This is a genomic window from Sphingomonas sp. 2SG, from assembly GCF_005503285.1.
In the GTDB taxonomy this organism is placed as follows: Bacteria; Pseudomonadota; Alphaproteobacteria; order Sphingomonadales; family Sphingomonadaceae; genus Sphingomonas; species Sphingomonas taxi.
In genome coordinates this window covers 1-44,621 of record NZ_SCMZ01000033.1, presented here as the reverse complement: position 1 = coordinate 44,621, position 44,621 = coordinate 1, and the positions used below count along the sequence as shown (strand labels likewise).

The following is a 44,621-nucleotide window of genomic DNA, read 5'->3' as shown; positions in this document are numbered from 1 at the left end:
TGCACAGCGCCTCAACGACACCCCCAGAAAATGCCTCGACTTCCAGACCCCCGCCGAGGCATTCCTCCATGCCTCAACCGGTGCACTTCAAACGTGACTCCACATCCCCGCCTCCGCGGGGATGACGAAGAGGGAATAGGCGGGACTTAGGGCCCGACGGTTGCCCCTCCCCGTCGCCGCCTGTACCGCGCACGGCATGACCAGCATCGCCGACATCCGCGACGAATACGACTTCCTCGATCCCGACGATCGCTATCGCCTGCTGATCGATCTCGGCCGCTCGCTGGAGCCGATGCCCGAGGCGTTGAAGACCGAGGCGACCTTGGTACGCGGCTGTTCGGCGTCGGTCTGGGTCTATCCGACGCGGCGCGACGACGGCACGCTCCACTTCCTCGCCGACAGCAACGCCGCGATCACCAAGGGCATCATCGCGCTGGTGCTGCTCACCGTGCAGGATGGCACGCCGGCGGCGATCGCCGGCGCGGATATCGAGGGCGAGCTGGCGCCGTTCGATCTGAAGAACCAGCTCAGCTCGAACCGGACGCAGGGCATTCCCAACATGATCGCGCTGATCCGGGAGACCGCGGCGCGCTACGTCTGATTGCGGGCGGCGGGGGCCGGCCCCGCCGCCAGCCGCGCCGTCAGTTCGGCGACATCGGCGTCCTTCGGCACCACCAGCCACGTGCCGGGCGCGCGACCGTCGATCATCGCCACCGCATTGCGCGGGCACAGGCCGAGGCAGCGCGTCTCGACCACGCCGAGTGTCGCCTTGCGCCCCTTGCCGACGCCGAGGATCTTGCGCAGCACCTTGGCGAGCGGCGTTCGCCGCTTCTTGCCGAAGCCGCCGTCGAGCTTCTTCGAACATTTGCCGCAGACGAGGATCGCGCCCTGCCAGGCGCTGGGGACCTGCTTCAGCGGGGGCGCCACTCGCGCCGCTCCTCTGCCGCGCGCAACACCTCATAGGCGGCCTGCACCGCCTGAAAGCGGACCGCGGCATTGCTGTCGCCGGGGCGGATGTCCGGATGGTTTTCCTTGGCGAGCTTGCGCCACGCCGTCTTCACCGCATCGAAGTCCGCGTCGGTGTCGAGGCCCAGCGCCTCGAGCGCATGCATCTCGTCGCGCGAGCGACTGCCGTCGCCCGAACCGCCCCAGGCGTAATGGCTGGCATTGGCATAGCCCGATGCGGCGCTGGTTTCCGACGCCTCGCGACGCGCCGCCTCTTCCGCCGAAAGCCCCTCGAAATAATTCCAGCCGCGATTGTATTCGGCCGCGTGCGTGGCGCAGAAATACCAGCGATCCGGGCTGTTGGGAGACTTCGGCGCGGGACAATTGCCCGGTTCGTCGCAGCCGTGGCGGTCGCAGATCCGCACCGTCGTCGTCTCGCGGCCCGAGCCATAGCCGCGCCAGCGCGGAAACCCCCAATCGTTCGAACGAGATGTGCTGCGCGCCATCGGGACCACATAAGCCTTGGGCGGCGCGGCGCAACGGGGGCATGATGTCAGAGGGTCTGTAAGCCGGGTTCTGTCCACCCCCTTGCGGGGGATAGGCGACCATTCCTCTAGGACGACGCTCGCGCGCCGCCTCAAGCAACCAACCCGGGCGACGAGCTGAAACGAAGCCCATGTGCCGCCCCTATTCGGTCTTGCTCCCGGTGGGGTTTGCCGTGCCGCCCCTGTTACCAGGCGCGCGGTGCGCTCTTACCGCACCCTTTCACCGTGGCGTGGCCGAAGCCGGCGCCGTCTGCTCTCTGTGGCACTTTCCCTGGGGTCGCCCCCGCCGGGCGTTACCCGGCACCGTCGTTTCGCGGAGCCCGGACTTTCCTCGCGTATCTCAAGAGATACCCGCGGCCGCCCGACCCTCTGACGCTGGTCGCCCTAGCGCGTGAATACGCGCTAGGGAAGCGGTGCCGGCCCGCGCCCCCTCCCGGCCACCCATCAAGATACCGTGTGGGTGGCCGGGAGGGGGTGCGGGCCGGCACCGCCCTGAACGCTGCTCTACCGCAGCGTTCAGCAAAATCAGTCATCCCCCTGCGGTTTGGGAAGCAATAGCGCGAGCAGGATCATGCGGCATTCGGCGTCGATCTCGCCGTCGACCAGTTCGGGGCGGTAGCGGCGCTGGAACGCCATGATCGCCGCCATCGGATCGCTGACGTCATAGCCGAAGCGTTCGAGCGCGAGCAGGAAGCCGCCCTGTGGCCACATCGGGTCCATCAGATTGCGCGTCGGCCGCGGCAGCGCGAGGCGCAGCTTGGCGAGGCGATACCAGGGGAACAGCTCGCCGGGATCGCGCTTGCGCGCGGGTGCGATGTCCGAATGGCCGACGATATTGCCGCGGGTGATGCCGTGGCGGGCCTTGATCGCCGCGACCAGCGGGATCAGCGCGTCGATCTGCTCCTCGGTGAAGGGACGATAGCCCCATTCGTGGCCGGGATTGACGATCTCGATCCCGACGCTCGCCGAATTGATGTCGGTGATGCCGCGCCAATGCGAGCGACCGGCATGCCAGGCGCGCATCGCCTCGTCGACCAGCCGGCAGACGGTGCCGTCCTCCTCGACCAGATAATGCGCGGACACCTTCGCCTCGGGATCGCGCAGCCGTGCGAGCGCCGACGGCCCGTCCTGCATGCCGGTATAATGCAGCACGATCATGGTGATCGGCAGCGACCGCTCGTCGAAGTTCGGCGAGGGCGTCTCGAGGATTGTCATCCGCGCAGCCTAGCGAAGCCCGAACGGACGCGTAAGGGGGATCAGGCGGCGGCGCGGGCGGCGGTGCGTTGGTACAGCCCGCGCAGGGCCCGGCTCGGCTCGAACGCGCTCGTCTGGCCGATCACCGTCTCGCCCGCGCCGAGCGCCAGCGTGCCGCCCGGCCGGATCGCCGCCGCGAAGCGCGCGAACACCTCGCTCTTGGCGGCCACGGAGAGGTAGAGCAGCACGTTGCGGCACAGGATCACGTCGAACGCGCCAGGCGGCGGCGGTTCGGCGACGAGATTGTGGCGGCGCACCGTCACCAGCCGGGTCAGTTCGGGCTTGGCGACCCAGTCGCCGCCGTCGGCGTAGAACCAGCGGACCATCCGCCGGATCGGCAGGCCGCGCTGGATCTCGAATTGCGTGTAGCGGCCGGCGCGGGCGCGGGTGACCGCCGCCTCCGACACGTCGGTCGCGACGATCTCGGGCACCGCCGCGCCGCCCTCCGCCCGTTCGGCGAACAGCATCGCCAGCGACAAGGGCTCCTGCCCGGTCGAACAGCCGGCACACCAGATACGCGGCCGGCGCCCCGCCGCCTCGGCAGCGGCGACCGCCTCCAGCACCAGATCGAAGATCGGCGCGTCGCGGAAGAAGGAGGTTTCCTGATTGACCAGTGCGTTGACGATCTGGTCGCCGACCCGCGCATCCTGGCCGTCGAGCAGCAGGGTGACGAGCTGGTCCAGCGTGTCGAGCCGGCGTTCGCGCAGCAAGGGCTTGAGCGCGGTATCGATCCGCCACGAGCGATAGCTGGCGATCTGCTGGCCGGTGCGGGCCTCAAGCAAGGCGCTGAAAACGTTGAGGGCGACCTGGGAGATTGCGGGCGGAGCGGCGGGGCGCGGCGCGGCGGTCATGGCCGCCGCCGCGCCGCGGCGAGGCGGCCGATCGCGTCGGGGGGCAGCACCGCATCGGCGCTGCCGCCGTCGGCGACCGCGCCTGGCATGCCCCAGATCACCGAACTCGCCTGATCCTGCACAAGCACGCACCCGCCGGCCTGTCGAACCAGCCGTGCGCCCTCGGCGCCGTCGCGGCCCATGCCGCTCAACACCACCGCCAGCATGCGCGCGCCGAAGACCTCGGCCAGCGAGGCGAACATCGGATCGACCGAGGGCGTGCAGCCGCTCGCGGCGGCATCGTGGGTCAGGCGGATCGCCGCCGATCCGTCGCCGAGCGCCACGCAGCGCATATGCGCGTCGCCGGGCGCGACGATGATCCGGCCGGGCCGCAGCCGCAACCGGTCGATCGCGACCTCGCACGGGCGGTTGCCGATCACCGCGAGCTGCGCGGCGAAATAGGGCATGAACGATGCCGGCAGATGCTGGGTAATAAGGATCGGCAGGCGAAAGGTCGCCGGGATCTGCGCGAGCAGCGCGCTGAGCGCGTGGATGCCGCCGGTCGACGCGCCGATCGCCATCACGTCATATTCGTCGGCCGCCGGCGCGGCGCGCGGTACCGGCGTGGCTGCGGTGCGCAGCGGCACCACGGCAGGCGCCGGCCGGCCGGCGCAGGCGACGCTGGCGAGCCGGTCGAGCTTGTCGATCAGGATCTCGCCGAACTGGCCCAGCCGCTCGCCGCTTGCCGGCTTGAAGACGGTGTCGGTCGCGCCGAGCGCCAGCGCCTGAACGGTGGTCGCGGCGCCCTCGGCGGCCTGGCCGGAGACGACGAGGACGTTCGCCCCCTGCCCCGCCGCGATCAGGCCGGGCAAGGCGGTGAGGCCGTCGACGCCGGGCATCTGCACGTCGAGCAGCACGAACTGGACGCGCTCGCGGGCGAGCACCGCCGACGCCGCGGAGGCGGTGCTGACGCTGGCGACCACCACATAGCGGTCGGTCGCGGCGATGATCCGCTCCATCACCGCACGCGCCACCGCCGAATCGTCGACGATGAGCACGCGCGCGGGCGAGCGGCGGCCCGCTGCGGCGTCCGGCTGGTGGAGGGGATGGGCGGCGGTGGCCATGGCAGGGCTCCCGCCCGTCAGGCCATGCCGACGATCTGGAGCTTCGATTCGAGCGTGTCGCGGTCGAACGGCTTCATCACATATTCGTCCGCCCCCGCCTCGATCGCGGCGCGGATATAGGCCATGCCGTTCTCGGTGGTGCAGAACACCACCTTGGGGCGCGAGGCGATCGGTGCCTCGCGCAGCGCGCGCAGGAAATCCATGCCGCTCATCACCGGCATGTTCCAGTCGAGCAGGATTACGTCCGGCGGCGAGGCGAGGCAGGCGTCCAGCGCCTCACGGCCGTCGCACGCCTCCGCCACGGTGAAATCGAGCGTCTCCAAAATGTGGCGCGCGACCTTCCGGATCACCTTCGAATCGTCGACTACGAGGCACGTCTTCATGGATAAGCCTTTTTACCAGCGATGACCGCTGCTTGGCATGATGGCAGCGAAGCGTAAGCGTCGCGTTAAGCGGCCAGCACCTGTTGCGGGACGAGAGCGGCGAGATCGACGATCAGCAACGGTTCGCCGTCCCGCTCTACCAGCCCGACGCCGACCTGCGCCCAGCCGCGATCGAGCGCGAGGCCGGGCGACAGCGGCTGGCGATCGAAGACGGACACGTCCTCCAGCTCGTCGACCAGAACCGCATAATGATGGCCGTCGATCCGCGTGATCACCGCGCGCCGCGCCGAATCGGGGGTCGGATCGAGGCCGAGCGCGGTGCCGGTGTCGATGACGGTGACCACCCGGCTGCGCAGCGCGACCAGCCCGCGCACCGCCGCCTCCGCACGAGGCACCGCGACGATCTCGGCGATGTCGACCACCGAATCGACCTGGCTGGTCTCGATGGCGACGCCCCGGCCGGCGATCTGCGCGATCAGGAACAAGCCCATCAGCGGCCTCCCACGGCATGCGCCAGCGCGTCGAGCAGCGCCGGCCGGTCGTAACGATAGATACTCGCGGGATCGCCGGCATCGTGACGCTCCTGACGCAGCCGCACGACGTTGCGCGCGGCGGCAGGGGCGATCGCGACGTCGTCCATGACGAGCGCGACGTCGGCCGGGCCGTCCGGCGGCGGCTGCATCACGCAGCGATAGCCGAGCGCCTCCAGCATCGGCCGCAGGAACGTCTCCATCCAGCCGCCGGCATCGGGTTGCAGCCAGCACAGACGATCACCGGCGAGCGGTTGCAGCGCACCGGCGAACAGCGCATGCGCATCGAGCAATTCGACCTGCTCGCCGTCAATCATCACCACCCCGGCGACCGGTCCGACACCGCGCGCGGGCGCAACCTCGGTCGGCAGCTGGACGATCTCGACCGGCTCGTGGATCGCATAGGCGATCTCGGTGACGCCATCGGTCAGGCGCAGCACCGGCACGTCGCGCCGATCGCCGATCGGCGCGACGGAATAGAGCGGTACCAGACTGCCGCCGATCGCCAGCCGCAACTGGCCGCCGGTACGACGGATCGTCTCGGTCGAGACCGGCTCGACGCGGTCGATCGCGGCGAGCGGCAGCACGCGGCGCTGGCCGTCGAGATCCTCGAACATCAGCGCAAGCACGCCGGGCGCCGCCGCGGCGACCGCAACGTCCTGCTCGGCGGCGAGGCCGTGCAGGAAGCGCAGGCCGGCGACCGCGGCGATGCCGGATGCGTCGAGCAGCAGCATCGGCAGGCCCGAATCGGGCAACGTATGGCCGGCATAGACACCGGTCGCCATCACCGCCGGCGCGGCGGGCTTTACCACCAGTTCCTCGGTATCGATGACGTGATCGATCGCCAGCGCGTAATCGCCGTCGCGGGTGGAGACGATCGCCAGCGTCGTCTCGCCGCCGTCGCCGATGCCGAGCAGCCGGCCGAGCGACACCAAAGGCAGCCGCCGACCGCGCACCGTCGCCACCTCGGCATCGCCGACGGTGTCGATCCGCACCGATTCGCCGCGCACGCGCAGGATCTCGTCGACCGACTGGCGCGCGATCGCGAAGCGCTGGTCGCCGACGCCGACGACGATCGTCGACATGATCGACAGCGTCAGCGGCACCGCGATGACGATCGTCAGCCCCTGCCCCGGCCGGCTGGCGAGCTGGATACGTCCGCCGATATGTTCGATGTTGGACCGCACCACGTCCATGCCGACGCCGCGGCCGGAGATGGCGGTGACCGTGTCGCGGCTCGACAGGCCGGCGTGGAAGACGAGATCGAGCCGCGCCGAGGCGTCCATGCCGGCGAGCGCGGCATCGGTGACCAGCCCCTGCGCCCGCGCCTTGGCGGCGAGGCGGTCGACGTCGATGCCACGGCCGTCGTCGGCAATCTCGACCAGGATCTGGTTGCCCGACTGGCGCGCCGAGACGAACAGCCGGCCGATGTCGGGCTTGCCGGCGGCACGCCGCTCGGCGGGGCGCTCGATGCCGTGATCGACCGCGTTGCGGATGATATGGACCAGCGGATCGCGCATCAGCTCGATCATCTCGCGGTCGAGCTCGACGTCGGCGCCGTCGATGCTGAGCGCCACCTGCTTGCCGAGTTCGCCGGCGGTATCGCGCACCATCCGCGGCAGCGCCGAGAAGAGCGCGTCGATCCGCTGCATCCGCGTCCGCGTAACCGTGTCGCGCATGTCGGAAACGGTCAGCGACAGCCGTTCCAGGGCCGCCTCGACCAGGGGATCGACCTGTTCGTCGCGGAGCCGGCGGGCGAGTTCGTTGCGCGCCAGCACCATCTCCGACATGCCACTCATCATCCGGTCGAGCAGGTCGACGTTGAGGCGGACCGAACGGCTGCTGGCGCGGACCATCGCGGCGGGCTGGACCTGCGCGACGGGCCGTGCGTCCTCGGCGAGCGCGGCGATCAGCAGATCCTCGCTGGAATCGTCGAGCGCCGTGCCCGAATCGATCGCCTCGACCAGTTCGCCGATGCGATCGACGATCGCGAGCACCGCATCGACCAGCAACGTGTCGGGCACGCGCTTGCCGTCGCGCACCGCGGCGAGCACGTCCTCGGCGGCGTGGCTGAGCCGCGCCAGCCGCGGCAGATCGAGAAAGCCGCAGCTGCCCTTCACCGTATGGACGAAGCGGAAGATCGCATCGAGCCGCGCCCGATCGGTCGGCGCCGCCTCCCACGCGACGATCTCCCCCGAGAGCGCCTCGAGCGTCTCGCGGGTCTCGGCGATGAATTCCTGTAAAAGGTCGTCCATGGGTCCCCGGCAGTTCGTTACGGCTCATGGGGCGAGACAGGTTAAGGCGGCGTTTAGTCGTCGGGGGCGTGTATCGCGGAGGACGCGGGGCCTCGTCGAAAGTCGGCAATGTCGGCGGATCAACACAGTGTTCCTGCGAAAGCAGGAACCCAGGGGCCAAGCAGGACAACAGCTGACGGCATCCGGAACCCTGGGCTCCTGCGTTCGCAGGAGCACGGGTGGAGTTTGCCGAGGTCGCGCGGAGGCTTCACCCGAACCGATGCAATACGGCGGCGCTTACATAAAAGGCACACAGAGGCCGGTTAGCCTGCGCGGATGGGGACCATGCCAGCTCGTGATGGCCGGATGCGATCGGCGCTGGCGGCGGCAGTCTCGCCCTATCTGCTCGCGCATTTCGCCAAGAGCCAATTGTGGCATGCCAGCACCTTGCTGTTCGGCTTCTTCCTCACCGAGGCCTGCGGCCTGAACGCTTCGGCGATGAGCCTGGTGATGGCCGCGACGCTCGCGCTCAACGGCGTGGTCGATGCGGCGCTGGGGGTGCACTGGCGCGGGCGGATGAGCGGTACCGACGGCGCGGCGCGGTTGCAGCTTGGCGCCACGCCGGCGACCTGCCTGTTCTTCCTGTCGTTCTGCGCGACGCCGTTGATCGGGGCGGAACTGCGGCTGCCGTGGGCGCTGGCGACCTTGCTCGGGTTCCGCGTCGCCTATCCGTTCATCGACGTGCCGCAGAATGCGATGGTCGCGCTGGCGCCGCTCGACGAGGACGGGCGCTGCACGCTGCTCGCGCGGCGCAACGTCGCTTCGGGGCTTGCCAGCATCGCGGTCGGTGGCTGCGGCGGGCCGCTGCTGATCCACGGCCATGCCGATCTCCCGTGGCTGGCCTGGGCGACGACCCTGTCGCTGCTGGTCTGCGCGACCGGCTGGTGGCTGGCGCGCACGCCGGTCACCGGGGTCGCGGGGCCGCCGGCGCAGTGCGACGGGGACGGCGCAAAACTGCGCTTCACGACGATCCTCGCCGCGTTGACGGTAATGGTGGCGGCGGGTTCGTTGTTCCGCGCGCTCGAGCCATATTACGCCGCTTATGCCGCGGGGGGTGTCGGGCTGCTGCTGTGGGCGGGAATCGGCGGGCTCGTCAGCCAGCCGGCGTGGCTCGCCTGCCGGCGCCGGGTGCGGACCAGCGGCGCCTTGGGCGCGGCGGCGCTGGCGTTGCTGCTCGCGGCGCTGATCCTGCTCGGTCCGCTGCGGACCACGGCGGCGGGCGTGATCCTCGCCGGGCTCGGCTTCGGTGCGGGGACGAGCGGCCTGTGGCTGATGCTATGGGCGGCGATGATGCACCGCGCCGCGGCGGGCGGCGCGACTGGCTATGTCGGCGTCTTCACCTGCGTGTCGAAGCTGGCGCAGGCGGCGGCGATGCTGCTGCTCGGCCATGTCCTCGCCGGCTCCGCCTATCGCGATACGCTCGCCGATCCGCACTCGCCGCCGTCGCTGCTGATCGTCGCGGCGTTGACGACGCTGGCGGCGACGTGCGTCGCGCTCGCGCTCGCCTGCCGACACCGTGCAGCGTCCGGCGCGAGACTGCGGGCGGCGGTCAGCGGCAGCTAGGCGATTCGGTGCCGTCGGTCCCGAACCGCCAGATCGTCGTCTGCCGATAGGTCTGGCCCGGTCGCAGGATCGTCGTCGGGAATTGCGGATGATGCGGACTGTCGGAGACGTGCTGCATCTCCAGCGCGACGCCGTCGCCGGGCTGGTAGACGTGGCCGCTCGGCCCGGCGTCGCTGCCGTCGATATAGCCGCCGGTATAGACCTGCACCGACGGCTCGGTCGTCTCGATCGTCAGCGTCCGGCCCGACGCCGGATCGATCAGCCGCGCCACCGGCGCGAGCGTCCCGACGGGCTTGTCGAACAGCCAGGCGTGATTGTAGCCGCGACCCTTGAGCACCGGGCTGGCGATCCGCTCGCCGATGCGGCGCGGGCAGCGGAAGTCCATCGGCGTATCGGCGACCGGCGCCAGCGCGCCGGTCGGTATGCCGCCGGCATCGGTGACGATCGCTTGCGCCGCCTTGAGCTGCAGCCACTGGCCGAACACGCTGCCGCTGCCCTCGCCCGCGAGATTGAAATAGCTGTGGTTGGTGATGTTGAGCGCGGTCGGCCGGGTGGTGCGCGCGGTATAGTCGATGTGCAGCGCATTGTCGGCGGCGAGCCGGTAGCGCACCGTCACCGTCAGGCGGCCCGGAAAGTTCTGGAAGCCGTCGGGGCTGACCAACGTAAAGGTCGCGCGGTCGCCGCCCGATCGGCGGCTCACGCGCCAGTCCGCGGTGTCGAAGCCGAACGGGCCGCCGCCATGCAGCGCGTTGGCGCCGTCGTTGGCGACCAGGCTCACCGTCCGGCCATCGATCGCGAAGCGCGCGCCGGCGATCCGCCCGGCATAGCGCCCGATCGTCGCGCCGAACCCGTTCTTGCGGATCTTGGTCCGATAATCCGCGGCCCTGGGATAGCCGAGCACGACATTGGCGACGCGGCCGGTCCGGTCGGGCACCTCGATCGCGGTCACGATCGCACCCTGCGGGATCAGGCGGACCGCCATCCCCTTACCGCTGCGCAGCGTGATCGTCGGATCGGCCGGGGTCGGCGCGGTGGCGGCGGCGAGGAGCAGGAGAAGCATCACTGGCCGGTTCTATGGCAGTGCTTCCATCGGCGCGAGCTTCTTTTCACCTTGGTTGGCGCGCCGACGGGGTACGATTCTTGAACATCGGATACAGCCAAGGTTCAGCGCTTATGCTTAATATCGCCGCCATGATTGACTCCGATCTGCCAGCAACCGGGCCGCAAACGCCGCAGGCGACGCCCAAGATCAAAGGCGTGGCCGACGACATGGCCGCGATCTTCGGGCGCGAAGTGCGCAGCGCGCCCGCGGCACTGCCGGTCCTCGCCCACCCGGAACGACTGCGTCGCAGGCGTCGCCCGTGGCTGGCGATGCTCGCCGCCGGCGGCGTGCTGACGATGCTGACCGCGGGAATCGTCGGCGGCAGCAACGTCATGGAGGCACCAGTCGCCGTGCCGGCGAAGCGCGTCGCGACGAAGCGACCGCAACCCCTGCCGCAACCCGCCGCCGTACCGGCCGTCGCGCCGCAGCCGGTCCAGATCGCCGACGCCACTCCAGCTTTGCCGCCCTCGCCCGACGCCGGCACGGAAGACGCGCCGGTGACGCCCGAGGCCCCCGCCCCCCGTCCTTATACGCCGGCGCGGGAGATGAGTATCGACGCGCCGCCGCGCCCGGTTGCGCCCCGCGTCGAACGGCCGAGCTCTGCACCCGAGCGTGCCGCCTTACTGGCCACCGCACCGGTCCGCAGCGCCTGTTTCGACGAGGCGAGCTGCCTTGCGCCGCAATTGCGCAGCGCGGAGCGCACCGTCGCGATCGCCTACGACCAGGCGACGATGGCGCAGGTCCGTGCCGGCACGCTGCGCGATTATCGGGACGAATGGCTCCGCGCCCGCCGCGTCGCCGTCCGGCGGCCGCGCGAGGCGTTGCGCATCTATGGCATGATCGCCGCCGACCTGCGCGTCTTCGCCGAGGACGCGCCGGCGGGGGATCGCGTGGCGCTGCAATGATCGGCTTCCGGCGCGAGCGGCTCGCGCCGGCGGACGGCGTGCGGGCGGGCGTGCAGCCGCTCTATGCGATCGGCGACGTCCACGGTCGCTACGATCTGCTGCATGCGCTGCTCGCCGAGATCAACCGCGATGCGGCGGAGCGCTATCCGGGCGTGACGCCGCTGCTGGTGCTGTGCGGCGATTATGTCGATCGCGGGCCGGCGTCCGCCGAGGTGCTCGCCGCGCTGACCTGGCTGCTGCGCTCGACCGCCGTGGAAGCGCGGCTGCTCGAAGGCAATCACGAAGCGATGCTGCGCGACTTCCTCGAACGGCCGACCGATCATGGCCGCTGGCTGGCGGTCGGCGGCGCCGCGACGGTGCGATCGTACGGCGTCGACCTGCCCGAGCCGGCCGAGCTGGAACGGCCGGCGGCGCTGACCGCGCTGCGCGACAGCCTGCTCGATGCGATGCCGACCTCGCATTATCATCTGCTTCTCCGGCTCGAACTGCTGATCGAGATCGGCGATTATGCCTTCGTGCACGCCGGTGTCGTGCCCGGCGTCGCGCTGCACGCCCAGCGCCGCGACGACCTGCTGTGGATCCGCGAGGGGTTCCTCGACCATCCGAAACCCGCCGCGTCGATCATCGTCCACGGCCACACGTGGACGGGCGACCGGCCGACGGTATTGCCGCACCGTATCGGCATCGACACCGGCGCCTACAAGACCGGCGTACTCACCGCGTTGCACCTGTGCGAGGATCGCGCCGAGATCATCCAGGCGATCGACGGGAGCACCGCGCGCTGACCGGATTCAGGAATAGCGTTCCTCCGTCCAGGGATCGCCGCGCATGTGATAACCGTTGACCTCCCAGAAGCCGGGCGCGTCGGCGCCGAGGATGTCGATGGCACGCAGCCATTTGGCGCTTTTCCACAGATAGAGATGCGGGACGAGCAACCGCGCCGGGCCGCCATGCGCGCGCGTCAGCGGCGCACCGTCCCAGCTGTGCGCCACCATCGCCTGCTCCGCCGCGAAATCGGTGAGCGGCAGATTGGTGGTGTAACCGTCATAACCGTGCAGCATGACGAACGCCGCCGCGGCGCTCGGCTGCACCACGTCGAGCAGGTCGCGCGTCGCGACGCCGGCCCATTCATTGTCGTAGCGCGACCAGGTCGTGACGCAGTGGATGTCCGACCGGTCCTGCGTCTGCGGCAGAGCCATGAACGCCGCCCAATCGAGCGTCACCGGCCGCTCGACCAGGCCGCCGATACGCAATTCCCACCGGTCGGTGGCGATATCCGGCTGGCGACCGAGATCGAGCACCGGCCAGTCGCGCACCAGATGCTGCCCGGGCGGCAAGCGCTCGTCCTCGGGTCGCGCGCCATGGCCGGTCAGGAACTTGTGCTCGCTCGCCCAGCGCCGCTTCGAGCGGGTCAGCTTGCTGTCGGGCGGCGTCGCATCGTCGGTCATGTCGATCTCCGTTCTGCCGTACATCCCGCATCATCGCCCCCGATGGCAAGCGGGATGACGGGCAGGTGAATTCCGCGTCACGATGACGCCTCGGGGGCACGGCGAGGTTGAACGCGGCGGGTCGGCGACCGATCTCCTCCGCCGTTCACCGCGAGGACGAAACATGACACCCGACGAACGCACCCTTCTGACGAATTTCCTCAACGAGCTGGTCGCGACGCGCGGCGTCGCCAAGGACAATGAGGCGGACGCGCTGATCCGGCAGGCGCTCGCCGCCAATCCCGACGCGGGCTACGTGCTGGTCCAGCATGCGATCGTCGCCGACCAGTCGCTGCACGCCGCGCAGGGCCGGATCGCGGAGCTGGAGCGGCAGGTCGCCCCGCCGGCACCATCACCCAGCTTTTTGCCGACCGACCGCGGACCATGGGGCGGGTCGCAACCCGCTTATGCGCCCCCGGCACCGGGGGCGCGGCCCGGCATCCTGTCGGGGGGCGGCGGCCTCGGCAGTTTCCTGCGGTCGGCCGGCACCACGGCGGCGGGCGTCGCCGGCGGCGAGATGCTGTTCAGCGGGCTTTCCGACCTGTTCGGCGGCCACCACGGCGGTGGCTTCGGCGGCGGTGGCCAGGGCTTTCTCGGCGCGCCAGAAGAGAATGTCGTGATCAACAATTACGGCGACGACGACGACAACAACGACAGCAGCGACTGGTAGGTGCCGGCGCGGGCCGTGCCGCGCCGGACCATCGTCACTTCCCGCTCGGCGTGGCCCGCATGCTGGTGTAGCGAAGCGCACGACACCGCCCCTGTGGGCGACCGATCGAGGCAGACGCATGGCCCGCAAGCACGGCAAATTCCGGTACGACGACGACCTCCCCGCCGAGGAGGAGGCGGCACCCGTGCCCCCCTGCTGGCTGTGCGGCCGGCCGACGGGCAAGACGATCGTCTGGCATCATCCGGTGCCCAAGAGCCGCGGCGGGCGCGACGTCGTGCCGATGCATCCGATCTGCCAGCAGACGGTGACCGCCAATTTCACCAATTCCGAGTTGCAGCGCCACGGCATGAACGCCGAGGGGCTGCTCGCCGACCCGGCGACGCGCAAGTTCGTCGACTGGGTGGCGAACAAGGACCCGGACTTTACCGCCACCATCACCAAGAAGCAGCGCTGACCCGGCGTCTATCGTGACGCGAGCGGGACCCCCTGCCGCGCCGGCAGCTCGGCGATGTCGGACGAATCCGACCAGATATTGATCCCGCCATCGACCGCGGCCGCGTCGATCGCGGCGAGTTCGTCCGCCGAGAATACCGGATTGTTCAGCGCGTTCAGCGAATCGTCGAGCTGGGCGACCGATCGCGCGCCGATCAGTGCGGAGGTGACGCGGGGATCGCGCAGTACCCAGGCGATCGCCATCTGCGCCAGCGTCTGGCCCCGTGCCCGCGCGATCCCGTCGAGCGCGCGGATCGCCGCCACGTTCGCCTCGCTGAGCAAGGTCTGCGACAGCGAACCGTCGCGACTGGCCCGCGCATCCCGCGGCACGCCATCGAGGTATTTTGCGGTGAGCATACCTTGTGCGAGCGGCGAAAAGGCGATGCAGCCGGTACCCAGATCCGCCAGCGTCGCGAGCAGCTCGCGTTCGATCCAGCGGTTGAGGATCGAGTAGCTCGGCTGGTGGATGAACAATGGCACCTTCTCCTCGGCGAGGATCGCCGCCGCCTGCCGGGTCAGCCCCGGCTCGTAGGAGGAGATGCCGACGTACAGCGCCTTGCCCTGGCGGTGGAGCTGCACCAGCGCGCCCATCGTCTCCTCCAGCGGCGTCGTCGCATCGACGCGGTGGGAGTAGAAGATGTCGACGTAATCGACGCCCATGCGCTTGAGGCTCTGGTCGCAACTGGCGATCAGATACTTTTTCGAGGAGCCGATGTCGCCATAGGGACCGGGCCACATGTCCCACCCCGCCTTGGTCGACAGGATCAGCTCGTCGCGATGCGCCCTGAAGTCGGTCGCGAGGACGCGGCCGAAATTCTCTTCGGCCGATCCGTAGGGTGGGCCGTAATTGTTAGCGAGGTCGAAATGGGTGACGCCGCGATCGAAGGCGCGACGCAGCACCGCGCGGCCGGTCTCGAAGACGTCGGTGCCGCCGAAATTCTGCCACAGCCCGAGGCTGATCGCCGGCAGGCGCAAGCCGCTGCGACCGGTGCGGCGATAGGACATGCCGGCATCGTAGCGGCCGGCAGCGGCGGTATAGGGTTCGGGAAAGGCCATGAAAAATCCTCGATCACGCAGCTGGGGAGACAGCGACCAAAGCCATCGCCCGGGCAAAAGGTTGCCGGATCGCCAACGACTACATCGCCAGCGGCTTGTCGTAGCCGGTCAGTTCCAGATAGCCGCGCCCGCCGGGCGTGCGCACCGCCCCCTCCCAATAGACCGGCAGGCCGCCGCGCCGCGCGTCGAGTTCCTGCGCGGCGAACAGCGGCGTCAGCCGGTGCGTCGTGACCTTGCCGTCAATGCGGATGCTGAGATCCTGCATCACCGGATAGACCGCCCCGGTGGCGCGGCTGCGCCAGGTGGCGACCGGCCGGAAGGCGACGTCCCCCGGCGCCAGCACCGTCGTCCGCCCATCGGGCCGGCGCAAGGATCCGCCCGTCCAGAGCGTCCCGCCGCCCTTGCGCCGAATGCGGAACGCCATCAGCGCCGATCCGTCGTCGAGGTTGAGGCCGGTCCAGTCCCAGCCCTGCGCCGCGGGGGCGAGATAGTTGGACGACCATTCGCGATCGAGCCACGCCTCGCCGGTCACCGCGACCGTGCGCCCACCGATCTGCACCTGCCCGGCGACCCGCAGATGCGGGATCGAATAATAATAGCTCGCCTCGTCGGGGCGTGGCCCCTTGCGGCTGTAGCCGCCGCGTCCCTGCGGCAGCGGCGGCTGCGTCGGCCGGAACGCCAGTGCCAGCCGGAAGCCGTCCGCCGTCACCGCGGTCTGCCAGCGCCCGTCGGAGGCGCGCCGCAACCGCCAGTCGCGGATCGCCACGTCGGCGTCGCCGGTCCGCGCCGCGGCGAGGCCGAAGCCCTGCCGCGCGGAGCGCTCGCCGTGCAGCAGCCGCCCGGTGGCCGGATCGGACAGCGCGGCATGCGCGAACAGCACCTGCCCGGCGGCGAACCGGCTGGGGTTGCGCGGATCGACCGGCGGACGCGTGCGGAAGAAGGTGACTTGGAAGCCGAGGTCGCGTCCCTCCGCGGTCTTCAGCCAGCCGGTGACGTACCACCATTCGGTCCGGAACGCGGGGTGCGCGCCATGATCGGCGGGAAAGCGCAGCACGATGCCGGGTCGCACCTGCGGATAGGGCGCCGCCGCCGGGGCCGCCACCGCGACCGCCGCCAGCCAGCCCGTCATCAACGCCAGCGGCTTCATCACCAATCCTCCCGTACCGAGGTGATCGCGCTACGTGCCGTCGCGCGCCGCCCGGCGAGCACCGCCGTCACCGCCGCCGCCCCGGTCAGCGCCGCGGCGACGCCGACCAGCGTGCCGAACGGGATGCGGGTCGTCATCGTCCAGTTGAACGACTGCGGATTGATGACGTGGATCAGCACCTGCGCCAGCAGCAGGCCGAGGCCGATGCCGGCGAGCGCCCCGGTCAAGCCGACGATCGCGCCCTCGATCCCGAGCATCGCGGTCAACTGGCGGCGCGTCAGGCCGAGGTGGCGGAGCATGCCGAATTCGCGCTCGCGGGCGATCGTCTGTGCCGACATCGTCGCCGCCACCCCCGCCAGCCCGACGAAGATCGCCACCGCCTCGAGCAGATAGGTCACCGCAAAGCTGCGGTCGAACAGCGTCAGCGCCAATTGCCGCAACGTCGCCGGCCGGGTGATCTCGACCTGCCCGCGCAAGCTCGCGGGCAGCCGTGCGGTGAGCGCGGCGGCGACGCGGCCGGCGTCCTGCCCCGGCGTCAGCATCACCGATATCTCGTCGCGGCCCTCGTCGCCGGTCAGCCGCTGATAGTCGCGCTCGTCGACCAGCACCGCGCCCGCCTGCCGTCCATAGTCGCGCCAGACGCCAGCGACGACGAAGCGGGTGCGGCCGGCGATCGGCAGTTCGATCGTCTCACCGGGATCCCAGCCGTACAAACGCTGCGCCGGCTCCGACACCCAGACCGGCAAGGCACCGCGCGGCAGCGATGGCGCACGGTCGATCAGCACCAGCAGCGGATCGCGACCGCCCCGCTCGGGCCGCGCGATCAGGCTGACCGGTGGGCGGTCGGCGGCAATCGTCAGCGGCAATTGCCGGCTGAATGCCACCGTCGCGATGCCCGGCGTCGCCGCCAGCCGCGCGCGCGTCGCCGGATCGAACGACGCCCCCGCGGTGGTGCGCGCGTAGAGATCGGCGCCGAGCACGTCGCCGAGCCAATCGTCCACCGCGCCGCGGAAGCTCGTCACCATCGTCGCCATCGCGATCATCAGCGCGGTCGACGCGACGATGCCGCACAGCGCGGTCGCCGCCTCGCCCGGCGCGCCATGCAGGTGCCGCACTGCCAGCAGGCGCGGCACGTCGCCACCGCCGCGACGCGCGAGCGGCGCCAGCAAGGTCCGGGCGAACCACGGCACGCCCGCCACCCCGCCCGCCAGCATCAGCGCCATGCCGACGAAGCCGAACAGCGGCAGGCCGGCGACCGCGGGTAGCAGCGCCGCCGCCGCGCCGGCGGCGAGCAGGGTCGCGGCGGGCCACCAGGCGACCGGCCGGCGCGGATCGAGCACGTCGCCGGCGTTCTTCAGCGCCGCCGCCGGCGCCGCCCGCGCCGCGACGCGCGCCGGCAGGGCGCTGCCGAGGATCGCCGCGGCCAGACCGAGCGCGAAGAAGCCGAACGCCGCCGCGGGCTGGAAAACGACCTGCGCACGACCGCCACCGAAATAGCCCGCGCCGAGATCGCCGCCGAACCAGTGCAGCGCCGCCCAGGCGAGGCCGTAGCCGGCGAGCAGACCCGCGGCGGCCCCGACCAGCCCGATCGCGACGCCCTCCACCACCACCGCGGCGATCACCCCGCCGCGCGGCATGCCGAGTGTCCGCAGCAAGGCGAAGGCGCGCTGCCGGCGAACCACCGACAAAGATTGCGCCGAATAGACGAGGAAACCGCCGGTCAGCAGCGCGACCAGCGCCAGCATGTCGAGATTGACGCGATAGGCGCGCGACAGCGCATCGCCCTGCGCGTTCTGCGACGCCGGAGAGGACAGCACGGCATCGGCGGGCAGCAGCGCGCGCAGCGCCGGCTCGGCCGCGTCGCGATCGGACATGGCGAGATCGAGCCGGTCGATCCGCCCCAGCCGGCCGAACCGCCATTGCGCCGCGGCGATGTCGATCACGCCGACCGCGGTCTCGTCCGCACCCGGCAGCGTCCCCGCGATCCGCAGCGGTACCGTCCGGCCATTGGCGGTCGCCTGCACGATTTCCCCGACCCGCGCCTTCGTCTGCGCGAGCGCGCGGCGGGAGAGGAACAGCGCCGCCTCGTCGAACACGCCGTCGTTGCCGGTATCGGGGCCGGCGGGGCGGATGCGGATCAGCGACGGCGTCACCGCCGCGGCGCGGATCACGTCGATGCCGAGCAGCGTCAGGCGCGTGCCGCCGATCCGCGCGTCGAGGCTGACGACCGGGCTGGCATCGGCGACGCCGCGCGCCGTCGCCACGCGCGGATACAGCGCCTCGTCGAAGCCGAGCGGACTGGTCGCGCGCACCGACAGTTCGGCTGCGCCGCTGATGCCGCGCATCGCGCCGTCGAACGACGCCAGCGCCGATCCGTTGACGAGATGCACCGCGAACCCCAGCGCGACGCCGACCGCGATCGCCACCGCCGTGGTCAGGAAGCGCGCCGGATGGAACCGCCACTCGCCGCCGATCAGCCAGCCGAGCGCCAGCCGTCCCCGGATCAGCCCGGCGCGCTCAGCCACGCCGATCGACCAGTCCGTCCGCGCCGAGCGTCAGCACGCGGTCGGCGATCGCCGCGCTCGCCTCGGAATGCGTCACCATCACGCCGGCGGCGCCATGACCGCGCACCGCGGTGGCGAACAGCGCCAGTACCCGCGCCGCGGTATCGGGGTCGAGATTGCCCGTCGGTTCGTCGGCGAGGATCAGCGACGGGCGATGGACCAGCGCCCGCGCGATCGCGACCCGCTGCAACTCGCCGCCCGACAGGTCGCGGGCATAGCCGGCGCCGCGCCCGTCCAGCCCGACCGCATCGAGCATCGCATCGGCCCGCCGGTCGGCCTCCGCCGCGTCCGGCGAGACCAGCGCCAGCGGCAAGGCGACATTCTGCCGCAGCGTCAGATAGGGCAGGATATGGAAGGCCTGGAAGACGAAGCCGATCCGCTCGCGGCGCAGCCGCGTGCGCGCCGCCTCGTCGAGCGTGCCGAGATGGATGCCGTCGATCGCGACTTTGCCCTCGTCGGCGCCGTCGAGCCCGGCGAGGATGTTGAGCAGCGTCGACTTGCCGACGCCGGATTCGCCGATGACCGCAACCAATTCCCCCGCCGCGACCGACAGGTCGAGATTGCGGAACAGCCGTCGCGGTCCGGGCACCGATTTGCCGAGCGCGCGCACCGCGAGCAACGGCCGCTCGCCGTCTCCATCACTCGTCCCAGCGTCCATGCTCATCGTCCCGCCCCCCGCTGCGCGCACCGCAGGCTGCGCCGGCACCTAGTCGGTACATCTGGTCGCCCATTCGGTTCCCGCCGCTGTCGGGCGCGCAACGCGAAGGTATTGCGAACCCGCAAGTAACGCAGGTCGCAGGCGATGATGAGGCTCGGCCGGTTTCCCCGCCAGATCCGTCACCCCGGAACCAGTCCGGGGTGACGGAGTGGGCTTGGATAGCGCCGGGCCCATGTGAACGGCCATACGCGATAGCGCCGCGATGTACCCCGGCAGAGGTCGCCCTCTTCAGCGTTCCCGTGGAGGCGGAACCTTGGCAAACCCAAGCCAGTGCTCCCGCGAAGGCGGGAGCCCAGGGCCAAGCAAAACAACATCCTATAGCGTGCGTGACTCCTGGGCTCCCGCCTGCGCGGGAGCACTGATCGTGTTTTTGGAGGTTTCACCCCACGGCAGGTAACACACCAATTTTGCAAGAGGTCTCGCAACGCGGCGCTTGCACTCCACCGGCAACCTCCCGCACCACAAGCGTATGGTCAGCACCGCCCCCGCCCCGTGAACCGGCATCATACCCCACGGCCGGCGCTGGCACCCGGGCGGATGGCCGCACCGGCGGCCCTGCGCCCGGTGCGCCCGCGCTTCTATCGCGCCGGGCGGCTCGGCCCGCTCACCACGCTGGCGATCCGCGCCGCCGCCGTGCTGCTGCTCGTCGGCATCGCGCTCGGCGGTCACTGGATCGACCGGGCGGGCCTGCGCGACAATACCGACGGCGCGGTCAGCTTCCTAGACATCGTCTATTTCACCGTCATCACCGTGACGACGGTCGGCTATGGCGACATCGTCCCGGTCAGCGATTCGGCGCGGATGTTCGATACGTTCGTCGTCACGCCGATCCGCATCTTCGTGTTCCTCATCTTCCTGGGAAGCGCCTACAGCTTCATGCTGCGGCAGGGATGGGAGCGGTGGCGTATGGGACTGGTCAGGCACGAACTGAAGGATCACGTCATCGTCTGCGGCTTCGGCCGCTCGGGCTCGGCGGCGGTCGGCGAATTGATCGAACGCGGCCATCAGCCGGAGCGGATCGTCGTGGTCGACGCCAACGCCGACCGGCTGCGCCTCGCCGAGGCATGGGGCGTCGCCACCGTCGAAGGCGATGCGACCCACAACAAGGTGCTCGAAACCGCCAAGGTCGGTGCCGCGCGCAACGTCATCATCTGCCCCGGCCGCGACGACACCGCGGTGCTGATCATCCTCACCTGCCGTCGCCTCGCGCCGCATGCCGGCATCGCCGTCTCGATCGCGGCGATCGAGAACGAGTTGCTGGCGCGCGACGCCGGTGCCAGCATCATCGTCAACCCGGTGAGCTTCGGCGGCCAGTTGCTCGCGCAATGCACCGCCGGCCCGCACGTCGCCGACTATGTCGCCGACCTCGTCACCCGCGGCGGCCAGATCGAATTGCGCGAACGCCCGGTTCGCGCCGACGAGATCGGCACCGCGCCGCGCGACGGCACCCACGGCCAGATCGTCCGCATCTATCGCGACGACCGGGCGATCGGCGTCCTGCAACCCGAGGCGCGCGAGCTGCGCGCCGGCGACTGGGTGATCGAGCTGGTCGAGGCCGCCGATGCGACCAAGATCTGAACCGCGGCGATGCAGGAGCTGACCCTCGCCGTCGTCGGCATCGACTTCGCCAATGCCGACGGCAGCAACCGCCGCTCCGAAACGATGATGACGCTGCCCGGCGAGCCGGTCGCCCTGGTGCCGGAACCGAAGAACAAGCACGACGGCAATGCCATTGCGGTCATCGGCCCGCGCGGCGTGCAGCTCGGCTATCTCAGCGCCGAGCGGGCGCCTTATGTCGGCATGCGCCTGAATCGCGGCGAAGCGGCGGCGGCGATCTTCCAGGGCATGGACGGCAATGCGGCCTATATCCGGCTGCGCTTCGGCGGCGGCCAGCCGACCTTGCCGACGCCATCCGCGCCGGCGCGACGGTCCGCACCTTATGACCCCGACGCCTTCTATCCCGATGACGACGGGCCGGAATGGGGCGCCTGACCGCCTAGCGCAGGCCGAAACCGGCGGCGCTGCTCTCGCCGTCATCGGTCCGCTCGCGTCCGGCGAGGATATTCTCCAGTTCGGCGAGCGTATGCGGCACGTCGAGATGCTGCGCCCCCAGGAACAGGCGGCTGCCCTCGCCCTCTGGCACTGCATGGGTCAGTTTGTCGATATCGACCAGCGCCTTGCCCGTGGGCAGTATCTCGATCTGAACGAACCGCATCGTCTTCTCCCAGTCGCACCGCATCGGCGCGTCGGCAGGAAACGAACCACCGCCGCGAAAGACGCGTGGGCGGAAACCGTCATCGGGCGTTATAGCCGTCCGACCGTGCAGGAGCCTCCATGCCAAGACCCGAAATCCTCCGACCGCGCCATGCCGGCGAGCCGCGCTGATCCATGGCAGAAGTGGTAATCAGCCCGAGCGGGCCCGGCGCGATGGAAGCCGGCCTGATGATCGACGAGACCGGCACCCGCTTCGTGGTGCTGACCTTCAACGAGCCCGATGCCGATCCGGTGCTCGTCACCTTCACGGTGCCGATCTTCCAGGATTACGTCCGCCATCTCGTCAAGACCGCCGAGGCGGCGGCAGACGAGCTCAACTGGGTGGTGCCGGACTGATCCGCCACGCCGCCGACCGCCCGTGTCTGTCCGAGGAGACCAAAGATCGCCCATGCCAGCAACGTCGTCTATTGCGACGGCCCCAACAGCCCGCATGCCTTCGACATCATCGCACTGCAGCCGCGCAACGGCACGCTCGATGCGAAATGCCCGATCTGCCACGGCTACGGCCAGTGGAACGTCGAGATCGACCTGGTCAGCTTCCGCTGCAAGCGCGCGATCTGCGACACCTGTCACGGCGCCGGCTGGATCGAGACGGGCAACGACCCCGTCGGCCATGCCGACATCGTCATGGCACCCGACGGCTATCCGCAATGGGTGGTCACCTTCGACCGCCCGCAGGAAGCCGGACCGGCACCGAGCGACCCCGCCGCACCGCTGTCGCCGGAATGATGCTGGAACTCTGCGAATGCCGTCATCAGCGGCATGCCGACCATGGCCGGTTGCGCTGCTGGTGACCCCTACGGGAATCGAACCCGTGCTTCTGGATAGGAGAACTGGAGAAGCTCCCGCGGCGATTCGTCGAGCTACTCTATGAACGCACGGGGTGGCCGTTCCAGACGACGGCCGCGTTACAGGAGCGCCTGCGCGCGCTGATGGCGAAGGAGGCGGTCCAGCAGGTGCACGCGGACCTCGTCGCGCGCGAGGTGATTGGCGAGGGCTCGACCTTCACCTTCCACGGGCTGCGCAAGAACGCCTGCTGCTACCTGCTCGAACGCGGCCTTAATGACAGCGAGGTCGGCGAGGTACTGGGCATGTCTCCCGAAATGGTGAGACATTATGGAAAACGTGCAAGAGCGTTGATGATAGCTCGGGGAGCGGCCGTACGGATGACGTCAGGCGTTATGATCCCGCTACGACAGCAGAATCAAGCATCTGCTCACGCGAGCTTTAAACCTTCCACTGCCACACGGCCTTCGGAAAAGAAATCGTAAAGTCTGCTAACGCGGCGCTCGGTTGCAAGCAGTACTTTTGCTGTCACAATTGCATCCTCACCTGCCATTCGCTTCAAGGTGCTGTATGCAGTTGCGCCGAGAACCTTGCCTAAGTCTTTCCCTCTCGACTCAACTTCCTTCAAAACACTATCGGTAGCAAAGTCACCCCGCTTGCGAGCGCCAAGCAGCTTGAATTCTTGAAGATAGCTCCAAAGGTGGTCATAGGCCTCCATAATAGCTCGGCGGTTACGCCCGAAGTGATCTACCAAGCTGATCAACTTTTCAAAGGCTTCCGCTTCACCCACGACATCCATGTATCCGGGGGATGCCCATTGGATCGCCTTGATGTCGGGACGAGCATCTTCACCACCAGCTTTTGCCAGCGATCGGAAAAAACCGACGTAGCTTCCGCCACCTTCCCATGGTTTTACAAAAGCTTTTACAATATCGCGCTTCTTCTCAACCGGTGTATTGGCATCCGCAAATTCTTCAACACCTTGCGAAAAGGCATAGAGATCGGAAATTTGAGCATGAAACCTGCTGAACTCCCGCATGTCCCATTCGCCATTAACTAGAAAGCGTTGGACATCGCGTGGCGCAGTCGGGAAGGCCTCATACTCTTCTGAGTGGTCCCGAGCAAAGAACCCATGACCTGGCACATACATGCTGATCCGCTTCTGCGTTAGCTCGACATTGCGGAGCTTTACCTTAACTGGGTCAAGGCTCGGCAAATCAAAATGATACCAAGTCCACCGGTCAGGCCGCAGAAACAAGAAACGAAGATCGAACTTTCCCCGCAGATAATTTCTGAACTGCGCTACGCTAACCTTAGCTCCGAAATATCCCGAACCGTCGATGTTACTCGCAGAAACAGCGATGACTTTGCTAAATTTATTGAAATCGAGAACGACCACTTCGGGTTCCGAAGACCAGAAAAGCACTTGCTCAAAGATGGCCCAACCATCAGCAGTCGTGGCACTTTTCTCAACCACCGTCGTCATTGCGAGAAGTCCTTGAGCTCAACGACATGTACGCTGACGTTCGTTCCGGCGGCCGGCCAAAAGTCGACATGGCTTCCTTTAGTGATGTGCGCGCCCGCATCGTCGGGGATCTGGAGGCGCACAGCATGCGTACAATGCTGCAAGTTCTTCAACTGCATCTGCGCCACTGGATTCCTCGTGAGCGACAAAGAGGCCCACCGGCACTCGAGCTTGGGAGACGGGCATTTTGGCTCCCCACGCTGCGCATGCGATTTCCAATCGTAAGATGATGGCTTCTCGCCTTCGATGACACGCCAAACATCGCGAAGTGCATGGGTCTGATGGGGCACCGGTGGGCAGCTGAGCGGCAGATCGGAGAACTTCATACAGCAACAGACTGGAGGAACAAGATTAACAAAAGCAAGCTCAATCGTGAAAAACGTCGGACCAACGAAGCTCGACCGTACGAGACTGATAAAGCCGCAAAGAAGACCGGGGGCAAACTAGAGCCGGCACCGGGGGCAACTGGTCACCAACGGCAAGCCAAGAATGGCTATTTTCTGCCGTTGGTGACCCCTACGGGAATCGAACCCGTGCTTCAGCCGTGAAAGGGCCGCGTCCTAACCGCTAGACGAAGGGGCCAGCGAGGGGTGCTGCTAGAGGGGGGTCGGCGATCGGTCAAGGGGTTGTGATGCATCAATTCGCCCAGGCGGCGTCTTCCAGGTGCATTTCCGCGGCCGGGCGGCTGCCCCAATCGTCGATCCTGGCGCGGCCGGCGAGCCATAGCCGGCGGTGCGGCGCGGCGGCGAGCAGCGCCTGCCCCAGTGCGGTGTCGGCGGCGCGGAACGCCACCGCCTTGAAGCTGCGGCCGTCGTCGCCCGCCACCACCGCACGGACGTGGCCGTTGCCGACGATGTCCGCCTTGATGATCCGCACCGGCCCGGCGGCGATCCGCGGCGCCGGCCAGCCCATGCCGTACGGTCCGCCGACATCGAGCGATTCGACCAGCAGCGGGTTGATCCCGCCGGGCGCGAGCACCGCGTCGACCAGCAACGCCCGCTCACCGATCGCGCGGTCGACGCCGGCGGCCAGCCGCACTTCGAGGAAATCGGCGAAGGCGGCGATGCCGTCGGCGGCGATCGTCAGCCCCGCCGCCATCGCATGGCCGCCGCCGGCGACGAGCAGGCCCTGCTCCTTCGCCGCGAGCACCGCCGCGCCGAGATCGACCCCGGCGATCGACCGGCCCGAGCCCTTGCCGAGCCCGTCCTCGCCGATCGCGATGACGATCGCCGGCCGGCCGAACTTCTCCTTCAGCCGTCCGGCGACGATGCCGATCACGCCGGGATGCCAGCCCTCGCCGGCGACGACGACGACGCGGCGGCCGTTGTTGGCGAGCAGCTCGGCGGCTTGCTGCACCCCCGCCTCGATCAGACGGCGCTCCTCGTTGAGCCGGTCGAGTTCCTCGGCGATCGTACGCGCCTCGTCGGGATCGCGGGTGGTGAGCAGCCGCACGCCTAGATCCGCGCGGCCCACCCGCCCACCGGCGTTGATCCGCGGCCCGAGCGCGAAGCCGAGGTCGCTGCACGTCGGCGCGCGGGTCAGCCGCGACGCCTCGATCAGCGCGGCGAGGCCGATATTGCGGCGCTGCGCCATCACCTTCAGCCCCTGAGCGACGAAGGCGCGGTTGAGGCCACGCAGCTGCGCGACGTCGGCGACGGTGCCGAGCGCGACGATGTCGAGATGGTGAATCAGATTGGGCTTGGGCCGATCGGCGAAGAAGCCGCGTGCCTCCAGCGTGCGCAGCAGCGCTGCGGCGAGCAGGAAGCAGACGCCGACCGCGGCGAGATGGCCGTGCGCCGCGCCTTCGTCCTCGTCGAGCCGGTTGGGATTGACCAGCGCATGCGCCAGCGGCAGCGCGGCGGCGCATTTGTGGTGGTCGACGACGACAACGTCGACCGGGTGCGCGTGCGCCATCGCCAGCGCCTCGAACGCCTGTGCGCCGCAATCGACGGTGACGATCAGCGACGCCCCCTCCCCCGCGAGCCGGACCAGCGCGTCGCCCGACGGGCCATAGCCTTCGAGCAACCGGTCGGGGATGTATGGCCGCGCCTCGAGCCCGAGATCGCGCAGCACGAGGATCATCAGCGCCGCCGAGGTCGCGCCGTCGACATCGTAATCGCCGAACACCGCGACGCTCTCGCCCGCCTGCACCGCATCGGCGAGGCGGATCGCGGCGCGGTCCATGTCGCGGAACACCGACGGGTCGGGCATGAAGGCGCGGATCGACGGCGCGCGATGCTGGTCGAGCGTCTCGCGCTCGGCGCCACGCGCGAGCAGCAATTGCGTGACGAGATCGTCGGCACCGAAACCGTCGCGCGCGTCGGCGGCGAGGCTGCGCCAATGCCAGGGCTGGCCGAGAATCGAATGCGATACGCCGAGAACGGGGGTCATGGGTGTCGAGGGGTTCCGGGAAAGGTGCCACGATCAGGCACCCTCATGCCTTAGGGCAGAACGGACGTTATCGTAACCATATTGCCCGAGGTACCTCTAGCTATTTGCTTCCTCGCTCGCATGCGCGTTTCGGAACCACCAGACCCAAAGCAGCGTCAGCGCCGATAGCGTCCCGATCGCCCGGACGAGCAAGGGCATCGCCGCCCAGGGCGGCGCCGACCCGCTATACCGGGCGAGGGCATAGCCGATCGCCAAGGTGAAGGCGCCGAACCGCGCCGGAGCGAGCGGCGCCAACCACCGTATTCCCCAGAAGGCCACCGCGGCGACCAATAGCGTCGAACCGAAGGCGTTCAGCAGGTGCGACAGCAAATCCATCGCCACAGGCTATGCCGCTCCGCGAACAATGGCCAGATCGAATAGCGCGCGCGACGGAGTGCCGACCCTATGCACCTTCGACACCGGCCCCCCGCCGCCCTATATGCGAGCCAATGGCCGATTCCTTCGATCTGGGCGAACCGCCGCAGCCCGCGGCCAAGGCCGCCCCCTATCGCGTGCTCGCGCGCAAATACCGTCCGCAGACCTTTTCCGAGCTGATCGGGCAGGATGCGATGGTCACCACGCTCGGCAATGCGATCAAGCGCGACCGGCTGGCGCATGCCTTCCTGATGACCGGCGTGCGCGGCGTCGGCAAGACCTCGACCGCGCGGCTGATCGCCAAGGCGCTCAATTGCGTCGGTCCCGACGGCACCGGCGGGCCGACGATCGATCCGTGCGGCGTCTGCGAACCGTGCCGCGCGATCGCCGAAGGCCGCCATATCGACGTCATCGAGATGGACGCCGCGAGCCATACCGGCGTCGACGACGTGCGCGAGATCATCGACGCGGCCCGCTATGCCGCGGTGTCGGCGCGGTACAAGATCTACATCGTGGACGAGGTCCACATGCTTTCCAAGAACGCCTTCAATGCGCTGTTGAAGACGCTCGAAGAGCCGCCCGCGCACGTCAAATTCCTGTTCGCCACCACCGAGGTGAACAAGGTGCCGATCACCGTGCTGTCGCGCTGCCAGCGCTTCGACCTGCGCCGCATCTCGGCGGAGCAGCTCGCCGCGCATTTCGCCTTCGTCTGTAGGCAAGAAGGCGTCGAGGCCGAACCCGAAGCGCTGATGCTGATCGCGCGTGCGGCGGAAGGCTCGGCGCGCGACGGCCTGTCGATCCTAGACCAGGGCATCGCCCATGCCGGGCTCGAAGGCGGCGGCGTGACCGCGGCGGCGGTGCGGCAGATGCTCGGCCTGTCCGATCGCGGCGCGGTACGCGACCTGCTCGCCCTCGTGCTCGCCGGCGATGCGGCGGGCGCCCTCGCCAGCCTGCGGCGGCAATATGATTACGGCGTCGATCCGCAGTCGGTGCTGCGCGCGATGCTCGAGAGCGTCCACGGCATCACGCTCGCCAAGGTCGGCACCGCCGAAGACCCGGCGCAGCCAGTCGAGGAGCGCAACGCGCGCGCCGAATGGGCGGAAAAGCTGTCCTTCCCTGCCCTGCACCGGCTCTGGCAACTCTTCCTCAAGGGGCATGACGAGGTCGCCAGGGCGGCACTGCCGATCGAGGCGGCGGAGATGGCGCTGCTGCGCGCGATCCACGCTTCGACCTTGCCCGATCCCGGCGAGCTGGCGAAGCAGATCGCCAGCGGCAAGCTCGGCGCGCTGGCGGCCCCTGCGGCGGCTGCCCCAGCAGCACCGGCCGCGCCGGTCGCTGCCGAACGGCCCGGCGCGCCTGCCGATTTTGAGGGCCTCGTCACCCTGCTTGAGGACAAGGGCCATTTCGCCGTCGCCGCGCAGCTCAGCCACGGCGCGCGCGTCGTCCGCTACGAGGCGCCCGAGCTGGTGCTCAGCGGATCGCGGCCGATGTCGGCGGATACGTTGCGCGACGTCGCAGAGGCGCTGAAGGCGGCGACCGGGCAGGTATGGAAGATCGTCTTGGAGGATGCGCCCGGCGCGCCTACCTTGCGCGAGAAGGCCAAGGCGGATGAAGAGGCGACACGGCAGGCGATCCTCGCCACGCCGCTGGTGAGGGCGGCCTTCGCGGCCTTTCCCGAGGCCGAACTGGAAGCCTGGCCGGGCAAACGGAGCAACGCATGAAGAATATCGACGAAATCCTCGCCATGGCGCAGAACGTCCAGAACGAGTTGCAGAAGGCGCAGGACCAGCTCGACACGATCGAGGTCGAGGGCGTCTCGGGCGGCGGCCTCGTCAAGGTCAAGGCGAGCGCCAAGGGCCGGATCATCAACATCGCGATCGACGATTCGCTGATCGAAGTGTCGGAAAAGCAGATGCTCGAGGATCTGCTCGCGGCGGCGTTCAACGACGCGCGGACCAAGGCGGACGCGGTGTCGGGCGCCGAAATGTCGAAGATGACCAGCGGCCTGCCCCTCCCGCCGGGCTTCAAACTGCCGTTCTGACCTTTCCTCACCAAAGACCGTCATCCCCGCGCAGGCGGGGATCCAGACGCGCGGATTTCTCTTGAGCCGCAACGCCAGCGTTTATGGATCCCCGCCTGCGCGGGGATGACGATGATTTGGGAGGAGCGGGAAGCCCCTTATCTCAAGCACCTATCCAGCCCGCTCCGCCGCACCACGCCGACGTAGCGCGACAGCGCGTTGCCGTGGCGGCGCACGAAGCCATGCGGGTCGATCGCCGCGCGCTTCTTGGGCAGCGGCAGCACCGCGGCGATCCGCCCCGCCTCGGTCGGCGACAGGTGCGACGCGTCGTGGTGGAAATAGCGCAGCGCCGCGGCATTGGCGCCATAGGTGCCGATCCCCGTCTCGGCGACGTTGAGATAGACCTCCATGATCCGCCGCTTGCCCCACAAGGTCTCGATCAGCACGGTGAAATAGGCCTCGAACGCCTTGCGGACATAGCCGCCGCCCTGGAACAGGAAGACGTTCTTCGCGGTCTGCTGGCTGATCGTCGAGCCACCGCGCAGCCGCTTGCCCTGCGCGTTGCTATAGGCGGCGCTGGCGATTCCCTTCCAGTCGAAGCCGTGATGCTCGCAGAAGCGCGCATCCTCGCCGGCGATCGCGGCGCGCGGCATGTCGGGGTCCATCTGCGACAGCGGCATCCAGTCCTTGGTGACGCTGCGCCCGCCGAGCAGGTCGCCCGCCATCGTCCAGGTGAACGGCGCCGGCACGAAGCGGTAGATGCCGACCCACAATATACTGATCGCGACGAAGACCAGACCGGCCTTGAACAGGAGGAGGAGGATGCGGATCATCCCCGCTCCTTACGGGGACGGCGCAGCCCCCTTCAAGTGGAGGATCGCGGCGGCGGCGGCGGTGCCGGTCCGATACGCGCCGTGCGCGGTGGAGAAATCGTGCGGCGAGCACGCCTCGCCGGCGAAGAACAGCCGGTCGTCGACCGGCGCGGCGAGGATCGCACGGGCGCCGGCCTGACCGACGCGGGCATGGCTGTAGCTGCCATGGATATACGCCTGCCCGCGCCAGTGCGTCGCGTGCAGCGGGACGAGCCGCTTGCGCCAATCCGCGCCGAGCAGACGGACCAGTTCCTCGATCGCGAAGTCGCTCGCGGCACGGCCGTCGGCCATCGCCTCGGCGCAGGCGCCGCCGAAGAAGCTCTCGACGATCGGCAGGCCGAAGGGCGACAGCCGGTGGCTCGCGGTGCAGGCGCTATGCGGATCGCCGATCAGATGCGCCTGCGCCGGCCATTCGGGGCGATCGACCGCGAGGAACACCTTGTCGGCAAGCCCCAGCGGCAGTCCCGCCGCAGCCTCTTGCTTCTCGGGCAGCGGCGGATCGAAGACGATCTCCGCATAAGCGGTGGTCGGGATGGCGAGGACGACGCGGTCGGCTGCGATCGTCCCGGCGGGGGTGTCGAGACGGATCGTCCGGCCGGCATGATCGATCCGCGTCACCGGCGTGTTCAGCCGCATCGGCACGTCGCCGGCGTGGTGGACGACCAGCGTGCCATAGCCCGCCGGCAACGCCCAATTGTCCTCGGTCGCCGCATCCTCATATGCCGCCCAATCGTGCAGCGAGACGCGGTCGAGCGGCGCACCATTGGCGTAGCCGGAGATCGCATCGATCATCGGCCGCCATGGCTCGTCCCCGGCGCTGACGAAGTCGGACAAGGGCCGGTCGGGACCGCCGAGCGCCGCATGGGCGGACTCGTCCCATCGTTCGTAAGCCGCGCGGAACGCCGCCTGTTCCTCCGGCGGATAGCCGAGGCCGCGCCATTGCACGCCCCAATTGGGCGACGAACGGTCGATCGTGACCCCCTCGCGCTCGGCGATCGCGGTCCATGGATTGCGTCCGGCGGAATGGAGCCAGCCGCAGCCGGCGTCGAGGACCGCCTCCCGGTCCGTTCGGGCTGAGCCTGTCGAAGCCCCGGTCTGCGGCGAAGACAGGCCCTTCGACAGGCTCAGGGCGAACGGGATAGGGGAAGCGGCGCGCTGCAAGTCCGACAGGCGGAGACTATGCGCTCGCCCGCCGAGCCGGTTCCCGGCCTCGACCAGCAGCACGTCCTCGCCGGCATCGCGGAGCCGCCGCGCCGCCGCAATACCGGCCGCACCGCCGCCAATCACGACGGTGCCGACCATCCTACGCCGCGAGCAGCCGCTTCTCGCCGGCGATGCGCATCATCGCCTTCTGGAGCTTCTCGAACGCGCGCACCTCGATCTGCCGGACGCGCTCGCGCGACACGCCATAGACCTGGCTCAGCTCTTCGAGCGTCTTCGGATCGTCGGTCAGTCGCCGCTCGGTCAGGATGTGCTTCTCGCGATCGTTGAGGTCGTCCATCGCCGACACGAGCATGCCGTGGCGGACGTCCGCCTCCTGCGCCTCGGCGACGACGCTGTCCTGCAACGGCGCGTCATCCTGCAGCCAATCCTGCCACTGGCCTTCGCCATCCTCGCGCATCGAGACGTTGAGCGACGTGTCGCCGCCCATCGCCATGCGGCGGTTCATGCTGATCACGTCGCTTTCGGCGACGCCGAGATCGGTGGCGATCTTGGTGATATGCTCGGGCCGCAGGTCGCCGTCCTCGAACGCATCGAGCTTCGACTTCATCCGCCGCAGGTTGAAGAACAATTTCTTCTGTGCCGCGGTGGTGCCCATCTTCACCAAGCTCCACGAGCGCAGGATATATTCCTGGATCGACGCGCGGATCCACCACATCGCATAGGTGGCGAGGCGGAAGCCGCGATCGGGCTCGAACTTCTTCACGCCCTGCATCAGGCCGATATTGCCCTCGGAGATCAGCTCCGACGTCGGCAGGCCATAGCCACGATAGCCCATCGCGATCTTGGCGACGAGCCGCAGGTGCGAGGTGACGAGCTGCGCCGCCGCATCGGTATCGCCATGCTCCTGGAAGCGCTTGGCGAGCATGAACTCCTGCTCGGGCGCGAGGATGGGAAATTTCTTGATCTCGGACAGGTAGCGGTTGAGGCTCTGCTCCCCGCCGAGGGCAGGAATCGTCGCGGGGACGTTGCTGCGGGCTGCCATGATCTGATCTCCCTTTCTTGCGGAGGCATTCGTCCCGCACTGCGGCGACGAACGGCTCGAACCTATACGTGAAGCTCGGTGAACAGTTCCTGCATATCGGCAGGCATAACGCTATCGAACGCCAAAGCGGTGGTTTTCACCGGATGGATGAACCCCAGATGCGCCGCATGCAAGGCCTGACGGCGGAAACCGAGGGTTTCGAGCAGCGCCTTTTGAGCTCCCTTTGTTCTACCATAGACCGGGTCGCCCAGCAAGGCGTGGCCGATCGACGCCATATGCACGCGGACCTGATGCGTCCGCCCCGTCTCCAGCCGGCATTCGACCAACGCCGCGTCGCGCAGCACCTGCATCGTGGTAAAATGCGTCACCGCACGCTTGCCGCCCTGGACGATCGCGATCTTCTTGCGGTTGGTCGCCGAGCGCGCGAGCGGTGCGTCGACCTTGCCCGCCGGCGGCCGCGGCACGCCGCCGACGATCGCGCGATAGCGGCGGTCGATACTGTGGTCGTGGAACTGGCGCGCCAGCCCCTCATGCGCACGGTCCGTCTTGGCGGCGACCATCAGCCCCGACGTGTCCTTGTCGATGCGATGGACGATCCCCGGCCGCGCGACGCCGCCGATCCCCGACAGCGAGCCCTGGCAATGATGGAGCAGCGCGTTGACCAGGGTTCCGTCGAGATTGCCCGCGGCGGGATGGACGACCAGCCCGGCGGGCTTGTCGATGACGATCAGATGCTCGTCCTCATAGGCGACGACGAGCGGGATATCCTGCGCTTCGTTATGCGGCAGCGTCGGCACCGGCACCGCGACCGCGAACGTGTCGCCCGCCGCCGCCTTCTTCGCGGCATCGCGGACCATTTGCCCGTCGCGGGTCACCGCGCCGCTGGCGATCAGCACCTTGAGCCGCTCGCGCGACAGCGTCGGCACCGCGTCGGCGAGCGCGCGATCCAGCCGCCAGCCGTTCGCCGCCGGTGCGATCGTCGCGTCGATGATGGAAACCCCCCGGTCCATGGGGTAGGGATGTGGGCATGACGGTGGCGATTACAAGCGATCTTGTCGGACAGATCCTGCGCGACGCCGCCGCTACGCCACAAGCCGAGGTCTGCGGCCTGCTGTTCGGCACCGCGACCGCGATCACCGCGATCCAGCCGTGCCGCAACGTCGCGGCCGATCCGGCTTGCTGGTTCGAGATCGACCCCGCCGCGCTGATCGCCGCGCATCGCGCGCAGCGCAGCGGCGGTCCGGCGATCGTCGGCCATTATCATTCGCACCCCAACGGCGATCCCCGCCCCTCCCCGCGCGACGCGGCGAGCGCCGCGCCGGACGGCGCCTTGTGGCTGATCGCCGCGGGTGGCGTGCTGCGCGGCTGGCGTGCCGGCGCTGGCGGTGCCGTCGAGGGACGGTTCGATCCCGTCGCGCTCGGCGACGACCCTTGCGCACCGGAGCCGGCTCGGCCACATCGGTCGTCGCTTTTTCGAGGAACCTGAATGTCCGTCAGCCCGGTCGATTTCGCCAGCCTGCTCTGTTCGCGGCTGTGCCATGACCTGCTCTCGCCGGTCGGCGCGCTCAACAACGGGCTGGAACTGCTGACCGACGAGACCGACGAGGAGATGCGCGCACGCGTCTTCCAGTTGCTCAGCGAGAGTGCCCGCGCCTCGGCCAACAAGCTCAAATTCTTCCGCCTCGCCTTCGGCGGCGCCGGCGGCTTCGGCGAGCAGGTCGACAGCCGCGAGGCGAAGGCGGCGATCGAGGGGCTGCTGATCGACAACAAGCGCACCACCTTCAACTGGTGGGTCGAGGCGGAGACGCTGCCCAAGGCGGCGCTCAAGGTGATGCTCAACCTGACGCTGATCGCCAGCGAATCGCTGGTGCGCGGCGGCACGCTCGACGTCGGCGGCGAGGAGAACAACGGCCAGCTCGAGATCGTCGTCAAGATCGAGGGGCCGCGCATCATCCTCGCGCCCGAATTGCGCACCGCGCTCAATCACGGCGAAGGCCCCGAGGGCGTCACCCCGCGCACCGCCGCGGCCTATCTCGTCCACAGCCTGGTGACGCAGGCCGGCGGCACGATCCAGATCAGCGAACCCACCGAGACGATCATGATCTTCGGCGCGGTGTTCCGCGGGAAGTAGGCGGGGGGCGCCGCTGATCTCCCAATGCGCGACCGCGGTCGCACAGGGCGATCACATCTGGCGACGGCGATGAGGCTCGATCAATATCCCCAAAGATCCGTCACCCCGGACTCGTTCTGGGGTCCACCGGGCCGCAAGAGCGCGATTTCGCCTCGAGCCTTTCTCCTCGCCGCAGGGTGGACCCCGGAACGAGTCCGGGGTGACGGGGTGGATTGGGAAAACGCGCGGCCGACCTGAACGCCCGATTTCGCGGCCAGAAAGTCTAGCGACGTCCAACCACCCCGATCAGTCCGCCAGCATCGCCTCCAACGCCGGGGTCAGGGTCTCGCCCCCGCCCTCCACCGCGATCCGCGCCGCGACGCCCTGCCCGGCCGCCAGCGCGCCACCCGCTTCCGGCCCGAGCACGGTCAGCGCGGTCGCCCAGGCATCCGCGCTCAGCGCGTCCGCCGCGATCACGCTCACCGACACCACGCCGTTATCCGTCGACCGCCCCGTCCGCGGATCGATCGTATGCCCACCGCGCCGATAATCCCCCGAGGTCGCCACCGCGAGCCCGTGCAGTGCGATGCGCAGCGGCGCGACATACGCCCCCGGCGGCGCCTCCAGATCGACCCACCACGGCTGGCCGTCCGGCCGCACCCCGCGCCCGACCAGTTCGCCCCCGATCTCGATCAGGGCATGGACGACACCGAGCCGTGCCAGCGTCGCCGCCACCGCATCGACCGCGAAGCCCTTGGCAATCCCCGACAGATCGAGCGCCACCCCGCCCGGCTGCGACAGCCGCCGATCGCCGGCGCTCCAGCCGAGCCGCCGCCAGCCGGAGGCGGCCCGCGCCGCGTCGAGCGCCGCCGCATCCGGCCCCGCCGCCACCGGCACCGGCCCGAAACCCCACAGGTCGACCAGCCGTCCGATCGCCGGGTCGAAGGCGCCGCCGGTCGCCGCGGCGATCGCCAGCCCGCGCGCCATGACCTCCGCAAAGTCGGGTGGCAGCACCATCGCGCTCCCCGCCGCCGCGCGATTGAAGCGCGACAGCAACGACGTAGGCAGCCAGTGGCTCATCTCCGCGACGATAGCGTCGAGCCGCGCGACCACCGCCGCGTGCACCGCGCTCGCGTCCAGCCCGGCCGGCAGGACGGCGCGCACGCTCCACCGCGTCCCCATCGTCTCGCCGCCGAGGTCGGTCACCACCGCCGCCGGATCGCACGCCGCGATCGCCGCCGCGGAGATCGCCGCGGGAAGCGCGATCCTCACCGCGCCGCCGTCACGGCGTCAGCACTTCCAGCGTCGTGACGTAGCTCATCCGTCGCTCGGTCGCGCGCGGCGTCGTGGTCTTCGCGTCCGTCGCGGTGGCGTTGAGCCAATACATGCCCGCCGCCGGCCAGGTCACGCTGACCACGCCATCGGCGCCGGTGGTCAGGGTCATGGCGTTTTCGTCGTTGCGATAGCGCTTGCCGCCCGGAATGACGGTGACCTTGAGCCCCGCCGCCGGCTTGCCGTCGATCAGGAACCGGAATTTCGCCGCCTCGCCAGCGATCAGCTCGTCCGGATGCGTCACCGGCGCGAATTCGAGGCCCTTGCCAGTCGGCGCGAACACCGTCGTCGTCGGTGCGCCTGCGGTCAGGAACACCTCGTTGCGCGACGACATCTCGATGAGCTTTACGTCGGTCGCATTGGCCGGGATGTCGGCGACGGTCAGCGGCGCCGGCTGGCCGGGACGCGGCGGGCCGCCGCGACCGCCGACTCGCTTCTCGACGCCGTCGACCTTGAAGCTGCCCATCACCCCCGACATGGCGGTGCCGACCTTCCACGTCCCCGGCTTGTCGAGCTGGACGTCGAATACCGAGCGATAGCGCCCGGTCGCGCCATTCTGGAGCTGCCCCGGCGTACCGTCGGGCTGCCAGACCTTCATCCCGTCGAGCCGCAGCGGCTGGTGATCAAAGAAGAACAGGTCGTTCGACACCGCGGCGTCGATCGTCACCCAGCTGTCGGTGCCGGAAAAGACCGTGCCCGACGGCAGCAGCCACATGCGATGCGCGGAGAGCATCGCCGGCGTGGCGAGCAGCGCCGCGGCGGCGAGCAGGCGGACGGTGAAGGGCTTCATGATATGCGCTCCTTTCAGCGGGCGGAGACGGTGACGGCGCCGAGCTCGGTCTTGCCCGATCCGCGCGCGCTGGGATTGGGGACGGTCAGCGGCAGCGTCACCAGCTCGCGCCCGCCGGTCTCGCGCGCCGCCTCGACGGTGAGTACATAGGCGCCGGGCTTCAGCCCGTCGGGCAGCTTGACGCTATACTGGCCGGGCGCGCGCGTCGCGCCGCTGATGCCGTCGGCGGGGACGGTCATCGACCGCCCGCCTTTGCGCCACCAGGCGCGCAGGTCGGCGAGATATTTGGTGCCCGCATCCTTGCCGGTCTTCTTGGTCTCGTACCACAGGGCCACCGTCCGCGCCGCGCCGCCGCCGGCGGGCTCCAGCCAGATCGCGACATAGGGCCGGTGATATTCGGCGACGTCCTGTTTGGGGATCGTCACGGTGACGGTCGCGGCACCCGCCGGCGCGGCGATCACGCCGCCGAGCAGGGCAAAGGTCGTTGGGCGCATGGTTCGTTCCCCTTTCAAATCAATCAATTCTCGTCGGGTATCGGCGTCACGGCATCAGTGGATGAAGACGAGGATCAGCACGACCGGGACGATCACGCCGAGCGCGACGATCGGCCAGGTCGCCGGCCGGTGCTTGCCGTGCATCTGCAGCAGCAGCAGTCCGGTCAGCGTGAACAGGATGCAGGCGACCGCGAACACGTCGAGGAACCAGCCCCACGCTGCTCCGGCATTGCGGCCTTTGTGCAGGTCGTTGAGATAGGCGATCCAGCCGCGACTGGTCACCTCGGCGGTGATCCTGCCGTTCGTCCGGTCGATACTGACCCAGGCGTCGCCGCCGGGCCGCGGCAGCGCGACATAGACGTCGCTGTCCGACCATTCGCCCGGCTTGCCCGCCGCATCGAGCTCCACCGCGCGCGCCACCGCCGCCGCGACCCGCGGCGGCAAGGCCGCATCGGCCGCCGCCGGTGCCTGGAGGTCGCGCAGCAACGGCGGCGGCAGCGTGCCCGCCCGGTCGGTCACCACCGGCGTCGCGCCGATCGACGCGGCATGGTTGAGCGTGATCCCGGTCGCCGCGAACAGCAGCATGCCGACCAGCGACACCGCCGCACTCATCCAGTGCCAGCTGTGCAATTGCTTGAGCCACCAGCCGCGCCATTTGCGCTTGGCCTGACGTGCCGGAGCGGCGGAAACGGATCGGACGGTGCTCACCGCTCCCGGCTAGCGGGCAAAGCCGCATATTTCAACCGTCTTGCGAATGAGTATCATCCGCATGGCCCACCCTGTGCTTGCCCTGCCCTACCGACAGGCGGTAACCGCCGCGCACGCCTTACCGGAGCCTGCCCCATGAAGACCCGCGCCGCCGTCGCCTTCGAAGCCAAGAAGCCGCTCGAGATCGTCGAACTTGACCTCGAAGGGCCGAAGCCCGGCGAAGTGCTGGTCGAGATCATGGCGACCGGCATCTGTCACACCGACGCCTATACGCTCGACGGGCTCGACAGCGAGGGGCTGTTCCCCAGCGTGCTCGGCCACGAGGGCGCCGGCATCGTCCGCGAGGTCGGTGCGGGCGTGACCAGCGTCGCGGTCGGCGATCACGTCATCCCGCTCTACACGCCCGAATGCCGCCAGTGTAAGTCGTGCCTCAGCCAGAAGACCAATCTGTGCACCGCGATCCGCGCGACGCAGGGCAAGGGGCTGATGCCCGACGGCACCACCCGGTTCAGCTACAAGGGCCAGCCGATCTTCCATTACATGGGCTGCTCGACCTTCTCGAACTTCACCGTGCTGCCCGAGATCGCGGTCGCGAAGATCCGCCCCGATGCGCCGTTCGACACGAGCTGCTACGTCGGCTGCGGCGTCACCACCGGGGTGGGCGCGGTCGTCCACACCGCCAAGGTGCAGCCGGGCGACACCGTCGTCGTCTTCGGCCTCGGCGGCATCGGCCTCAACGTCATCCAGGGCGCGAAGCTCGCCGGCGCGAAGATGATCGTCGGCGTCGACATCAACCCCGACCGCGAGGACTGGGGCCGCCGCTTCGGCATGACCCATTTCGCCAATCCCAAGCAGGTCGGCGACATCGTCGCGCATATCGTCCAGCTCACCGACGGCGGCGCCGATTACAGCTTCGACGCGACCGGCAACACCGACGTGATGCGCCAGGCACTGGAATGCTGCCACCGCGGCTGGGGCACGTCGATCGTCATCGGCGTCGCCGAGGCGGGCAAGGAAATCAGCACGCGCCCCTTCCAGCTCGTCACCGGGCGCAACTGGCGCGGCACCGCCTTCGGCGGCGCGCGCGGGCGGACCGATACGCCGAAGATCGTCGACTGGTATATGGACGGGATGATCCAGATCGATCCGATGATCACGCATCGCCTGACGCTCGACGAGATCAACAAGGGCTTCGACCTGATGCATGCCGGCGAAAGCATCCGCAGCGTCGTGATCTACTGACCCGCGCATTCGGCACTTAAAGGACAAACCAGATGTTTTCCCACGTCATGCTCGGCACCGACGATATGGCTGCCTCGAAAGCCTTCTACGACGCAGCGCTCGGCGCGCTCGGCGCGCCTGCCGGGATCAGCGATCCCAAGGGCCGCACCGCCTATATGCATGCCGGTGGCCGGTTGCTGCTGAGCAAGCCGATCAACGGCGAGCCCGCCTGCCATGCCAATGGCGGCACGATCGGCTTCGCCGCCGGCTCACCCGAGGCGGTCGAGGCATGGCATGCCGCCGGCCTCGCCAATGGCGGCACCGCGATCGAGGATGCGCCCGGCCCGCGCGAATCGCCCTTCGGCAAGCTCTATCTCGCCTATCTGCGTGATCCCGCCGGCAACAAGGTCTGCGCCGTCCATCGCATGGCGGCCTGAGCGATGACGTTCGAAACCGTCTCGACCGCCAGGGCCTTCGGCGGCACGCAGGGCGTCTACCGCCACGACTCGACCGCGACCGGCACGCCGATGACGTTTTCGGTCTACGTACCGCCGCATGACGAAGGGCAGAGGCTGCCGGTCGTCTGGTATTTGTCGGGACTGACCTGCACCCACGCCAACGTCACCGACAAGGGCGAATACCGCCGCGCCTGCGCCGACCTCGGACTGATCTTCGTCGCGCCCGACACCTCGCCGCGCGGCGAGGGGGTCGCGGACGATCCCGCCTATGACATGGGTCAGGGCGCGGGCTTCTACGTCGATGCGACGCAGGAACCGTGGGCGCCGCATTTCCGGATGTGGTCCTATGTCACCGAGGAGCTGCCGGCGCTGATCGCCGCGCATTTACCCGCCGACATGGATCGCCAGTCGATCATGGGCCATTCGATGGGCGGCCACGGCGCGCTGACCATCGGCCTGACCTTGCCCGAGCGGTTCAGGGCGGTCTCCGCCTTCGCGCCGATCGTCGCGCCGAGCCAAGTGCCGTGGGGCGAGAAGGCGCTCGGTGGCTATCTCGGCGATGATCGCGCATCGTGGCGCCGCCACGATGCGGTCGCGCTGATCGAGGACGGTGCGCGCGTGCCCGCGCTGCTCGTCGATCAGGGCGATGCCGATCAGTTCCTCGAAGAACAGCTCAAGCCGCAGTTGCTGGCGACGGCATGTGAAGCGGCGGGCATCGACCTGACGCTGCGCATGCAGCCGGGCTACGACCACAGCTATTACTTCATCTCGACCTTCATGGCCGACCACCTCGCTTGGCACGCCGAGCGGTTGAGGTAACGCGGCGAAGCACCCCGTCCTCACCCTTCCCACCCGGCTGCGCCGGGCGGGCCCCTTCCCTCTCCCGCCGGGAGAGGGAGAGACGGCGAAGCCGGCGATGGGTGAGGACGATGTCGGCGTGGAGAGGTTATCCGTTCAGCATCTTCTCCGCACTCGTCTTCACGAATTCGGCGATCGGGCCGGACATCATCGCCAGCATCATCGGCACCTTGACCGTGCCGCTGACGTTGCCCTCGCCCACCGCCATGTCGACCGCGACCTTCTGTCCCATCGCGACGATCGCCAGCGCGAGCGCATCCGCCCCGGTCCAGTCGGCATCGACCGTGCCGCCGCCGGGAATATGCTGCGCCAGTTTGGGCAGCCCCGCCTCGATCCGCCGCCGCGCTTCCGCGCGACCGAGGCTGTGGGGAATGTCGAACGGAATCGCGGCCATCATCGTCTCCAGAAATCAAGTGCCGCGCGCCCTGCCCGTGTCCGCCGTACAGCGTCAACCGATCACCACAGGTGACGAACCCGCCCCGCCCCGCTAAGGCCCCGCGCATGACCGAGATCACGCCCCAGATCGTCGCCGACCACGGCCTGTCCACGGAAGAATATGAGCGCGTCCTGCACGCGCTGGGCCGCGAGCCCAATCTCGTCGAGCTCGGCATCTTTTCGGTGATGTGGTCCGAGCATTGCAGCTACAAGTCGAGTCGCATCCACCTCAAGAAGCTCCCCACCGAAGGCCCGCAGGTGATCTGCGGCCCCGGCGAGAATGCCGGCGTGATCGACATCGGCGACGGCCAGGCCGCGATCTTCAAGATGGAGAGCCACAACCACCCGTCGTATATCGAGCCCTATCAGGGCGCGGCGACCGGCGTCGGCGGCATCCTGCGCGACGTCTTCACGATGGGCGCGCGGCCGGTCGCCAATATGAACGCGCTGCGCTTCGGCTCGCCGACGCACCCCAAGATGCGCCATCTGATCGCCGGCGTCGTCCACGGCATCGGCGGCTACGGCAATTGCGTCGGCGTCCCGACGGTCGGCGGCGAGGTCAATTTCCACCCCGCCTATGACGGCAACATCCTCGTCAACGCGATGACCGTCGGCGTCGCCGATCAGGACAAGATCTTCTATTCGGCCGCCAGCGGCATCGGCAATCCGATCGTCTACGTCGGCAGCAAGACCGGCCGCGACGGCATCCACGGCGCGACGATGGCGTCGGCCGATTTCGGCGAGGACGCCGACGCCAAGCGCCCGACCGTACAGGTCGGCGATCCCTTCACCGAAAAGCTGCTGATCGAGGCATGCCTCGAACTGATGGCGACCGACGTGATCGTCGCGATTCAGGACATGGGCGCCGCCGGCCTCACCTCCTCCTCGGTCGAGATGGCGTCGAAGGGCGGCGTCGGCATCGAGCTGGTGATGGACGACGTCCCCCAGCGCGAAACCGGAATGACGCCGTACGAGATGATGCTCTCCGAATCGCAGGAGCGCATGCTGATGGTTCTCAAGCCCGGCCGCGAGGCCGAGGCGGAGACGATCTTCCGCAAATGGGAGCTCGACTTCGCGGTCATCGGTCGCGTCACCGACACCGGCCGCATGGTGCTGACCTTCAAGGGCGAAACCGTCTGCGACATCCCGCTCGGCCCGCTCGCCGACGAGGCGCCGCTGTACGATCGTCCGCACGTCCCGACGCCCAAGCCCGCGCCGCTGGCCAACGTGCCGGAAAGCAAGGACATCGCTGCCGACCTGCTGACGCTGATGGGCTCGCCCGACGTCGCCAGCCGCCGCTGGATCTGGGAGCAATACGATCACATGGTCGGCGCCGACACGGTGCAGGCCCCCGGCGGCGACTCCGCCGTCGTCCGCGTCCACGGCACCGACAAGGCGCTGGCGATCACCACCGATTGCACCCCGCGCTATTGCTTCGCCGACCCGGTCGAAGGCGGCAAGCAGGCGGTCGCCGAGGCGTGGCGCAACCTCACCGCGGTCGGCGCGACGCCGCTCGCGATCACCAACTGCCTCAACTTCGCCAATCCGCAGCGGCCCGAGATCATGGGCCAGATCGTCGGCTGTCTCGACGGCATGGCGCAGGCGTGCCGCGCGCTCGACTTCCCGATCGTCTCGGGCAACGTCAGCCTCTACAACGAATCGAAGGCGACCGGTGGCGGCAGCGCGATCCTGCCGACCCCGGCGATCGGCGGCGTCGGCCTGCTCAAGGACTGGACCAAAAACGCGACGATCGCCTTCAAGGGCACCGGCGACATCATCCTGACCGTCGGCAAGCGCGGCGGCCATCTCGGCCAGTCGCTCTATTTGCGCGAATGCCACGGCCGCGAGGAAGGCCCGCCGCCGCCGGTCGATCTCGCCGCCGAGCGCAAGGCCGGCGACCTGATCCGGACGGCGATCGCCGACGGCCAGCTCTCCGCCGTCCACGACGTCTCCGACGGTGGCATCGCGGTGACGCTCGCCGAGATGGCGCTCGCGGGCAACATCGGCGCGATGATCGACCGCAAGCAGCCGTTCGACTGCGCCCGCGCCTTCTTCGCCGAGGATCAGGGCGTCTACGTCGTCACCGTGCATGATCATGCACTGCTCGACTTCCTCGGCGCCGCGCACGCCGCCGGCGTCGAAGCCGAACCGCTCGGCCGCACCGGCGGCAAGCGCCTGATCTTCGAACGCCCCGACCGCGACGACGTCGTCACGATCGAGGCGCTGCGCAGCGCCCACGAGGGCTTCTTCCCGAAACTGATGGGTACCGCTTCGGCGCTGGCTTGAGCTTCTGGTTCCTCCCCCGCCAGGGCAGGCTATCGCATATGTCTGCGGTGATGAGGTTCGACCGGTTTTCCTCACTGGATTCGTCACCCCGGACTCGTTCCGGGGTCCACCGGACCGCAAGAGAACGGTATCGAATCAAGCCTTTCTCCTCACCGCAGAGTGGACCCCGGAACAAGTCCGGGGTGACGGGGTGGGCTTGAAAGACGCCAGGCTCGCACAAGCGTCCATATGCGATAGCCCTCCCCCTCCGTCATTCGGCTAACGCCGAACGGTCCCCCTCCCCTGGCGGGGGAGGATTTTCGCAGTTGCGACGAACCGTGCGTCAGCGACTGCGAATTAGTCGCAAATCCACTTGCGAACGTCTCGCAGTATCCGCATACAGGCGGCGAAGCGAGGAGCATCCATGGTTGTCTGCGTTTGCAATGCCATACGAGAATCCCAGGTCCGTGCCGCCGCGCGCAGCGGCTGTCAGACGGCCTGCCAGGCCTATCAATCGCTCGGCTGCCGGGCGAAATGCGGCCAGTGCGCCGTGGTAGCGAGAGCCATTATCGACACCGAACGCGCTGCTGCCTAACGTTCGCAACGTAAAAAACGGCAGATTTCTGCGGTTTTTTGCTTGCAGCCCTACCCTTCCGAAGCCTAGATCGTCTGCAACACGGACAATCTAGGGTAGACATATGGCGATCAAGGGCGACCCGCGGGTCATCGAATATCTCAACGAAGCGCTCAAGAACGAGCTGACCGCGATCAACCAATATTGGCTGCACTATCGCGTCCTCGACCATTGGGGCGTCTACAAGCTCGCCCAGTATGAGCGGATGGAATCGATCGACGAGATGAAGCACGCCGACTGGCTGTCGGAGCGCATCCTCTTCCTCGACGGCCTGCCCAATTTCCAGCTGCTCGGCCGGCTGCGCATCGGCGAGACGGTGGAGGAGATCCTCCGCGCCGATCTCGCGATGGAAGAAGAAGCCGTCGTCCAGCTCAAGGGCGCGATCGCGTATTGCGAGGAGGTCAAGGACTTCATCAGCCGCGACCTGTTCACGCGGATCCTCGCCAGCGAGGAAGAACATGTCGACACGCTCGAGCGCCAGTTCGAGATGATCGAGCGGATGGGTATCCACAATTACGTGCAGCTCAACTCGATCAGCGAGCATGATTCGCCGAAAGCCGGCGCTGCGCCGCATCTCAACGGCTGATCCCCAATGCAAAACGGCCCCGCGTGATCGCGGGGCCGTCGAACGTTCAGCTTAGCGGCACTTGACCTTGCCGCGATCGACCGACCGGCCGAGCAACGCGCCACCGCCGGCGCCGAGCAGCGTGCCCAGCGTGCCGCCGCCGACGAGGTTGCCGAGCACGCCGCCGCCGACCGCACCGACCACCAGGCCCGTCGTGCCGTCGTTGCGCTTGCAATAGGCGCGGCCGTCGCGGCCACGATAGATCCGGTCGTCGCGGCCGAGACGGCGCTCGCGATAGCGGCCGTCGCGATAGGAATTGGCGGGGTCCCAGTTGCCGTCATTGTCGCCCTGCCAGCGATTGTCGCGCCGCTGATCCTGATACCGATCACCGCGCTGCGCGGAGGCCGGCTCCATGGCGATCGGCGATACCATCGCCACGGTCGCCAGTACGGCTAGAAATCCGGTCTTCATCGCTGCTCTCCTGAAAGATAGCGTGATAACCGGGCCGGCGGGCAATGGTTGCACCAGCCCCTTGATATGGCTCAATTCGCTTTGCGGTCCGTGGTCTTCACCAGCCACGGCTTGACCAGCCCCGTGGGATGGGCCGTGCCGGTCAGCCGGCGTGCGGCGACCAGCCGGATCGGCTTCAACAGC

49 protein-coding genes, 1 tRNA gene and 1 other RNA gene are annotated in these 44,621 nt (G+C 68.7%); 19 read left to right on the top strand and 32 right to left on the bottom strand.

Annotation, left to right across the window (positions count from 1 at the left end):
- Positions 1 to 196: 196 nt before the first annotated feature.
- Entirely contained in the window at positions 197 to 601 is a 405-nt protein-coding gene (locus tag FFS23_RS13800; RefSeq protein WP_137899046.1) for a SufE family protein, read from the top strand.
- Here FFS23_RS13800 and FFS23_RS13795 read toward each other — a convergent pair.
- From FFS23_RS13795 to FFS23_RS13755, 9 genes are all read right to left on the bottom strand, one after another.
- Positions 592 to 927, bottom strand: a complete 336-nt coding sequence (locus FFS23_RS13795; RefSeq protein ID WP_137899045.1) for an NADH-quinone oxidoreductase subunit NuoE family protein — start codon at positions 925 to 927, stop codon at positions 592 to 594. The genes FFS23_RS13800 and FFS23_RS13795 overlap by 10 nt on opposite strands.
- Entirely contained in the window at positions 912 to 1,451 is a 540-nt protein-coding gene (locus FFS23_RS13790; RefSeq protein ID WP_038666657.1) for a J domain-containing protein, read from the bottom strand. The genes FFS23_RS13795 and FFS23_RS13790 overlap by 16 nt, the downstream gene beginning before the upstream one ends.
- Before the next feature lie 43 nt (positions 1,452 to 1,494).
- An RNA gene (gene rnpB, locus FFS23_RS13785) (RNase P RNA component class A) lies at positions 1,495 to 1,863 on the bottom strand.
- Between the two features lie 152 nt (positions 1,864 to 2,015).
- On the bottom strand, positions 2,016 to 2,705 hold the full coding sequence (locus tag FFS23_RS13780; RefSeq protein ID WP_137899044.1) for an N-acetylmuramoyl-L-alanine amidase: 690 nt from the start codon (positions 2,703 to 2,705) through the stop codon (positions 2,016 to 2,018).
- Positions 2,706 to 2,746: 41 nt separating this feature from the next.
- Complete coding sequence (locus FFS23_RS13775; protein ID WP_081974355.1) at positions 2,747 to 3,595, bottom strand: CheR family methyltransferase; 849 nt, start codon at positions 3,593 to 3,595, stop codon at positions 2,747 to 2,749.
- On the bottom strand, positions 3,592 to 4,698 hold the full coding sequence (gene cheB / locus FFS23_RS13770) for a chemotaxis-specific protein-glutamate methyltransferase CheB (RefSeq protein WP_137899043.1): 1,107 nt from the start codon (positions 4,696 to 4,698) through the stop codon (positions 3,592 to 3,594). Before cheB ends, FFS23_RS13775 begins: the two co-directional genes overlap by 4 nt.
- 17 nt (positions 4,699 to 4,715) lie before the next feature.
- Positions 4,716 to 5,081 (bottom strand): response regulator, encoded by a 366-nt coding sequence (locus tag FFS23_RS13765; protein ID WP_038660946.1) that lies wholly within the window; start codon positions 5,079 to 5,081, stop codon positions 4,716 to 4,718.
- Between the two features lie 65 nt (positions 5,082 to 5,146).
- Positions 5,147 to 5,572, bottom strand: coding sequence for a chemotaxis protein CheW (locus FFS23_RS13760; RefSeq protein WP_038660950.1), 426 nt, complete (start codon positions 5,570 to 5,572; stop codon positions 5,147 to 5,149).
- Positions 5,572 to 7,866 carry a chemotaxis protein CheA gene (locus tag FFS23_RS13755; RefSeq protein ID WP_137899042.1) on the bottom strand — a complete coding sequence of 765 codons (2,295 nt, stop codon included), beginning with the start codon at positions 7,864 to 7,866 and terminating at the stop codon, positions 5,572 to 5,574. Before FFS23_RS13755 ends, FFS23_RS13760 begins: the two co-directional genes overlap by 1 nt.
- Before the next feature lie 324 nt (positions 7,867 to 8,190).
- Here FFS23_RS13755 and FFS23_RS13750 point away from each other — a divergent pair, with 324 nt between their 5' ends.
- Positions 8,191 to 9,468 carry an MFS transporter gene (locus tag FFS23_RS13750; RefSeq protein WP_171009495.1) on the top strand — a complete coding sequence of 426 codons (1,278 nt, stop codon included), beginning with the start codon at positions 8,191 to 8,193 and terminating at the stop codon, positions 9,466 to 9,468.
- On the opposite strand, the gene FFS23_RS13745 is transcribed toward FFS23_RS13750, so the two are convergent.
- On the bottom strand, positions 9,455 to 10,528 hold the full coding sequence (locus FFS23_RS13745) for an aldose epimerase family protein (protein ID WP_137899040.1): 1,074 nt from the start codon (positions 10,526 to 10,528) through the stop codon (positions 9,455 to 9,457). The two genes, FFS23_RS13750 and FFS23_RS13745, sit on opposite strands and share 14 nt — an antisense overlap.
- Before the next feature lie 131 nt (positions 10,529 to 10,659).
- Here FFS23_RS13745 and FFS23_RS13740 point away from each other — a divergent pair, with 131 nt between their 5' ends.
- Both FFS23_RS13740 and FFS23_RS13735 read left to right on the top strand, forming a co-directional pair.
- Positions 10,660 to 11,475, top strand: a complete 816-nt coding sequence (locus tag FFS23_RS13740) for a hypothetical protein (protein ID WP_137899039.1) — start codon at positions 10,660 to 10,662, stop codon at positions 11,473 to 11,475.
- Entirely contained in the window at positions 11,472 to 12,260 is a 789-nt protein-coding gene (locus tag FFS23_RS13735; RefSeq protein ID WP_137899038.1) for a metallophosphoesterase, read from the top strand. Before FFS23_RS13740 ends, FFS23_RS13735 begins: the two co-directional genes overlap by 4 nt.
- Positions 12,261 to 12,266: 6 nt before the next feature.
- Here FFS23_RS13735 and FFS23_RS13730 read toward each other — a convergent pair whose 3' ends face one another.
- On the bottom strand, positions 12,267 to 12,923 hold the full coding sequence (locus FFS23_RS13730; protein ID WP_137899037.1) for a sulfite oxidase-like oxidoreductase: 657 nt from the start codon (positions 12,921 to 12,923) through the stop codon (positions 12,267 to 12,269).
- A gap of 163 nt (positions 12,924 to 13,086) precedes the next feature.
- Here FFS23_RS13730 and FFS23_RS13725 point away from each other — a divergent pair, with 163 nt between their 5' ends.
- Positions 13,087 to 13,632 (top strand): DUF2076 domain-containing protein, encoded by a 546-nt coding sequence (locus FFS23_RS13725; RefSeq protein ID WP_171009494.1) that lies wholly within the window; start codon positions 13,087 to 13,089, stop codon positions 13,630 to 13,632.
- A 118-nt stretch (positions 13,633 to 13,750) separates the two neighbouring features.
- Complete coding sequence (locus tag FFS23_RS13720; RefSeq protein ID WP_038660960.1) at positions 13,751 to 14,086, top strand: hypothetical protein; 336 nt, start codon at positions 13,751 to 13,753, stop codon at positions 14,084 to 14,086.
- Between the two features lie 8 nt (positions 14,087 to 14,094).
- Here the strand turns inward: FFS23_RS13720 and mgrA are convergent, their stop codons facing one another.
- From mgrA to FFS23_RS13700, 4 genes are all read right to left on the bottom strand, one after another.
- Positions 14,095 to 15,180 (bottom strand): L-glyceraldehyde 3-phosphate reductase, encoded by a 1,086-nt coding sequence (gene mgrA / locus FFS23_RS13715; RefSeq protein WP_137899035.1) that lies wholly within the window; start codon positions 15,178 to 15,180, stop codon positions 14,095 to 14,097.
- A gap of 79 nt (positions 15,181 to 15,259) precedes the next feature.
- Positions 15,260 to 16,327, bottom strand: coding sequence for a lipocalin-like domain-containing protein (locus FFS23_RS13710; RefSeq protein WP_137899034.1), 1,068 nt, complete (start codon positions 16,325 to 16,327; stop codon positions 15,260 to 15,262).
- Positions 16,327 to 18,852, bottom strand: a complete 2,526-nt coding sequence (locus tag FFS23_RS13705) for an FtsX-like permease family protein (RefSeq protein ID WP_171009493.1) — start codon at positions 18,850 to 18,852, stop codon at positions 16,327 to 16,329. Before FFS23_RS13705 ends, FFS23_RS13710 begins: the two co-directional genes overlap by 1 nt.
- A complete protein-coding gene (locus FFS23_RS13700; RefSeq protein WP_249340683.1) occupies positions 18,845 to 19,555 on the bottom strand; it encodes an ABC transporter ATP-binding protein in 711 nt (236 codons plus the stop codon). The genes FFS23_RS13705 and FFS23_RS13700 overlap by 8 nt, the downstream gene beginning before the upstream one ends.
- Positions 19,556 to 20,101: 546 nt before the next feature.
- Here FFS23_RS13700 and FFS23_RS13695 point away from each other — a divergent pair.
- The gene (locus FFS23_RS13695) at positions 20,102 to 21,187 is read left to right on the top strand and encodes a potassium channel family protein (RefSeq protein WP_249340682.1); all 1,086 of its coding nucleotides are present in this window, start codon (positions 20,102 to 20,104) and stop codon (positions 21,185 to 21,187) included.
- Positions 21,188 to 21,196: 9 nt separating this feature from the next.
- A complete protein-coding gene (locus FFS23_RS13690; RefSeq protein ID WP_137899031.1) occupies positions 21,197 to 21,601 on the top strand; it encodes an HIRAN domain-containing protein in 405 nt (134 codons plus the stop codon).
- 4 nt (positions 21,602 to 21,605) lie between these two features.
- On the opposite strand, the gene FFS23_RS13685 is transcribed toward FFS23_RS13690, so the two are convergent.
- Positions 21,606 to 21,824: a hypothetical protein gene (locus tag FFS23_RS13685; RefSeq protein ID WP_137899030.1), complete on the bottom strand. Its 219-nt coding sequence runs from the start codon at positions 21,822 to 21,824 to the stop codon at positions 21,606 to 21,608.
- Between the two features lie 173 nt (positions 21,825 to 21,997).
- On the opposite strand from FFS23_RS13685, the gene FFS23_RS13680 reads away from it, so the two are divergent.
- Entirely contained in the window at positions 21,998 to 22,219 is a 222-nt protein-coding gene (locus FFS23_RS13680) for a hypothetical protein (RefSeq protein WP_137899029.1), read from the top strand.
- A 572-nt stretch (positions 22,220 to 22,791) separates the two neighbouring features.
- Here FFS23_RS13680 and FFS23_RS20140 read toward each other — a convergent pair.
- From FFS23_RS20140 to FFS23_RS13650, 6 genes are all read right to left on the bottom strand, one after another.
- Positions 22,792 to 22,998 carry a hypothetical protein gene (locus FFS23_RS20140; RefSeq protein WP_171009492.1) on the bottom strand — a complete coding sequence of 69 codons (207 nt, stop codon included), beginning with the start codon at positions 22,996 to 22,998 and terminating at the stop codon, positions 22,792 to 22,794.
- A gap of 101 nt (positions 22,999 to 23,099) precedes the next feature.
- Positions 23,100 to 24,155, bottom strand: coding sequence for a hypothetical protein (locus tag FFS23_RS13665; RefSeq protein ID WP_137899028.1), 1,056 nt, complete (start codon positions 24,153 to 24,155; stop codon positions 23,100 to 23,102).
- Positions 24,152 to 24,322, bottom strand: a complete 171-nt coding sequence (locus FFS23_RS20135) for a hypothetical protein (RefSeq protein ID WP_171009491.1) — start codon at positions 24,320 to 24,322, stop codon at positions 24,152 to 24,154. The genes FFS23_RS13665 and FFS23_RS20135 overlap by 4 nt, the downstream gene beginning before the upstream one ends.
- A 379-nt stretch (positions 24,323 to 24,701) precedes the next feature.
- A tRNA-Glu gene (locus FFS23_RS13660) sits at positions 24,702 to 24,776 on the bottom strand.
- Positions 24,777 to 24,830: 54 nt separating this feature from the next.
- Positions 24,831 to 26,585 (bottom strand): single-stranded-DNA-specific exonuclease RecJ, encoded by a 1,755-nt coding sequence (recJ, locus tag FFS23_RS13655; RefSeq protein WP_137899027.1) that lies wholly within the window; start codon positions 26,583 to 26,585, stop codon positions 24,831 to 24,833.
- A gap of 96 nt (positions 26,586 to 26,681) precedes the next feature.
- Complete coding sequence (locus tag FFS23_RS13650; RefSeq protein WP_137899026.1) at positions 26,682 to 26,960, bottom strand: hypothetical protein; 279 nt, start codon at positions 26,958 to 26,960, stop codon at positions 26,682 to 26,684.
- Positions 26,961 to 27,073: 113 nt separating this feature from the next.
- Between FFS23_RS13650 and FFS23_RS13645 the strand changes: the two genes are divergently transcribed.
- Together FFS23_RS13645 and FFS23_RS13640 are read left to right on the top strand one after the other, a co-directional pair.
- Positions 27,074 to 28,720: a DNA polymerase III subunit gamma/tau gene (locus FFS23_RS13645; protein ID WP_137899025.1), complete on the top strand. Its 1,647-nt coding sequence runs from the start codon at positions 27,074 to 27,076 to the stop codon at positions 28,718 to 28,720.
- Positions 28,717 to 29,040: a YbaB/EbfC family nucleoid-associated protein gene (locus tag FFS23_RS13640; protein WP_038660987.1), complete on the top strand. Its 324-nt coding sequence runs from the start codon at positions 28,717 to 28,719 to the stop codon at positions 29,038 to 29,040. The genes FFS23_RS13645 and FFS23_RS13640 overlap by 4 nt, the downstream gene beginning before the upstream one ends.
- A gap of 137 nt (positions 29,041 to 29,177) precedes the next feature.
- On the opposite strand, the gene mtgA is transcribed toward FFS23_RS13640, so the two are convergent.
- The 4 genes from mtgA to FFS23_RS13620 form a co-directional block, all read right to left on the bottom strand.
- Positions 29,178 to 29,852 carry a monofunctional biosynthetic peptidoglycan transglycosylase gene (gene mtgA / locus FFS23_RS13635; RefSeq protein ID WP_137899024.1) on the bottom strand — a complete coding sequence of 225 codons (675 nt, stop codon included), beginning with the start codon at positions 29,850 to 29,852 and terminating at the stop codon, positions 29,178 to 29,180.
- A 9-nt stretch (positions 29,853 to 29,861) separates the two neighbouring features.
- Entirely contained in the window at positions 29,862 to 31,193 is a 1,332-nt protein-coding gene (locus FFS23_RS13630; protein WP_137899023.1) for a flavin monoamine oxidase family protein, read from the bottom strand.
- A 1-nt stretch (position 31,194) separates the two neighbouring features.
- Entirely contained in the window at positions 31,195 to 32,097 is a 903-nt protein-coding gene (gene rpoH, locus FFS23_RS13625) for an RNA polymerase sigma factor RpoH (RefSeq protein WP_038660996.1), read from the bottom strand.
- A gap of 62 nt (positions 32,098 to 32,159) precedes the next feature.
- Positions 32,160 to 33,107, bottom strand: coding sequence for an RluA family pseudouridine synthase (locus tag FFS23_RS13620; protein WP_137899022.1), 948 nt, complete (start codon positions 33,105 to 33,107; stop codon positions 32,160 to 32,162).
- 17 nt (positions 33,108 to 33,124) lie between these two features.
- On the opposite strand from FFS23_RS13620, the gene FFS23_RS13615 reads away from it, so the two are divergent.
- Together FFS23_RS13615 and FFS23_RS13610 are read left to right on the top strand one after the other, a co-directional pair.
- Complete coding sequence (locus FFS23_RS13615) at positions 33,125 to 33,583, top strand: M67 family metallopeptidase (protein WP_052075545.1); 459 nt, start codon at positions 33,125 to 33,127, stop codon at positions 33,581 to 33,583.
- Complete coding sequence (locus FFS23_RS13610) at positions 33,584 to 34,228, top strand: histidine phosphotransferase family protein (protein WP_038661000.1); 645 nt, start codon at positions 33,584 to 33,586, stop codon at positions 34,226 to 34,228.
- A gap of 285 nt (positions 34,229 to 34,513) precedes the next feature.
- On the opposite strand, the gene FFS23_RS13605 is transcribed toward FFS23_RS13610, so the two are convergent.
- The 4 genes from FFS23_RS13605 to FFS23_RS13590 are packed head-to-tail and all read right to left on the bottom strand — an operon-like array spanning position 34,514 to position 37,531.
- Entirely contained in the window at positions 34,514 to 35,479 is a 966-nt protein-coding gene (locus FFS23_RS13605) for an FAD:protein FMN transferase (protein WP_349303962.1), read from the bottom strand.
- A gap of 10 nt (positions 35,480 to 35,489) precedes the next feature.
- Positions 35,490 to 36,329, bottom strand: a complete 840-nt coding sequence (locus tag FFS23_RS13600) for a DUF4198 domain-containing protein (protein ID WP_137899021.1) — start codon at positions 36,327 to 36,329, stop codon at positions 35,490 to 35,492.
- Positions 36,330 to 36,343: 14 nt separating this feature from the next.
- Positions 36,344 to 36,823, bottom strand: coding sequence for a DUF2271 domain-containing protein (locus tag FFS23_RS13595; RefSeq protein ID WP_038661005.1), 480 nt, complete (start codon positions 36,821 to 36,823; stop codon positions 36,344 to 36,346).
- A 54-nt stretch (positions 36,824 to 36,877) separates the two neighbouring features.
- Entirely contained in the window at positions 36,878 to 37,531 is a 654-nt protein-coding gene (locus FFS23_RS13590) for a PepSY-associated TM helix domain-containing protein (RefSeq protein WP_137899020.1), read from the bottom strand.
- Positions 37,532 to 37,666: 135 nt separating this feature from the next.
- Between FFS23_RS13590 and FFS23_RS13585 the strand changes: the two genes are divergently transcribed.
- Genes FFS23_RS13585 through fghA form a run of 3 tightly spaced genes read left to right on the top strand, consistent with a single transcriptional unit; the run spans position 37,667 to position 40,029 of the window.
- On the top strand, positions 37,667 to 38,773 hold the full coding sequence (locus FFS23_RS13585) for an S-(hydroxymethyl)glutathione dehydrogenase/class III alcohol dehydrogenase (protein ID WP_137899019.1): 1,107 nt from the start codon (positions 37,667 to 37,669) through the stop codon (positions 38,771 to 38,773).
- Positions 38,774 to 38,805: 32 nt separating this feature from the next.
- Positions 38,806 to 39,189, top strand: a complete 384-nt coding sequence (locus FFS23_RS13580; protein WP_137899018.1) for a VOC family protein — start codon at positions 38,806 to 38,808, stop codon at positions 39,187 to 39,189.
- Positions 39,190 to 39,192: 3 nt separating this feature from the next.
- Positions 39,193 to 40,029 carry an S-formylglutathione hydrolase gene (gene fghA, locus FFS23_RS13575; RefSeq protein ID WP_137899017.1) on the top strand — a complete coding sequence of 279 codons (837 nt, stop codon included), beginning with the start codon at positions 39,193 to 39,195 and terminating at the stop codon, positions 40,027 to 40,029.
- Positions 40,030 to 40,156: 127 nt separating this feature from the next.
- Here fghA and FFS23_RS13570 read toward each other — a convergent pair whose 3' ends face one another.
- The gene (locus tag FFS23_RS13570; protein WP_249340681.1) at positions 40,157 to 40,465 is read right to left on the bottom strand and encodes a polyhydroxyalkanoic acid system family protein; all 309 of its coding nucleotides are present in this window, start codon (positions 40,463 to 40,465) and stop codon (positions 40,157 to 40,159) included.
- A gap of 104 nt (positions 40,466 to 40,569) precedes the next feature.
- Between FFS23_RS13570 and purL the strand changes: the two genes are divergently transcribed.
- The 3 genes from purL to bfr all read left to right on the top strand — a co-directional run bounded on the left by purL (position 40,570) and on the right by bfr (position 43,988).
- Positions 40,570 to 42,789 carry a phosphoribosylformylglycinamidine synthase subunit PurL gene (purL, locus tag FFS23_RS13565; RefSeq protein ID WP_137899016.1) on the top strand — a complete coding sequence of 740 codons (2,220 nt, stop codon included), beginning with the start codon at positions 40,570 to 40,572 and terminating at the stop codon, positions 42,787 to 42,789.
- A 403-nt stretch (positions 42,790 to 43,192) separates the two neighbouring features.
- Positions 43,193 to 43,363, top strand: coding sequence for a (2Fe-2S)-binding protein (locus FFS23_RS20520; RefSeq protein WP_137899015.1), 171 nt, complete (start codon positions 43,193 to 43,195; stop codon positions 43,361 to 43,363).
- Between the two features lie 109 nt (positions 43,364 to 43,472).
- On the top strand, positions 43,473 to 43,988 hold the full coding sequence (gene bfr, locus FFS23_RS13555) for a bacterioferritin (protein ID WP_052075790.1): 516 nt from the start codon (positions 43,473 to 43,475) through the stop codon (positions 43,986 to 43,988).
- A gap of 51 nt (positions 43,989 to 44,039) precedes the next feature.
- Here bfr and FFS23_RS13550 read toward each other — a convergent pair whose 3' ends face one another.
- A complete protein-coding gene (locus FFS23_RS13550) occupies positions 44,040 to 44,438 on the bottom strand; it encodes a glycine zipper 2TM domain-containing protein (protein ID WP_038661030.1) in 399 nt (132 codons plus the stop codon).
- Positions 44,439 to 44,621: the final 183 nt, after the last annotated feature.

What these genes read in the sequence shown, in the direction of transcription:
- FFS23_RS13800 (WP_137899046.1), top strand. Translation starts at nt 197, where the DNA reads ATGACCAGCATCGCCGACATCCGCGACGAATACGACTTCCTCGATCCC.
- FFS23_RS13790 (WP_038666657.1), bottom strand. Translation starts at nt 1,451, where the DNA reads ATGGCGCGCAGCACATCTCGTTCGAACGATTGGGGGTTTCCGCGCTGG.
- FFS23_RS13780 (WP_137899044.1), bottom strand. Translation starts at nt 2,705, where the DNA reads ATGACAATCCTCGAGACGCCCTCGCCGAACTTCGACGAGCGGTCGCTG.
- FFS23_RS13775 (WP_081974355.1), bottom strand. Translation starts at nt 3,595, where the DNA reads ATGACCGCCGCGCCGCGCCCCGCCGCTCCGCCCGCAATCTCCCAGGTC.
- cheB (WP_137899043.1), bottom strand. Translation starts at nt 4,698, where the DNA reads ATGGCCACCGCCGCCCATCCCCTCCACCAGCCGGACGCCGCAGCGGGC.
- FFS23_RS13765 (WP_038660946.1), bottom strand. Translation starts at nt 5,081, where the DNA reads ATGAAGACGTGCCTCGTAGTCGACGATTCGAAGGTGATCCGGAAGGTC.
- FFS23_RS13760 (WP_038660950.1), bottom strand. Translation starts at nt 5,572, where the DNA reads ATGGGCTTGTTCCTGATCGCGCAGATCGCCGGCCGGGGCGTCGCCATC.
- FFS23_RS13755 (WP_137899042.1), bottom strand. Translation starts at nt 7,866, where the DNA reads ATGGACGACCTTTTACAGGAATTCATCGCCGAGACCCGCGAGACGCTC.
- FFS23_RS13750 (WP_171009495.1), top strand. Translation starts at nt 8,191, where the DNA reads ATGCCAGCTCGTGATGGCCGGATGCGATCGGCGCTGGCGGCGGCAGTC.
- FFS23_RS13745 (WP_137899040.1), bottom strand. Translation starts at nt 10,528, where the DNA reads ATGCTTCTCCTGCTCCTCGCCGCCGCCACCGCGCCGACCCCGGCCGAT.
- FFS23_RS13740 (WP_137899039.1), top strand. Translation starts at nt 10,660, where the DNA reads ATGATTGACTCCGATCTGCCAGCAACCGGGCCGCAAACGCCGCAGGCG.
- FFS23_RS13735 (WP_137899038.1), top strand. Translation starts at nt 11,472, where the DNA reads ATGATCGGCTTCCGGCGCGAGCGGCTCGCGCCGGCGGACGGCGTGCGG.
- FFS23_RS13730 (WP_137899037.1), bottom strand. Translation starts at nt 12,923, where the DNA reads ATGACCGACGATGCGACGCCGCCCGACAGCAAGCTGACCCGCTCGAAG.
- FFS23_RS13725 (WP_171009494.1), top strand. Translation starts at nt 13,087, where the DNA reads ATGACACCCGACGAACGCACCCTTCTGACGAATTTCCTCAACGAGCTG.
- FFS23_RS13720 (WP_038660960.1), top strand. Translation starts at nt 13,751, where the DNA reads ATGGCCCGCAAGCACGGCAAATTCCGGTACGACGACGACCTCCCCGCC.
- mgrA (WP_137899035.1), bottom strand. Translation starts at nt 15,180, where the DNA reads ATGGCCTTTCCCGAACCCTATACCGCCGCTGCCGGCCGCTACGATGCC.
- FFS23_RS13710 (WP_137899034.1), bottom strand. Translation starts at nt 16,327, where the DNA reads ATGAAGCCGCTGGCGTTGATGACGGGCTGGCTGGCGGCGGTCGCGGTG.
- FFS23_RS13700 (WP_249340683.1), bottom strand. Translation starts at nt 19,555, where the DNA reads ATGAGCATGGACGCTGGGACGAGTGATGGAGACGGCGAGCGGCCGTTG.
- FFS23_RS13690 (WP_137899031.1), top strand. Translation starts at nt 21,197, where the DNA reads ATGCAGGAGCTGACCCTCGCCGTCGTCGGCATCGACTTCGCCAATGCC.
- FFS23_RS13685 (WP_137899030.1), bottom strand. Translation starts at nt 21,824, where the DNA reads ATGCGGTTCGTTCAGATCGAGATACTGCCCACGGGCAAGGCGCTGGTC.
- FFS23_RS13680 (WP_137899029.1), top strand. Translation starts at nt 21,998, where the DNA reads ATGGCAGAAGTGGTAATCAGCCCGAGCGGGCCCGGCGCGATGGAAGCC.
- FFS23_RS20140 (WP_171009492.1), bottom strand. Translation starts at nt 22,998, where the DNA reads ATGTCTCACCATTTCGGGAGACATGCCCAGTACCTCGCCGACCTCGCT.
- FFS23_RS13665 (WP_137899028.1), bottom strand. Translation starts at nt 24,155, where the DNA reads ATGACGACGGTGGTTGAGAAAAGTGCCACGACTGCTGATGGTTGGGCC.
- recJ (WP_137899027.1), bottom strand. Translation starts at nt 26,585, where the DNA reads ATGACCCCCGTTCTCGGCGTATCGCATTCGATTCTCGGCCAGCCCTGG.
- FFS23_RS13650 (WP_137899026.1), bottom strand. Translation starts at nt 26,960, where the DNA reads ATGGATTTGCTGTCGCACCTGCTGAACGCCTTCGGTTCGACGCTATTG.
- FFS23_RS13645 (WP_137899025.1), top strand. Translation starts at nt 27,074, where the DNA reads ATGGCCGATTCCTTCGATCTGGGCGAACCGCCGCAGCCCGCGGCCAAG.
- FFS23_RS13640 (WP_038660987.1), top strand. Translation starts at nt 28,717, where the DNA reads ATGAAGAATATCGACGAAATCCTCGCCATGGCGCAGAACGTCCAGAAC.
- mtgA (WP_137899024.1), bottom strand. Translation starts at nt 29,852, where the DNA reads ATGATCCGCATCCTCCTCCTCCTGTTCAAGGCCGGTCTGGTCTTCGTC.
- FFS23_RS13630 (WP_137899023.1), bottom strand. Translation starts at nt 31,193, where the DNA reads ATGGTCGGCACCGTCGTGATTGGCGGCGGTGCGGCCGGTATTGCGGCG.
- rpoH (WP_038660996.1), bottom strand. Translation starts at nt 32,097, where the DNA reads ATGGCAGCCCGCAGCAACGTCCCCGCGACGATTCCTGCCCTCGGCGGG.
- FFS23_RS13620 (WP_137899022.1), bottom strand. Translation starts at nt 33,107, where the DNA reads ATGGACCGGGGGGTTTCCATCATCGACGCGACGATCGCACCGGCGGCG.
- FFS23_RS13615 (WP_052075545.1), top strand. Translation starts at nt 33,125, where the DNA reads ATGACGGTGGCGATTACAAGCGATCTTGTCGGACAGATCCTGCGCGAC.
- FFS23_RS13610 (WP_038661000.1), top strand. Translation starts at nt 33,584, where the DNA reads ATGTCCGTCAGCCCGGTCGATTTCGCCAGCCTGCTCTGTTCGCGGCTG.
- FFS23_RS13600 (WP_137899021.1), bottom strand. Translation starts at nt 36,329, where the DNA reads ATGAAGCCCTTCACCGTCCGCCTGCTCGCCGCCGCGGCGCTGCTCGCC.
- FFS23_RS13595 (WP_038661005.1), bottom strand. Translation starts at nt 36,823, where the DNA reads ATGCGCCCAACGACCTTTGCCCTGCTCGGCGGCGTGATCGCCGCGCCG.
- FFS23_RS13585 (WP_137899019.1), top strand. Translation starts at nt 37,667, where the DNA reads ATGAAGACCCGCGCCGCCGTCGCCTTCGAAGCCAAGAAGCCGCTCGAG.
- FFS23_RS13580 (WP_137899018.1), top strand. Translation starts at nt 38,806, where the DNA reads ATGTTTTCCCACGTCATGCTCGGCACCGACGATATGGCTGCCTCGAAA.
- fghA (WP_137899017.1), top strand. Translation starts at nt 39,193, where the DNA reads ATGACGTTCGAAACCGTCTCGACCGCCAGGGCCTTCGGCGGCACGCAG.
- FFS23_RS13570 (WP_249340681.1), bottom strand. Translation starts at nt 40,465, where the DNA reads ATGATGGCCGCGATTCCGTTCGACATTCCCCACAGCCTCGGTCGCGCG.
- purL (WP_137899016.1), top strand. Translation starts at nt 40,570, where the DNA reads ATGACCGAGATCACGCCCCAGATCGTCGCCGACCACGGCCTGTCCACG.
- FFS23_RS20520 (WP_137899015.1), top strand. Translation starts at nt 43,193, where the DNA reads ATGGTTGTCTGCGTTTGCAATGCCATACGAGAATCCCAGGTCCGTGCC.
- FFS23_RS13550 (WP_038661030.1), bottom strand. Translation starts at nt 44,438, where the DNA reads ATGAAGACCGGATTTCTAGCCGTACTGGCGACCGTGGCGATGGTATCG.